General features: G+C 72.3%; 53 protein-coding genes (2 of these 53 cut by a window edge). 16 read left to right on the top strand and 37 right to left on the bottom strand.

Annotation, left to right across the window (positions count from 1 at the left end; genetic code table 11):
* The 6 genes from EV385_RS35735 to pruA all read right to left on the bottom strand — a co-directional run.
* A protein-coding gene (locus EV385_RS35735; RefSeq protein ID WP_278044997.1) for a M23 family metallopeptidase crosses the window boundary here: on the bottom strand, positions 1-692 show its 5' portion. Its footprint begins 574 nt before the window's first position; 692 of the gene's 1,266 nt are visible here — the first part of the coding sequence; the start codon lies at positions 690-692; the stop codon falls past the left edge of the window.
* 53 nt (positions 693-745) lie between these two features.
* On the bottom strand, positions 746-1,621 hold the full coding sequence (gene ftsX, locus EV385_RS20095; RefSeq protein WP_130510857.1) for a permease-like cell division protein FtsX: 876 nt from the start codon (positions 1,619-1,621) through the stop codon (positions 746-748).
* A 63-nt stretch (positions 1,622-1,684) separates the two neighbouring features.
* Positions 1,685-2,365: a cell division ATP-binding protein FtsE gene (gene ftsE / locus EV385_RS20090; RefSeq protein ID WP_130510856.1), complete on the bottom strand. Its 681-nt coding sequence runs from the start codon at positions 2,363-2,365 to the stop codon at positions 1,685-1,687.
* Between the two features lie 99 nt (positions 2,366-2,464).
* A complete protein-coding gene (gene prfB / locus EV385_RS20085) occupies positions 2,465-3,577 on the bottom strand; it encodes a peptide chain release factor 2 (RefSeq protein ID WP_130510855.1) in 1,113 nt (370 codons plus the stop codon).
* A gap of 96 nt (positions 3,578-3,673) precedes the next feature.
* Entirely contained in the window at positions 3,674-4,189 is a 516-nt protein-coding gene (locus EV385_RS20080; protein WP_130510854.1) for a PadR family transcriptional regulator, read from the bottom strand.
* 287 nt (positions 4,190-4,476) lie between these two features.
* Positions 4,477-6,105: an L-glutamate gamma-semialdehyde dehydrogenase gene (pruA, locus tag EV385_RS20075; RefSeq protein ID WP_130510853.1), complete on the bottom strand. Its 1,629-nt coding sequence runs from the start codon at positions 6,103-6,105 to the stop codon at positions 4,477-4,479.
* Positions 6,106-6,229: 124 nt separating this feature from the next.
* Here pruA and EV385_RS20070 point away from each other — a divergent pair, with 124 nt between their 5' ends.
* Positions 6,230-7,168, top strand: coding sequence for a hypothetical protein (locus EV385_RS20070; protein WP_130510852.1), 939 nt, complete (start codon positions 6,230-6,232; stop codon positions 7,166-7,168).
* Here the strand turns inward: EV385_RS20070 and EV385_RS20065 are convergent.
* On the bottom strand, positions 7,165-7,626 hold the full coding sequence (locus tag EV385_RS20065) for a DUF6912 family protein (RefSeq protein ID WP_130513443.1): 462 nt from the start codon (positions 7,624-7,626) through the stop codon (positions 7,165-7,167). The two genes, EV385_RS20070 and EV385_RS20065, sit on opposite strands and share 4 nt — an antisense overlap.
* A 141-nt stretch (positions 7,627-7,767) precedes the next feature.
* Complete coding sequence (locus EV385_RS20060; protein WP_130510851.1) at positions 7,768-8,202, bottom strand: rhodanese-like domain-containing protein; 435 nt, start codon at positions 8,200-8,202, stop codon at positions 7,768-7,770.
* Positions 8,203-8,295: 93 nt separating this feature from the next.
* On the opposite strand from EV385_RS20060, the gene EV385_RS20055 reads away from it, so the two are divergent.
* The 3 genes from EV385_RS20055 to EV385_RS20045 all read left to right on the top strand — a co-directional run bounded on the left by EV385_RS20055 (position 8,296) and on the right by EV385_RS20045 (position 9,792).
* Entirely contained in the window at positions 8,296-8,775 is a 480-nt protein-coding gene (locus EV385_RS20055) for an Lrp/AsnC family transcriptional regulator (protein ID WP_130510850.1), read from the top strand.
* Between the two features lie 30 nt (positions 8,776-8,805).
* The gene (locus EV385_RS20050) at positions 8,806-9,033 is read left to right on the top strand and encodes a helix-turn-helix domain-containing protein (protein ID WP_130510849.1); all 228 of its coding nucleotides are present in this window, start codon (positions 8,806-8,808) and stop codon (positions 9,031-9,033) included.
* 405 nt (positions 9,034-9,438) lie between these two features.
* Positions 9,439-9,792, top strand: coding sequence for an Rv3235 family protein (locus EV385_RS20045; protein WP_341273961.1), 354 nt, complete (start codon positions 9,439-9,441; stop codon positions 9,790-9,792).
* 121 nt (positions 9,793-9,913) lie between these two features.
* Here the strand turns inward: EV385_RS20045 and secA are convergent, their stop codons facing one another.
* Positions 9,914-12,805, bottom strand: a complete 2,892-nt coding sequence (gene secA, locus EV385_RS20040; RefSeq protein ID WP_130510848.1) for a preprotein translocase subunit SecA — start codon at positions 12,803-12,805, stop codon at positions 9,914-9,916.
* A 160-nt stretch (positions 12,806-12,965) separates the two neighbouring features.
* On the opposite strand from secA, the gene EV385_RS20035 reads away from it, so the two are divergent.
* Positions 12,966-14,264 carry a GNAT family N-acetyltransferase gene (locus EV385_RS20035; protein ID WP_165449534.1) on the top strand — a complete coding sequence of 433 codons (1,299 nt, stop codon included), beginning with the start codon at positions 12,966-12,968 and terminating at the stop codon, positions 14,262-14,264.
* Positions 14,261-15,394 carry a GNAT family N-acetyltransferase gene (locus EV385_RS20030; RefSeq protein ID WP_130510846.1) on the top strand — a complete coding sequence of 378 codons (1,134 nt, stop codon included), beginning with the start codon at positions 14,261-14,263 and terminating at the stop codon, positions 15,392-15,394. The genes EV385_RS20035 and EV385_RS20030 overlap by 4 nt, the downstream gene beginning before the upstream one ends.
* A 94-nt stretch (positions 15,395-15,488) precedes the next feature.
* Here EV385_RS20030 and hpf read toward each other — a convergent pair whose 3' ends face one another.
* The 15 genes from hpf to EV385_RS19955 all read right to left on the bottom strand — a co-directional run bounded on the left by hpf (position 15,489) and on the right by EV385_RS19955 (position 31,999).
* A complete protein-coding gene (gene hpf / locus EV385_RS20025) occupies positions 15,489-16,091 on the bottom strand; it encodes a ribosome hibernation-promoting factor, HPF/YfiA family (protein ID WP_130510845.1) in 603 nt (200 codons plus the stop codon).
* Between the two features lie 219 nt (positions 16,092-16,310).
* Positions 16,311-17,102 carry a ComF family protein gene (locus EV385_RS20020; RefSeq protein ID WP_130513441.1) on the bottom strand — a complete coding sequence of 264 codons (792 nt, stop codon included), beginning with the start codon at positions 17,100-17,102 and terminating at the stop codon, positions 16,311-16,313.
* 40 nt (positions 17,103-17,142) lie between these two features.
* Positions 17,143-18,966, bottom strand: coding sequence for an LpqB family beta-propeller domain-containing protein (locus EV385_RS20015; RefSeq protein WP_130510844.1), 1,824 nt, complete (start codon positions 18,964-18,966; stop codon positions 17,143-17,145).
* On the bottom strand, positions 18,963-20,768 hold the full coding sequence (gene mtrB, locus EV385_RS20010) for an MtrAB system histidine kinase MtrB (RefSeq protein ID WP_130513440.1): 1,806 nt from the start codon (positions 20,766-20,768) through the stop codon (positions 18,963-18,965). Before mtrB ends, EV385_RS20015 begins: the two co-directional genes overlap by 4 nt.
* 136 nt (positions 20,769-20,904) lie before the next feature.
* Entirely contained in the window at positions 20,905-21,594 is a 690-nt protein-coding gene (gene mtrA, locus EV385_RS20005; RefSeq protein ID WP_130510843.1) for an MtrAB system response regulator MtrA, read from the bottom strand.
* Positions 21,595-21,661: 67 nt separating this feature from the next.
* Positions 21,662-22,945 carry an iron uptake transporter deferrochelatase/peroxidase subunit gene (efeB, locus tag EV385_RS20000; RefSeq protein ID WP_130510842.1) on the bottom strand — a complete coding sequence of 428 codons (1,284 nt, stop codon included), beginning with the start codon at positions 22,943-22,945 and terminating at the stop codon, positions 21,662-21,664.
* An 8-nt stretch (positions 22,946-22,953) separates the two neighbouring features.
* On the bottom strand, positions 22,954-24,090 hold the full coding sequence (gene efeO / locus EV385_RS19995) for an iron uptake system protein EfeO (RefSeq protein ID WP_130510841.1): 1,137 nt from the start codon (positions 24,088-24,090) through the stop codon (positions 22,954-22,956).
* A 15-nt stretch (positions 24,091-24,105) separates the two neighbouring features.
* Complete coding sequence (gene efeU / locus EV385_RS19990) at positions 24,106-25,047, bottom strand: iron uptake transporter permease EfeU (protein WP_130510840.1); 942 nt, start codon at positions 25,045-25,047, stop codon at positions 24,106-24,108.
* 165 nt (positions 25,048-25,212) lie between these two features.
* A complete protein-coding gene (locus tag EV385_RS19985) occupies positions 25,213-25,434 on the bottom strand; it encodes a DUF397 domain-containing protein (protein WP_207229879.1) in 222 nt (73 codons plus the stop codon).
* A gap of 52 nt (positions 25,435-25,486) precedes the next feature.
* Positions 25,487-26,332, bottom strand: coding sequence for a helix-turn-helix domain-containing protein (locus EV385_RS19980; RefSeq protein WP_130510839.1), 846 nt, complete (start codon positions 26,330-26,332; stop codon positions 25,487-25,489).
* A 582-nt stretch (positions 26,333-26,914) separates the two neighbouring features.
* Positions 26,915-28,105, bottom strand: a complete 1,191-nt coding sequence (gene manA, locus EV385_RS19975) for a mannose-6-phosphate isomerase, class I (protein ID WP_130510838.1) — start codon at positions 28,103-28,105, stop codon at positions 26,915-26,917.
* 5 nt (positions 28,106-28,110) lie between these two features.
* Positions 28,111-29,088 carry a cation diffusion facilitator family transporter gene (locus EV385_RS19970; protein ID WP_130510837.1) on the bottom strand — a complete coding sequence of 326 codons (978 nt, stop codon included), beginning with the start codon at positions 29,086-29,088 and terminating at the stop codon, positions 28,111-28,113.
* 64 nt (positions 29,089-29,152) lie between these two features.
* Positions 29,153-30,379: an SIS domain-containing protein gene (locus EV385_RS19965; RefSeq protein WP_130510836.1), complete on the bottom strand. Its 1,227-nt coding sequence runs from the start codon at positions 30,377-30,379 to the stop codon at positions 29,153-29,155.
* Positions 30,379-30,576: a Trm112 family protein gene (locus EV385_RS19960; protein ID WP_130510835.1), complete on the bottom strand. Its 198-nt coding sequence runs from the start codon at positions 30,574-30,576 to the stop codon at positions 30,379-30,381. The genes EV385_RS19965 and EV385_RS19960 overlap by 1 nt, the downstream gene beginning before the upstream one ends.
* A gap of 43 nt (positions 30,577-30,619) precedes the next feature.
* Positions 30,620-31,999 carry a phosphomannomutase/phosphoglucomutase gene (locus EV385_RS19955; RefSeq protein WP_130510834.1) on the bottom strand — a complete coding sequence of 460 codons (1,380 nt, stop codon included), beginning with the start codon at positions 31,997-31,999 and terminating at the stop codon, positions 30,620-30,622.
* 226 nt (positions 32,000-32,225) lie between these two features.
* Between EV385_RS19955 and EV385_RS19950 the strand changes: the two genes are divergently transcribed.
* From EV385_RS19950 to EV385_RS19935, 4 genes are all read left to right on the top strand, one after another.
* A complete protein-coding gene (locus EV385_RS19950; protein WP_130510833.1) occupies positions 32,226-33,527 on the top strand; it encodes a sigma-54-dependent transcriptional regulator family protein in 1,302 nt (433 codons plus the stop codon).
* A 66-nt stretch (positions 33,528-33,593) separates the two neighbouring features.
* Positions 33,594-35,117 (top strand): acetaldehyde dehydrogenase ExaC, encoded by a 1,524-nt coding sequence (gene exaC, locus EV385_RS19945; RefSeq protein WP_130510832.1) that lies wholly within the window; start codon positions 33,594-33,596, stop codon positions 35,115-35,117.
* Entirely contained in the window at positions 35,117-35,467 is a 351-nt protein-coding gene (locus EV385_RS19940; RefSeq protein WP_130510831.1) for a DUF779 domain-containing protein, read from the top strand. Before exaC ends, EV385_RS19940 begins: the two co-directional genes overlap by 1 nt.
* A 115-nt stretch (positions 35,468-35,582) precedes the next feature.
* Entirely contained in the window at positions 35,583-36,128 is a 546-nt protein-coding gene (locus EV385_RS19935) for a DUF3455 domain-containing protein (RefSeq protein ID WP_130510830.1), read from the top strand.
* A 3-nt stretch (positions 36,129-36,131) separates the two neighbouring features.
* On the opposite strand, the gene EV385_RS19930 is transcribed toward EV385_RS19935, so the two are convergent.
* Genes EV385_RS19930 through EV385_RS19915 form a run of 4 tightly spaced genes read right to left on the bottom strand, consistent with a single transcriptional unit; the run spans position 36,132 to position 40,151 of the window.
* A complete protein-coding gene (locus tag EV385_RS19930) occupies positions 36,132-36,920 on the bottom strand; it encodes an ABC transporter permease (protein ID WP_130510829.1) in 789 nt (262 codons plus the stop codon).
* Positions 36,917-37,810, bottom strand: coding sequence for an ABC transporter permease (locus tag EV385_RS19925; protein WP_242624968.1), 894 nt, complete (start codon positions 37,808-37,810; stop codon positions 36,917-36,919). Before EV385_RS19925 ends, EV385_RS19930 begins: the two co-directional genes overlap by 4 nt.
* Complete coding sequence (locus EV385_RS19920; RefSeq protein ID WP_130510828.1) at positions 37,807-38,940, bottom strand: ABC transporter ATP-binding protein; 1,134 nt, start codon at positions 38,938-38,940, stop codon at positions 37,807-37,809. The genes EV385_RS19925 and EV385_RS19920 overlap by 4 nt, the downstream gene beginning before the upstream one ends.
* Positions 38,937-40,151, bottom strand: coding sequence for a polyamine ABC transporter substrate-binding protein (locus tag EV385_RS19915; protein WP_242624967.1), 1,215 nt, complete (start codon positions 40,149-40,151; stop codon positions 38,937-38,939). The genes EV385_RS19920 and EV385_RS19915 overlap by 4 nt, the downstream gene beginning before the upstream one ends.
* A 254-nt stretch (positions 40,152-40,405) precedes the next feature.
* Between EV385_RS19915 and EV385_RS19910 the strand changes: the two genes are divergently transcribed.
* The gene (locus EV385_RS19910; protein ID WP_242624966.1) at positions 40,406-41,305 is read left to right on the top strand and encodes a polysaccharide deacetylase family protein; all 900 of its coding nucleotides are present in this window, start codon (positions 40,406-40,408) and stop codon (positions 41,303-41,305) included.
* A gap of 59 nt (positions 41,306-41,364) precedes the next feature.
* Here the strand turns inward: EV385_RS19910 and EV385_RS19905 are convergent, their stop codons facing one another.
* Complete coding sequence (locus EV385_RS19905; RefSeq protein ID WP_130510827.1) at positions 41,365-41,730, bottom strand: DUF3499 domain-containing protein; 366 nt, start codon at positions 41,728-41,730, stop codon at positions 41,365-41,367.
* A 267-nt stretch (positions 41,731-41,997) separates the two neighbouring features.
* Between EV385_RS19905 and EV385_RS19900 the strand changes: the two genes are divergently transcribed.
* Entirely contained in the window at positions 41,998-42,453 is a 456-nt protein-coding gene (locus tag EV385_RS19900; RefSeq protein ID WP_130513435.1) for a metallopeptidase family protein, read from the top strand.
* A gap of 33 nt (positions 42,454-42,486) precedes the next feature.
* Here EV385_RS19900 and EV385_RS19895 read toward each other — a convergent pair whose 3' ends face one another.
* The 3 genes from EV385_RS19895 to EV385_RS19885 form a co-directional block, all read right to left on the bottom strand.
* Positions 42,487-42,744, bottom strand: coding sequence for a WhiB family transcriptional regulator (locus tag EV385_RS19895; protein WP_130513434.1), 258 nt, complete (start codon positions 42,742-42,744; stop codon positions 42,487-42,489).
* Between the two features lie 289 nt (positions 42,745-43,033).
* The gene (locus tag EV385_RS19890) at positions 43,034-45,559 is read right to left on the bottom strand and encodes a bifunctional FO biosynthesis protein CofGH (protein WP_242625321.1); all 2,526 of its coding nucleotides are present in this window, start codon (positions 45,557-45,559) and stop codon (positions 43,034-43,036) included.
* Between the two features lie 216 nt (positions 45,560-45,775).
* Complete coding sequence (locus EV385_RS19885; protein WP_130510826.1) at positions 45,776-46,732, bottom strand: hypothetical protein; 957 nt, start codon at positions 46,730-46,732, stop codon at positions 45,776-45,778.
* Between the two features lie 118 nt (positions 46,733-46,850).
* On the opposite strand from EV385_RS19885, the gene cofD reads away from it, so the two are divergent.
* Together cofD and EV385_RS19875 are read left to right on the top strand one after the other, a co-directional pair.
* Entirely contained in the window at positions 46,851-47,807 is a 957-nt protein-coding gene (gene cofD, locus EV385_RS19880; protein ID WP_130510825.1) for a 2-phospho-L-lactate transferase, read from the top strand.
* Complete coding sequence (locus tag EV385_RS19875) at positions 47,807-48,844, top strand: coenzyme F420-0:L-glutamate ligase (protein ID WP_130510824.1); 1,038 nt, start codon at positions 47,807-47,809, stop codon at positions 48,842-48,844. Before cofD ends, EV385_RS19875 begins: the two co-directional genes overlap by 1 nt.
* Here the strand turns inward: EV385_RS19875 and EV385_RS19870 are convergent.
* Together EV385_RS19870 and EV385_RS19865 are read right to left on the bottom strand one after the other, a co-directional pair.
* Entirely contained in the window at positions 48,835-49,950 is a 1,116-nt protein-coding gene (locus EV385_RS19870; RefSeq protein WP_130510823.1) for a mannose-1-phosphate guanylyltransferase, read from the bottom strand. The two genes, EV385_RS19875 and EV385_RS19870, sit on opposite strands and share 10 nt — an antisense overlap.
* 35 nt (positions 49,951-49,985) lie before the next feature.
* The gene (locus tag EV385_RS19865) at positions 49,986-51,134 is read right to left on the bottom strand and encodes a glycosyltransferase family 4 protein (protein ID WP_130510822.1); all 1,149 of its coding nucleotides are present in this window, start codon (positions 51,132-51,134) and stop codon (positions 49,986-49,988) included.
* A 236-nt stretch (positions 51,135-51,370) separates the two neighbouring features.
* On the opposite strand from EV385_RS19865, the gene EV385_RS19860 reads away from it, so the two are divergent.
* Entirely contained in the window at positions 51,371-52,090 is a 720-nt protein-coding gene (locus EV385_RS19860) for a TIGR03089 family protein (protein WP_130510821.1), read from the top strand.
* A gap of 19 nt (positions 52,091-52,109) precedes the next feature.
* Here EV385_RS19860 and EV385_RS19855 read toward each other — a convergent pair whose 3' ends face one another.
* On the bottom strand, positions 52,110-54,068 hold the full coding sequence (locus tag EV385_RS19855; RefSeq protein WP_130510820.1) for an acetoacetate--CoA ligase: 1,959 nt from the start codon (positions 54,066-54,068) through the stop codon (positions 52,110-52,112).
* Between the two features lie 126 nt (positions 54,069-54,194).
* Positions 54,195-54,707 (bottom strand): acyl-CoA thioesterase, encoded by a 513-nt coding sequence (locus EV385_RS19850; RefSeq protein ID WP_130510819.1) that lies wholly within the window; start codon positions 54,705-54,707, stop codon positions 54,195-54,197.
* 84 nt (positions 54,708-54,791) lie between these two features.
* On the opposite strand from EV385_RS19850, the gene EV385_RS19845 reads away from it, so the two are divergent.
* Positions 54,792-56,891, top strand: a complete 2,100-nt coding sequence (locus EV385_RS19845) for a ribonuclease E domain-containing protein (RefSeq protein ID WP_130510818.1) — start codon at positions 54,792-54,794, stop codon at positions 56,889-56,891.
* A 206-nt stretch (positions 56,892-57,097) separates the two neighbouring features.
* Here EV385_RS19845 and EV385_RS19840 read toward each other — a convergent pair whose 3' ends face one another.
* Positions 57,098-57,321, bottom strand: partial view of a Uma2 family endonuclease gene (locus EV385_RS19840; RefSeq protein WP_130510817.1) — the final stretch only. The gene runs 409 nt beyond the window's last position; the window shows 224 of its 633 coding nt (coding positions 410-633); its start codon lies beyond the right edge, outside the window — the gene reads right to left on this strand; it ends in the stop codon at positions 57,098-57,100.

The raw sequence follows: 57,321 nt of genomic DNA, 5'->3' as shown, positions 1-57,321 counted from the left end.
ACCACGGCCACCCGGGCCTGCTCGGCCCTGACCTGCGCCGTACGGGCGCTGGCGAGCTTGTCGGCGGCGGCGCGGGCGGCCTCGTCGGCGACGCGCCGGGCGAGCCCGGCCCGGTCCTGCTCGCTGCGGACGTCGCGCCGGGCCTCGACCAGGGCGTCGACCTCGTCCTGCTGCTTGGCCATGACCTGGCCGACCAGGCTCATCCGGTCCAGGAGGTCCTGCGGCCCGGTGGCGCTGATCAGCACGTTCACGCCGGTGAAGCCCGCGCCCATGTAGGTGGCGGTGGCGATCTCGTCGACCCGTTCGCGGCCCTGCTCGACCCGGCGTTCGGCGGCGGCGAAGCGATCGGCGGCCACCCGGTACGCGGCGCGGGTGGCGTCGGCGCGGCGGCGGGCGGTGTTGGCCACGGTCTGCGTGGCGGCCACCGCGCCCCGGGCCGTGGCGACCCGGCGCTGGGCGGCGGGCAGGGCGGCCGTGGCGACCGTGAGGCGGCGGGCGGCGGACCGGGCGGCCGTGGTGGCGTTCTCCAGTACGGCCTCGGCCCGCTGGACGGCCCGGGTGGCGCGCCGCAGGTCGTCCTTGCTATCGGCCGCCGCGGGGGCCGGTCCGGCCAGGCCGAGCCCGGCCGTGGTGAGCACGGCCAGGCAGGCGCCGAGCAGCGCGGACCGGCTACGTCGCGGGAGACCCCTCACGAGGGGTCACCATATACTGACTAATCGCAACAAAGGTGCGTACGCGGCCCTTGTCAGACCTTCAGGTAGAAGCGGAGCGTCACCCACGCGGTGACCGCGCTGACCCCGGCCCCGACCGCCGCCAGCAGCGGCAACATCAGCATGACGTTGCCGGTGGGTACGGGGGTGAGGATCTTCGTCAGCGCCTGCAGCTGCCCGTCGAGCAGCACCAGCTTTCCGACGAACAGCGCCACGAAGCCGAAGATCGCGCCGATCAGGCCGGCCACCACCGCCTCCAGCACGAACGGCGCCTGGATGAACCAGTTGGACGCGCCGACCAGCTTCATGACGGCCACCTCGCGACGTTTGCTGTACGCGGCCACCTGGATCGTGTTGCCCACCAGCAACAGCGCGGCCAGCGCCATCACGGCGGCCGTCACGAGGGACATCAGCTGGATCGAGTTGAAGATCTTGAACACCTTGTCGAGCAGCTGCCGCTGGTCGACGATGTCCTGGATGCCCTGCTGGCTCTGGATCTGATCCGCGAAGGTCTTGTACTCCTCCGGGTTCTTCAGCTTGACCCGGAACGACTCGGGCAGGCTGTCCGGGGTCACCGACTTGACGAAGTCCGGCGAATCCTGCCAGAGCACCTTGAACTTCTCGAACGCCTGCTGACGGCTCTCGTACTCCTTGCTGAGCACCAGCGGGTTGTTGTCGATCGCCTGGTTGATGGCCGTCCGCTGCGCGTCGGTGACATCCTTCTTCAGGAAGATCGAGACCTGGATCTCCCCGTAGTAGTACTTCTTCATCTGGTCGACCTGCATGTACATCAGCACGCTGGCGCCGAGCATGGTCAGCGACACCGACATGGTGATGATCATGGCGACCGTCATCGTGACGTTTCGCCACAGGCCCACGAGGACCTCGTTGAGGACGTACTTCAGGCGCATCGGGGGGTTCCTTCCGGGACTCCGCGTCTCACATCGATTACGACTCTTCTGCGGGGCCCGGCACTAGCCGTAGACGCCACGGGCCTGGTCGCGAACGATCCGTCCGCTTTCGATCTCGATGACCCGGCGGCGCATCTGGTTGACGATGTTGGAGTCGTGCGTGACCATCACGACGGTCGTACCGGTCCGGTTGATCCGGTCCAGCAGCCGCATGATCTCGATGGAGGTGTCCGGGTCGAGGTTTCCGGTGGGCTCGTCGGCCAGCAGGATCAGCGGCCGGTTCACGAACGCCCGGGCGACCGCGACACGCTGCTGCTCACCACCGGAGAGCTCGTGCGGGTACCGGTGCTCCTTGCCGCCGAGGCCGACCAGCTCCAGCACCTCGGGCACGACCCGGCGGGCGACCGCCTTGGTCTTGCCGATCACCTCGAGGGCGAACGCCACGTTCTCGTACGCCGTACGGTTCGGCAGCAGCCGGAAGTCCTGGAACACGCAGCCGATGGAGCGCCGGAAGTGCGGGATCTTCCAGGACCGCATGGACGTGACGTCCTTGGCGTTGACCATCACACGGCCGTGGGTCGGGGAGACCTCGTGCAGCAGCAGCTTGATGATCGTCGACTTGCCGGAACCGGAGGGGCCGATGAAGAAGACGAACTCACCCTTCTCGATACCGACGCTGACATCGTCCAGCGACGGCCGAGACGCCTTGGGGTACGTCTTCGTCACGTTCTCGAGCTGAATCACGGGAGCAGAGTCTACGCGGTGTAACCGAAACGCCAAGCCGCCCGGGGCCGGTAATTTTGCACCGGCGATCACCGCAGGCCCGCCGAACGGCCGATCGGATCAGCCCGCGAGCTGCTTCTGCTTGCGCCAGCGGATGCCCGCCTCGATGAAGGCGTCGATCTCCCCGTCGAAGACCGCGGACGGGTTGCCGGTCTCCTGCTCGGTCCGCAGATCCTTGACCATCTGGTACGGATGCAGCACGTATGACCGCATCTGATCGCCCCAGGAGCCCGTGGTGTCCTGTTTGAGGCCGGCCAGCTTGGCCTCCTCCTCCTGGCGCTTGCGCTCCAGCAGGCGGGCCTGCAGCACCCGCATCGCGGAGGCCTTGTTCTGCAGTTGGGACTTCTCGTTCTGGCACGTGACGACGATGCCGGTCGGGACGTGGGTAAGTCGCACCGCGGAGTCGGTCGTGTTCACGCTCTGTCCACCAGGCCCCGACGAACGGTAGACGTCGACCCGGATCTCGTTCTCGGGGATCTCGATATGGTCGGTCTGCTCCACCACCGGCATCACCTCGACGCCGGCGAAGCTGGTCTGGCGCCGCCCCTGGTTGTCGAAGGGGCTGATCCGTACCAGCCGGTGGGTGCCCGATTCGACGCTCAACGTCCCGAACGCGTACGGGACCTTCACCGCGAAGGTGGCGGACTTGAGCCCAGCCTCCTCGGCGTACGAGGTGTCGTAGACCTCCGTGGGGTAGCCGCGCCGCTCGGCCCAGCGCAGGTACATCCGCAGCAGCATCTCGGCGAAGTCCGCCGCGTCCACGCCGCCCGCACCAGCCCGGATGGCCACGACCGCCTCCCGGGAGTCGTACTCCCCGGAGAGCAGGGTCCGGACCTCCATCTCGTCGATGGCCTTGGTCAGCGCGACGATCTCGTCGCCGACCTCCGCGATCGACGCCTCGTCCGCCTCCGCCTCGCCCAGCTCCAGCAGCAGGCCCGCGTCGTCGAGGCGGGAACGCAGCTTCTCCAGCCGGGAGATCTCCCCGGAGACGTACGCCAGCCGGGAGTTGACCTCCTGGGCCCGGGCCTGGTCGTCCCACAGGTCCGGCGCGGACGCCTGCTCCTCCAGCTCCGCCTTGTCCCGGCGCAACCTGTCGACGTCGAGGACGTTCTCGATGTTGCGCAGGGTGGCGTCGAGGGCCTTGAGCTGTTCGGGATAGTCGGCTGCACTCACGACAGATAAGACTACGCGCCGCCCGGCGGCATTCCCTGCCGGGCGGCACGGTGCTGCACCATCCGGCAGGTGCGGCGGCGTCCCCTGGCCGATGGGCTATGAGGCCGGTGCGGCCTTGAGCCAGCTGAGGGCCGCCTTGTGATAGGCGACCGCGAACTCCAGCGCGGCGGCTCCGTACTGGTCGCCGGCCTTCTTGGCCTCCTTGGCCTGCTCGCGGGCCATGGCCAGGGCCTCCGAGTGGTACTCGTTGGCGCCGACGTAGAGGCTCTTGAGCTGGGTGCCGGAGCTCTGCTGACCGAACGCCACGCGCAGGGCGACCGGGTTACGGATCGCGTCGCGGCCGGGCGCCTCGGCGAGCCACCGGCTGAAGGCGCGCTTGCCGGAGGCGGTGAGGGCATAGGGCTGGCTGGACCGTGGCCCGGGCTTGCCAAGGCGGACGAACCCCATCTCGGCCAGGACGGGCAGTTCGCGATAGACCTGGCTCCGCGTCATCGACCAGTAGGGCCCGAGGCGGCGTTCGGCAGCCGCCATGAGCTGTCCGCCGGTCATCGGCCCCTCGTGTAGCAGGCCGAGCAGAGCGGCAGCCGTGGGATTGATCTGAGTGTCGGGCATGCCTTCTAAGCTGCCACTTTGTTGCTCCGGCGTCCAGGATTTCGCCCGATCCGTCCATTTTGCGTCTCCACAAACGACTGTCCCGCACAGACAGTCCGACCAGGAGGGTCTGTACCAGGCGTTTTCCTCATGACCAGGCCTGTGACCTGGTAAGATGGCCCAGGAAAACGGTCAGACGGCGCTCGCAGTCGATAACAGCCACAAAATCACCAAAATCTCCGGGCGGACCGCCTTCCGGCAAGTGGGGCCGTCACGGGAAAACACGCAACGGCCCCCATACCGGACAATCAGCCCATATGCGGGTAGCGCCAGTCCGTCGGCGGCTCGAAGGTCTCCTTGATCGTCCGCGGGGAGACCCAGCGCAGCAGGTTCAGGATCGAGCCCGCCTTGTCGTTCGTGCCGCTGCCCCGGGCGCCGCCGAACGGCTGCTGCCCCACGACCGCGCCGGTCGGCTTGTCGTTGATGTAGAAGTTGCCCGCCGTGAAGCGCAGCGCCGCCCCGATCCGGTCGATCGCGGCCCGGTCGGTGGCGAAGACCGACCCGGTCAGTGCGTACGGCGAGGCCGCGTCGGCCTGCGCGATCGTCGCCTCCTCGGCGCCGTCGGAGTACACGTACACGCCGAGGATCGGGCCGAAGTACTCCGTGGTGAACACCTCGTGGGTGGGGTCGGTGCACTCCACCAGCGTGGGAGCGACGAACCAGCCCTCGCTGTCGTCGGCCGTGCCGCCAGCCAGCACGGTGCAGGCCGCGCTGTTCTTGATCCGGTCCAGGGCCGCCGCGTGCTTGGCGAAAGCCCGCCCGTCGATCACGGCGCCGCCGAACGTGGACAGGTCGGTGACGTCACCGTACGTGATGGAGGCCGCCGAAGCCGCGAGCCGGTCCCGCAGCCCGCCCTCCCAGATCGAGCGGGGGATGTAGGCCCGGGACGCCGCGGAGCACTTCTGGCCCTGGTACTCGTACGCGCCGCGCAGCAGCGCGGTGTGCAGGGCGTCGGCGTCCGCGCTGGCGTGCGCGAACACGAAGTCCTTGCCGCCGGTCTCGCCGACCAGCCGCGGGTACGACCGGTACCGGTCGATGTTGCTGCCCACCTCGCGCCACAGGTGACGGAACGTCGCGGTCGAGCCGGTGAAGTGGATGCCCGCCAGGTCAGGGTCGGCCAGCACCACGTCGGAGACCGCCAGGCCGTCGCCGGTCACCAGGTTGATCACGCCCGGGGGCAGCCCGGCCGCCTCGAACAGCCGCATCGTGTAGTGCGCCGACAGCTGCTGCGTGGGCGACGGCTTCCAAATCACCGTGTTGCCCATCAGCGCGGGCGCGGCCGGCAGGTTGCCCGCGATCGCCGTGAAGTTGAACGGGGTGATCGCGTAGACGAAGCCCTCCAGCGGCCGGTGGTCGAACCGGTTCCAGATGCCGGGCGCCGACTTCGGCTGCTCCGCGAGGGCCTGCTGGCCAAACGCGGCGTTGAAGCGCAGGAAGTCGATCAGCTCGCAGGCCGCGTCGATCTCCGCCTGGTACGCGGACTTCGACTGGCCGAGGATCGTCGCCGCGTTCAGCGTGTCGCGCCAGCTCCCCGCCAGCAGCTCCGCGGCGCGCAGGAAGACCGCGGCCCGCTCGGAGTACGGCAGGGCCCGCCAGCCGGGGGCGGCCCGCTTGGCCGCCGCGACGGCCGCCGCCGCGTCGGAGCGGTCCGCGTTGCCGAGCACCCCGAGGACGTGGTGGCGGCGGTGCGGCTGGACCACTTCGATCTCCGGTCCGGACCCCATCGACTGCTTGCCGTCGATCGTCATGGTCAGCTCGACGCGCTCGCCCCGCATGGCGTCCACGCGTGCCTGCAACGAGGCCCGCTCGGCACTGCCGGGGGCGTAGCCGCGTACCGGCTCGTTCCGTGGCTCCGGCACGGAAAGCTGGGCGTCCATCTCGCACTCCTTCTCCGGGGTCTCCGGTCCTGGGGGTCTCCGGCTCAGGGGGTCTCCGGCCGACTCGATCCATCCTTGCACGGCCGGAACCGGCGCTCAGTCGGTCACGCGTACCCTGACCGGCATGACATCGCAGCAGGACACGGCCGTTTCCACCGGATCGGGCGAGCGCGCGCCGTTCGCCGGGATTGCGCTGGCCGCCGTGGGCCTGCTGTGGCTGGCCGCGATGCTGTGGTCGGCCCGGGCCGCCATCACCGGGCGCGCCGACGCCGAGACCGAGGTGGTCGTCACCGCGTACGCGCTGCCCGGGATCGTCTCCGCGGGCCTGGTCGCGGGCGCGGCCGGGGCCCTCGCGGTGCTGGCCCTGGTGGGGCGCCGCGCCCGCGGCGCGGGCGCGCGCTTCGCGGTCACCATCGGCACGGGGCTGGCGCTGGGCGCGCTCGGCGCGGTCCCGATCATCACGATCAACACCGCGGGCTGGGTGTACGCCGTGGCCGGCGGCACCGTGGCGGCCGCCGCGACGTTCGGCGGCGCACTGGCCGGCTTCCGCGAGCCCCGGGTGGTCGCCGCCGCGTGCTGGGCCGCCATCGCGGTCTTCGCGGTCGGCTTCGCGCTCAACGTCGCGCAGGTCCCGCTGCTCGACCTGTTCGGCGCGGGCACCAGCTCCGCCTCCCAGACCTCGGCCGCGGGCTGGTTCTCGCTCACCCAGTCCGTGCTGGGCGGCCTCGCCGCCGGGGGCGTGTCCTTCCTGGTGCTGCGCCGCTCGGCACCGGGACAGCTTCGCTGGCCGATGTACGCCCTCGCGGGCGCCGGCCCCGGCCTGCTGCTGGCGCTCACCGAAATCCTGGCCCGGACCGCGGGTGCCCGGGTGCTCGACCTCGCCGGGCGGGTCAGCGAGCTGGAGCTGACCGTGCAGCGGATGCTCGGCGGTGCCCGGCTCAACAACGCCCTGATCGTCCTGTTCGTGGGGGCGATCAGCGCCATCGTCCTGCTCGGCCGCACGCTTGGGCCGGCGCCGGACGACGAGGACGCGCCCGCGGCGCCGGAGAGCAGCCCGTCCTAGATCAGTTCGTCCAGCTCGGAGACCGCGTACCACTCGAGTTCGTGGTCCTCGGCGCCGTCCACGGTGAACTGCGCGTCCGGGTCGCCCGCGAGCGCCTCGTCCACCACCTCGGCCGCCGCCGCGACCTCGGTGACCGCCTCCTCGCCGTCCACGTGGATCGCGGCCACGTCGGTGAGCGCCACCGGCTGCGGCAGACGTACCTCGCTCGATCCAAGTTCGACGTCCTCGCGGACCAGCGCTGCCGACGGCACGTCGGCCGAGACGACCACCCGGCGCCGCGGCGCCTGCGTGTCCAGTCGCAGCAGGTGCAGGGCGCCCTGGGCGGCGCGGGTGAACGCCACGTACTCCAGCTCCTCCTCGTCACCCTCGGCGTACCACTCGCGCAGCGCCGGGGTGACCGCGTGCGCGACCATCGGGCCGTCGCCGAGCCGGCCCGACGCGCGCAGGGCGGCCAGCATCGGCACGGTCGCCGGGACGTACACCCGGACCAGATCGGTGATCGGCACTCTTCTCCCCCTGTGGTTGGACCGTCCCTGTAGTACACCGTCGAGGGCCACGGCGGAAGTCCAACCCACCACGCGTGTCACGATCGTGGCCGATCAACATGCACAGCTCGACCCCACCGGGGCGACCAGCGAGTCCGCCGGGCGGGTGGCGTCGCCGTCGGCGCCACGCAGCGGGAAGCCCTCCCGGGCCCAGTACTCGACGCCGCCGATCATCTCGCGGGCGGTGTACCCGAGCAGCGACAGGGCGAGGGCAGCCCGGGTGGCGCCGTTGCAGCCCGGCCCCCAGCAGTAGGTGACCACCGGCACGGCCGGGTCCAGCAGGTCGGCGGCGCGGGCGGGGATCTCGGCGTGCGGCAGGTGCCGCGCGCCGGGGATGTGGCCCTGGTTCCAGGCGTCCAGCGCGCGGGCGTCGAGCAGGACGAATCCGGGTTCGCCCGAGGCCAGGGCGGCGTGCACGTCGGACGCGTCGGTCTGGGTGGCGAGGCGCTCGGCGAACAGGGCGGCGGCGCGTTGCGGTTCGAGAATCATGGCCAAAACGGTACGGATGGGAAGGGCCGGCCGGCACTACCGACCAACGGCCCGGTCGGCGATCCGCCGTTGCTTCACCGGTACTATGGCCTGATGGCCGTGGAATCAACACTGGATCGCACCGACTGGCGGATCGTCGAAGCGTTGCAGGCGGATGGGCGGGCCAGCTACGCCGACCTGGCCCGGATCGTGGCGATGTCACCCAGCGCGGTGGCCGAGCGGGTCCGCCGCCTGGAGGAGACCGGGGTGATCACCGGCTACCGGGCGGCCGTCGATCCGGCCCGGGTCGGCTTGACGATCATGGCGCTGGTCCGGCTGCGGTATCCCACGGGCAACTACCGGCCGTTCCACGCGCTGCTGGACAGCACCCCGCAGATCGTCGAGGCGCACCACGTCACCGGGGAGGACTGCTTCGTCCTCAAGGTCCTGGCCCGGTCGATGCGGCACCTGGAGGAGGTCACCGGGCGGATCGCCGGGCTCGGCTCGGTCACCACGAGCGTCGTGTACTCCAGCCCGCTGCCGGACCGCGCGGTCACCGGCCCGACCGCCGCCGCCGCACCGGTGGCAGACTGAGGCCCATCGTCGTCGAGCCGGGAGAGGCGCGTGGAGGCCAGGTTTCTACTGCTGTCCGACGTGGCCACCGAACTCAACGTCACGGACTCGCAGGTCTATCACATGGTCCGCAGCGGCGAACTGCCCGCGATCAAGGTCGGCGGGCGGGGTCAGTGGCGCGTCGAACGCGCGAAGCTGGAGGAGTACATCCAGCGCAAGTACTCCGAGACCGCCGACTGGGTGCAGCAGAACCCCCTGATCGAGCGCGACTCCGACTGACCTCCCCACCACGGATCCCACCGCTCCACATTGGGCATTGACGGGTACGCATGGGGTTCGGCACACTCGGTGACCGGAGGCAAACGAAAGCAAACGCAGAGAAACGCCTCCAACCAACGGGATGGATGGTGCGGTGTGACGACGGTCGAAGTGGCACCACGGGGGCCCAGGCCGCCGATCCGGATCCGCCCCGTGCCGCAATGCGATCCCCCCTTCGACGACGAACTGGATCCGTCCGTGTGGGCACCGGCCCACCAGCCAGCGTTCCGGTGGCCCGGATCCCCGGCGCCCGCCCCGCTCGACGGTGCGGCACCCGCGGCAGCGAGGGGCGCCGGTGCGGCACCCGCCGTGGCGGGCGTCGGGGCGGCGAGAACGACGCCGGGTGGGGTATCCGGGGAGGCGCGGGTGGCGGTGCACCGGTTCGTGAGCGCGTTCGTCGAGGTGCTCAACGGGTACCGTCCGGCCGCGCACCTGCGCCGCCTGACGCTTCCGGCGCAGGCGGCCCGCGTGGTCGCGCAGGCGGTGACCGGGGTACACCGGGTGGCGGAGCTGCGCCGGGCCGGCTCGCGCCGCGCCACCGATCGGCACGGGCGCGGCGCCGCCCCGGCGGCGGTGCTGCGGCTGCGCCTGTGCGAGCCCCGGCCCGGCGCCGTGGAGGCGACGGTCCTACTCGTCACGGGCGGCCGGACGTGGGCACTGGCGCTCCGCCTCGAGCTGCACGACCAGTCCTGGCTGACAACGACCCTGCAGTTGGTCTGAGATCGACGGTTCCGGCGGTCGTGGTGGACCGGTGCCCGCTCGCCGCCACCCGAGCCAGGCAGGCCGCCGACAACGGCGACGGCCCGCGGGATTCCCCGCGGGCCGTCGAAGATGCGAGCGGTCAGACAGCGCCGGGGGCGCCGTGGCAGCGCTTGTACTTCTTGCCCGAGCCGCAGTAGCAGGGCGCGTTGCGCGACGGGCCACTGCTGGCCTGGGCCTGACCCGCGCTACTGCGGGCGCTGCGGGCGGCCGCGGTGTGCGCGGGGCTGGCGGGCACGGGCGAGCCGCCGATGCCGAGGGCCGGCGCGCCCTCCTCCTGCACCACCGGAGTCCCGGCACCGGCCTCCCCGTCGATGGCCGGCGAGGTGTACTGCAGGTGCTGCGGGCGGTTGCCCCCACCGAGGCCCTTGGCCCGTACCTCGACCTGCCCGTCGCCCCCGGCGGCGGCGCTGGCCGGCAGCGGGACGGCCTGGCTCGGGTCCACGGTGACCGTCGGCTGCTCCTCGACCTGAACCTCCAGGTTGAACAGGAAGCCGACCGCCTCCTCCTTGATGCCGTCCATCATCTGCGCGAACATGTCGAAACCCTCGCGCTGGTACTCGACAACCGGGTCGCGCTGGGCGTACGCCCGCAGGCTGATGCCCTCCTGCAGGTAGTCCATCTCGTACAGGTGCTCGCGCCACTTGCGGTCGATCACCGCCAGGAGCACCTGGCGCTCCAGCTCACGCACCGCCTCCGGACCCAGCTCCTCCTCCCGCGCGTCGTACGCGCGCTGCGCGTCCTGCTTGAGCTGCGCGATGAGGAACTCCTGGTCGAGGGTGTGGCGTTCACCGCCGGACTCCTCGACGAGGTTGTCGATCGTGACGCCGACCGGGTAGAGCCGCTTGAGGTTCGTCCACAGCTGGTCGAGGTCCCAGTCCTCGGCGTACCCGTCGGCGGTGGCGGCGGTGACGTAGTCGGAGACCACGTCGTCGATCATGTGCCGGGCCTGGTCGTGCATGTCCTCGCCGTTGAGCACCCGCAGGCGCTCCGCGTAGATGACCTGGCGCTGCTTGTTGAGCACCTCGTCGTACTTGAGGACGTTCTTGCGGATCTCCGCGTTCTGCGCCTCGATCTGGGTCTGCGCGCTGCGGATCTGCCGGGTGACCATCTTCGACTCGATGGGCACGTCCTCGGGGATGTTGAACCGCTCCATCACGGCCTCGACCGCACCGGCCCGGAACCGCTTCATGAGGTCGTCCTGCAAGGACAGGTAGAACCGGGACTCGCCGGGGTCGCCCTGACGGCCGGAGCGGCCGCGCAGCTGGTTGTCGATGCGCCGGGAGTCGTGCCGCTCCGTGCCCAGCACGTACAGGCCGCCTGCGGCCTGCACCTCGGCGGCCTCCGCCTCGCACGCCTCCTTCCAGGCGGGCATGACCTCTTCGAGCGCCTTGGCGTACTCCTCGGGGCTCTCCACCGGGTCCAGGCCGCGCTGGTGCAGCTCGGAGGAGGCCAGGAACTCGGGGTTGCCGCCGAGCAGGATGTCCGTGCCGCGACCGGCCATGTTGGTGGCGACCGTGACCGCGCCCTTGCGGCCCGCCTGGGCGATGATCGTCGCCTCCTGGGCGTGGAACTTCGCGTTCAGCACGCTGTGCGGGATGCCGCGGCGGCGCAGCAACTGCGACAGGATCTCGGAGTTCTCCACCGACACCGTGCCCACGAGCACCGGCTGGCCGGTGCCGTGCCGCTCGGCGATGTCCTCGACGACCGCGGTGAACTTGGCCTTCTCGGTCTTGTAGATGACGTCCGGGTGGTCGATGCGGACCATCGGGCGGTGCGTCGGGATGGTCACGACGCCGACCTTGTAGACCTTGTTGAACTCGCCGGCCTCGGTCTGCGCCGTACCGGTCATGCCGCCCAGCTTGTCGTAGAGGCGGAAGTAGTTCTGCAGCGTGATCGTGGCCAGCGTCTGGTTCTCCTGCTTGACCTCGACGCCCTCCTTGGCCTCGATGGCCTGGTGCATGCCCTCGTTGTAGCGGCGACCGTGCAGGATGCGGCCGGTGAACTCGTCGACGATCAGGACCTCGCCCTCTTGGGTGACGATGTAGTCCTTGTCGCGCTTGTAGAGCTCCTTGGCCTTGATCGCGTTGTTGAGGTAGCCGACCAGCGGGGTGTTCACCGACTCGTACAGGTTGTCGATGCCGAGGCGGTCCTCGACCCGGGCGACGCCGCGCTCCGAGATCGCGACCGTCCGCTTGGCGTGGTCGACCTCGTAGTCGCCCGACCCTTCCGTGCCCTTCTCCAGGCGCTTGACGATCGAGGCGAACTCGCCGTACCACCGGGCGGAGTGCTCGGCCGGGCCGGAGATGATCAGCGGGGTCCGGGCCTCGTCGATGAGGATGGAGTCCACCTCGTCGACGATCGCGAAGTTGTGACCCCGCTGCACCAGTTCGTCCCGCGACCACGCCATGTTGTCGCGCAGGTAGTCGAAGCCGAACTCGTTGTTCGTCCCGTACGTGATGTCGCACTGGTATGCGGCACGGTGCTCGGCGGCGGGCCGGTTCGGCAGGATCACGCCGACCGTCAGCCCGAGGAACACGTGCACCCGGCCCACCCACTCGGCGTCGCGCTGCGCCAGGTAGTCGTTCACCGTGATGATGTGCACGCCCTTGCCGGACAGCGCGTTCAGATACGCCGGGAAGACGCCGGTCAGGGTCTTGCCCTCGCCGGTCTTCATCTCCGGGATGTTGCCGAAGTGCAGGGCGGCCGCACCCATGATCTGGACGTCGTACGCCCGCTGACCGAGCACCCGGCGGGCACCCTCCCGGGCCGTCGCGAACGCCTCGGGCAGCAGCGAGTCCAGCGACTCCCCGTCGGCGTAGCGCTGCTTGAACTGCTCCGTCAGGTCGCGCAGCTCATCATCGGTCAGGTCGACGTAGTCGTCCTCGATCGAGTTGACGGCGTCCGCGATCGCCTTGAGCCGGCGCACCATGCGTCCTTCACCGGCACGGAGGACCTTTTCCAATATCGACACGGGCCAACTCTCCCTAGACCAGTCTGCGCCCCCATCGTAGGCACCTCGGCGAGCGGTCTGTGACCCGAGCCTCCCGTTAACCGTGCAAACATGGCGAAACACGGCCGGTCGTTCGCTGACAGCGCACACCGGCGCCCGGCGAGTCCGGCAGGATGGCCGGGTGGCCCCGTTCGAGCTGCGCGCCGGCGAGCTGGTGGTGCGCGGGTTCCGCCGCGCGGACGCCGGGGAGCTGGTCCGGGCCCGCGACGACGCTGAGATCTCCCGCTGGGCGAACAGCTCGCCGGTGCCGTACACGCTGTCTGACGCGCGGGAGTTCATCGACGCCGCCAGCGCGGGGCTGGCGGACGGTACGACGTACGGCGGCGCGGTCACCGCCGCCGCGACCGGTGAGCTGCTCGGCTCGGTGGCCCTGCACGGCGTCGACGAGCGGGCCGGCAGCGCGGAGATCGGCTACTGGTCGGCACCGTGGGCGCGCGGGCGCCGGATCACCGAGCGGGCCGGTCGGGTGCTGCTGGAGTTCGGTTTTCACCGGCTCGGGCTGGCCCGCGTCGACTGGCGCGCCGCGGTGGGCAACCACGCCTCCCGGCTGACCGGCCTGCGGCTCGGGTTCACCGTGGCGGGTGTCGTCCCGGCACACCGGCGCCCGCGCGACGGCGCCCGGGTCGACGAGTGGTTCGGCTGGCTGCTGCCGGGGCAGCTCACCCCGCCCGGCTGGGAGGTCGCGGACTGGGTGCGGCGCACGGCGTACACGTTCGGCCGCCCGCCGCCCACCCTGCCGGCCGGTCCGGTCACGCTGCGCCGGCCGGCCGAGCGGGACCTGCCCGGGCTGGCCCGGGCGCTGGCCGACCCCGAGTCGGTCCGCTGGTTCGGCGGCCCATACCGGCCGGCGCAACCCACCGACGACCCGCCGGCGCGGGCCTGGCCCGCCGAGCGCCCGCTACCGGGGGCCCGGCCGATCGAAGGCCTGGTGGCGCAGGCGCGGCCCGTGGAGAGCCCGGTAGTGGAGACGCGGCCCGTCGGGAGCCCGTCGGCGGAGGCGCGGCTTGCCGCGTACGTGCGTGCGGAGGTGCCGGCGCTGTGGGCGCGCGGCGAGGAGGCGGTCTTCGTCGTCGCGGACCGCGACGACGCCTGCGTCGGCTCGATCGACGTCCGGGTGCGCCCCACCGACCCGGCCGTCGGGGAGATCGGCTGCGTCATCGCGCCGCAGGTCCGCGGCCGCGGTTACGCCACCGAAGCCCTGCGCGCCATCTCCGCGTGGGGTTTCGCCGCGCTCGGGCTGCGCCGCCTCGAATGGCGCGCCGAGGTGGCAAACCCTGGTTCCCGGCGGGTCGCCGAGAGGGCGGGGTTCACCATCGAGGGAATAGCCAGGGCGGGGCTGGGCCGCGATGATGGCCGCCGCGACTGCTGGGTCGCGGCACTGCTGCCGGAGGAGACGACGCGGAAGGAAGGCGCCGCATGATCGTACCGACGATCGAGGGGGATGGCGTACGGCTGCGGATCTACCGCCCGGACGACCTCGACGCGGTGGTGGCGGGCTACGCGGACCCGCTCACCCAGCGTTTCATGCCCTCGCTGCCGGCGCCCTTCGAACGCCAGCACGGCGAGTTCTTCCTGCGCGAGGCGGTGCCGGAGGCGTTCGCGCTGGGCGGCTGCGCGTACGCGATCACCGACCCGGCCACGGACCGGGTGCTCGGCGGCGTGGGACTGGAACGGGTGGTGGCCGCCCGGCGGCAGGCCGAGCTGGGCTACTGGGTGTCGCCCGGCGCCCGTGGCCGTGGGGTGGCGACCGCGGCGGTGCGGGCGCTGACGGACCACGCCTTCGCCGCCGGCGTGGCGCGGCTGGAGGTGCTCACCCACTGGGAGAACGCGGCCAGCCAGCGGGTGGCGCTGGCGACCGGGTTCCGCCGCGAGGGCGTACGCCGTGGTGCCGTGCCCCGCCGTGACGGCGACCGCGACGACCTGCTGGCGTACGGTCGGCTGGCCGGCGATCCGCCGGGCCCGACGCCGCGGCTGCTGCCGGACCTGCCCGGCGGGGAACTCACCGACGGGGTGGTCACGCTGCGCCCGTTGACCGGCGACGACATCGCCTTCTACACCGAACTGCACACGGTGCCGGACGTGGTGGCCACGATCGTGCCACCGGTGCCCCCGGACGCGGAGGAGATCCGCCGCCGGTGCGCGTGGGCGGCGGCGCACTGGCTCAACGGCGACCGCGCCGACCTGGTGGTGGTCGACACGGCCAGCGGCCTCCCGGCCGGCAACCTGGGACTCTTCTACCAGGAACCCGTCACCGGGCAGGCGATGATCGGCTACAGCATGCTGCCCGCGTTCCGTGGGCGTGGCTACCAGACGCGGGCGGTGCAGCTGCTGGCGTTGTGGGCGTTCGCGGAGACCGGCATCGCGCGCCTGGTCGCGGGCACCCTGCCGGACAACGCCGGTTCCCAGCGGGTGCTGGAGAAGGCCGGCTTCCGCCGGGAGGCGTTCCTGCGCTCCCGGCTGCCCGGGGCGAACGGCCTCCGCAGCGACGACGTGCAGTTCGCGCTGCTGGCGGAGGACCTGGTCCGGGAGGCGGCCGGCTTCGACCGGTGACGTGCCCGCGGGTGGGCGGTGACGTCGAGTCAGGTGGCGGGCGATCGTCGGCCGGCGCACGGGCGTTGGGCTCGCGCACCGGCCGGAGGCCCGCTCAGGGCGTGGATTCCAGGCTGAGGATGCCGTAGTCGTACCCGCGGCGCCGGTAGACGACGCTGGGCCGGCCGCTTTCCTTGTCGTGGAAGAGATAGAAGTCGTGTCCGACGAGTTCCATCTGGAACAGCGCATCGTCGACGGTCATCGGGTCCGCGGGGTGTTCCTTATGGCGCACGATGCGGTATGGGCGGTTGTCGTCGTGCTCGGCCAGCGCGTCCTCACTCGCCTCGACGTCCGGCAGGTCGGTGGGCAGACCCGCCGTGGCGGCGGCCACCGAGACCGGTGCGCGGCGGCCGCGATGCACGCGGCGGCGGTCGGCGGCACGCCGGAGCCGGGCGTCGAGCTTGTTGATCGCTACGTCCAAGGCGGCGTAGAAGTCCTTGGCGGTCGCCTCGGCCCGCACAACCGGGCCGCGGGTCACCACAGTGATCTCCACGCGCTGGCAGTTGTCGGACTGCCGCGGATTGCGCTCGTGGAACAGCTCTACGTCGGTCCGGATCAACTTGTGGTCGTAGCGTTCGACCTTGCTCAGCTTGTCCTTGACGTGCACCCGGTAATGGTCCGGAACCTCTACGTTGCGGCCCTTGACGACAATGTCCACTCGTGACCTCCCCCAACGTTTCGTTCTGCGCGCGCCCGGCGGTACCGGGGGCGCCGTACTGCGACGTGGTATGGCTGCGGCGATGCCGGGTTCACGGGAATCCGGCAGGGGCCGGGCCAATGGCTGGAAGACGACTCCTTTCCGAAGCGGCAGGTCGGTCTCGCGACGCCGGCTTCCGGTGGCGGGTAAATCGTGGCACTTACCCTCGTCATCAAGACGCTAACGTGCGGATGCGCCCCAGTCACCCCTCGTTCGGGGAAGCGCTTCGGGACTTTGGGCCCGGTCCGCGACCGGCCGGCGCGAGCTCCGATCGCTGCCCCGGTGAGCCCGGCGCAGCTGCGTCGCGGCCAGCACCGCAGCGCCCGCAACCTGCATGTTCGCCTCCGTGAGCCGAGTTGCCACCGCGGCGAGCGTGGCGCCCGTGGTGACGATGTCGTCCACCACCACCAGCGTGCCTCTCATCGTCGATCGCCGCTGCGAAATGCCGATCCGGGTCGCCTTGATTCGCAGCGAACTCTCAGCCACGGCCACCCGGGCGAGCGCACCCAGATCCGCCGAGTCGGGCCGGGGCGCGGCGCGCAACGGCCGCGCCAGTTCGGCGCGCCAGCCGGCGGCGCGCAGGCGGCATGCCGCGTGCCCGGCCAGGCGCGCCAGATGATCTCCGTGCCGCCGCCGGGCGGCGGCCGCGGTCGAGGGCACCGGCACGATCAGCAACGGCGCCCCGGTCGCGGCCCCGGCCCGGACCGCCGCGGCCGCGACCGCGCCCGCCAGCAGGGCGCCGAGCGGCCGGGCCAGCCGGTGCCGGCCCCGTTCCTTGTACGCCAGCAGCACGCCCCGCAACGCCCCGGCGTACGGCCCGACCGCGGTACACGGCGGCATACCGCTCGGCGGCGGCACCGGCACGACCGGGTACGGGGTGAGCCCCTCCAGGGCGACGACGCACTCCGCGCAGGTGCCGAGCCGCAACGGCACCCGCTCCGCCCCACACCCGGCGCACGCCGTGGGCAGCACCAGATCCGCCAGCCCCGCCAGCAGCTCCGCTGCGGGCACGTCAGTTGAGGAAGAACGGGGCGGTGGGGGCGACCCCGGCGGGCGGGTTCTGCACCGGCTCGGCGAGGTTCGCCACGGTGATCTTGACCGCCTCGAACAGCGCGTCGTAGGCGACGCCGCCCTGCACGTAGCTGACCGAGTTGGAGGTGACCCGCCCGGTCGCCGGGTTCGCCGGGTACGCCGTGAGGTGGCTGACCGCCTCCGTGCCCAGGTCCTGCAACCGGTCGTACTCCAGGACGCCGTCGACCGACACGTCCATGATCGCCACACGTTTGGTGGCGGCCCGGACCCCGGCCACGGAGAGCCAGCCCTCACCGCTCCAGTCCACCGCGGTGACCTCGCGCAGCGGGGTGCGGATCTGCCGAGGGGCGCTGAGCTGCACGGTGTCGCCGCTGGTCGCCAGCACGGTCACGTAGAGCCGCCCGCCCGCCACGAAGGCGACCCGGTGCGCGTCCGGGGCGATCGCCACCGCCTTGACGGGGCCGGCATCGACGGAGACGTCGATGCGCCGCGCCGGCCCGCCCGCGGCGGTGAAGCCGTACAACGCCCCACCCGCCGGAATGAGGCCGAACGCGGTGCCGGACCGCTGGTCCGGGGTCACCGCCCACGCCGGGTGACCGAGCGACCCGGGCAGCGTGACCCGGCGCAACGGCGCCTGCCCGCCGATCCGGCCGGTGCCTACCTTCAGGCTCTGCTTGCCCCCGGCCTCGCCGACCACCACGGCCGCGTACGCGTCGCTGGACGACGTGCTGATCGCGGCGTCCCGGACGTTGCGGTTGTCCGCCGGCGTCAGCACCGGCACGGGCTCCGTGGCCCCCGCCGAGCCGGACAGTCGCCGGATGCGCCCGTCGAACACCACGAAGCGCTCCGGCCGGTCCGTCAGCCGGTACGCGAAGTTGCTGGCCAGGTAGTCCATGTCGGTGTAGTCGATGGGGTCGCTGTGGCCGATGCGCAGCTCGAGCACCCGGGGCAGGTTCGGCCGCAACGACCACATCAGCTGCCGCCGCAGCCGGTCCAGCACGCGCGAGTCCTCCTGCGACATGCCCTGATCGCTGAGGTTGATCTGGAGCTTGTCGTTGCTGACGGCGGGCACGTTGCCGATCGCGGTGGTGCCGTCGGGCAGCGGGTCGACTGCCTCGGCGAGCCACGGCGCGGGCCCGGCGCTGAGCCACCGGAGGATCTCCGTGGGCTGCTGCTCGCTGGGCACGCTCAGCGGCATGTAGCGCACGTCCGGGACGAGGCCGGTGCGCTCGGTGTTCCAGAAGTAGATCGTCCGCTGGACGTAGAAGTTGGTGAACGCCTCGTCGCTGATCAGCAACTGCGGCGGCGCCTTCCGCATGAACAGCCCGGACTGGCCCGCGACCGTGCCGACCACGAGGTGATGTTCGACGACCGGCTCGTTCGGGGTGGGATCGAGGATGCCGTTGCGGCCCAGCACCCCGACCTGCTGCACCTTCACGGTCACGTTGTCGCTGCCCGGGTTGACCAGGGGCTTCTCGATCTGGCGGACCACGTGGATGTCCGGTGACGGCTTGAAGGCGGCCGCGGTGGGCGGGGGCAGGAACCGCCGTACCCGGTTCGGGGCGTCGTCGAAGACTCCGGCGGCGGCCTGGAGGTAGTACTGGACGAACTGCGCCTTGTCGAGCGTGGCCTCGCGGTCGTTGCGGGTGGGCGGGACGTCGTTGCCCGACGACGTGCCGGTGGTCGGGCCGGGCCCGATCGGCAGCACGGAACTGTTGTCCGGGATGCCGCAGCCGCCGAGCCCCAGCGCGGCCAGCACCGCGCCGGCCAGCAGCAGGCGCAGCGGACGCCGTGGCCGTCTCATCCGATCACCTCGGCCGGATCGGCCGCCACGGTGCCCGAGGCGCCAGGGGCGGGCGTCCCGGCGGCTTCCGCCACGGGCACGGCCGTCTCCCGAGCGGCGAGTGCGGGCGCCGGCGCTGCCGCGCGGTCCTCCGGCGCGGGCGCGGGCGCCTCCGCACCGGCCTCCGGCGCGGCGGTGGGACCGGCCAACAGCGGGTCGCGGTCGCGCGGGATCAGCGGCAGGGGCGCGGCCACCAGCCGGTCCCCGGAGCGTACGGGCAGGGTGAGGCGGAACTGGGCGCCGGCGCCGGGGCTGCCCCACGCCTCCAGCCAGCCGCCGTGCAGCCGCGCGTCCTCCACGCTGATGGACAGGCCCAGGCCGGTGCCGCCGGTCTGCCGGGCCCGGGACGGGTCGGCGCGCCAGAACCGGTTGAACACCAGCCGCTCCTCCCCCGACTTGAGGCCCACCCCGTGGTCGCGGACGGTGACCGCCACGGCAGCGTCGTCGCAGGCGAGGGTCACTTCGACCGGCTTGCCCTCGCCGTGCTCGGCGGCGTTGCCGACGAGGTTGCGCAGGATCCGCTCGACCCGGCGCGGGTCCACCTCGGCGATCACCGGGGTGTCCGGCAGGCGCAGCTCGATCGTCACGCCGACCCGCTCGGCGAGCCCGGTGAGCCGCTCGGTGACCCGCTGCACGATCGGCACGAGGTCGGTGTGCTCGGCGTCCAGCGCCGCGAAGCCGGCGTCGAACCGGCTGATCTCCAGCAGGTCGGTGAGCAGGCTCTCGAAGCGGTCCAGCTCGGCCTGGAGCAGCTCGGCGCTGCGCGCCACCGCCGGGTCGAACTCGTCGCGCTCGGTGAAGATCAGGTCGGCGGCCATCCGTACGGTGGTCAGCGGGGTGCGCAGCTCGTGCGACACGTCGGAGGTGAACCGGCGCTGCAGCCGCGACATCTCCTCCAGCCGGACGATCTGCCGCTGCAGGTTTGCCGCCATCTGGTTGAACGACGCGGCCAGCAGGGCGAGCTCGTCCTCGCCGGAGACCTTCATGCGCTGATCCAGCAGGCCGGCGGAGAGGCGCTGGGCGGTCCGCGCGGCGTCCCGGACCGGGGTCACCACCAGCCGGGTCACCAGAAGCGCGACGATGCCCAGCAGCAGCACCAGGGTCAGGCCGGTGACCAGCACCGTGGTGCGGATCTGGTTGGCCGCCCGGTCCTCCGTGGTGAGCGGGACCAGGTAGTACAGCTCGACGTGGCCGAAGCTGGTCGGCACCGGGGACCCGGACACCAGGAACTTCGTCTGCACCCCGGCGATCTCGGCCGTACGGATCTGCTGATACTCGCCGCCGCGCCCGGCCACGGCCTTGACCAGCTCGGGGGTGATCAACTGCGAGGTGTCGAAGTTGGTGGAGCTGACCGGCTTGAGATCGGGATACTCGGCGGCGCGCAGCGTGACGATGGCGCCGCCGTTCTCGGCCGGGTTGCCGTCGGCCAGGTGGTCGACCGTGGCGCGCATCGTCGAGGGCAGTTTCGGGTCGAAGACCTGCCGGTGCACGGTGAGCTGGTGGTACGCGTAGTCCACCTTCGTGCGCATCTGCGCCTCGACCTCGTCCTGCGCGCGGTTGAGCAGGATCTTGGCGCTGCGGTCCGCGACGAACCAGCCGAAGCCGCCGACGAGCAGGCTGGACGCGACTAGGGTGATGGTGATGACGCGGGCCTGCAGGGACCGCCGCCACGCGCGGCGGGCGGGCGCCGCGGTGCGGCGGGCCCCCCGAACGAGGACACGCCAATAGCGCCGCACCAGCCGCAGCAGGCGGCGGACGGGCATGGGGAGCCAGGACGGAGCGCGCATCTCCCGGCTAGGTTAGCCGGTCGCCGACCCGCCCCGCGTCGGCCTGTGGACGGCCTGTCCCGCTGTGCGACCTGCCGTCCTGCCTGGGTCTTACCTGCCAATCTTGGGCGCTCTAGCCCGTGCCCGCCTTGTAGCCGACCCCGCGCACGGTCAGGATGATCTCCGGGCGCTCCGGGTCGGGCTCGATCTTGGCGCGCAGCCGCTGCACATGCACGTTGACCAGCCGGGTGTCGGCGGCGTGCCGGTAGCCCCACACCTGCTCCAGCAGCACCTCACGGGTGAACACCTGGCGCGGTTTGCGGGCGAGCGCGACCAGCAGGTCGAACTCGAGCGGGGTCAGCTTCACCTCGTCGCCGTCGCGGGCGACCGTGTGCGCGGGCACGTCGATCGTGATCTGGTTGCCGGGCGGCCCGATGGTGAGCAGCTCCGGTGCGGCGTCCTCGCCCCGGCGCAGCCGGGCCCGCATCCGGGCCACCAGCTCCTTGGGCTTGAACGGCTTGACCACGTAGTCGTCCGCGCCGGACTCCAGGCCCAGCACGACGTCGACCGTGTCGCTCTTAGCGGTCAGCATGACGATCGGGATGCCCGACTCCCCACGGATGGCCCGCGCCACGTCGATGCCGCTCATCCCGGGCAGCATGAGGTCGAGCAGGACGATGTCCGGCCGGTTCTCCCTGAAGGCGGACAGCGCGCGCTCGCCGTCGGCCACGAACGAGGGCAGGAATCCTTCGCTGCGCAGCACGATGCCGAGCATCTCGGCCAGCGCGGGGTCGTCGTCGACCACCAGTACCCGGGCTCTCATGTGGTCCAATATTGCACTGCCTCTCCGGTTCCGGTGGAAGCGCCCCAGGCGATCTTGCCACCCGGGGTCACGCGAAGAGGGTGCTCCCCCAGTAGTCGCTGGCGCCGGTGACGCCGGGTGGACAGGCGAAGATACCGCTCGAGACGTGCCGGACGTACTCGTTCATGGCGTCGTGTCGCGCGAGATTCAGCTGGACCGGGACGAACGCGGTGCGCGGGTCGCGCTGGTAGCCGATGAAGAACAGGCCCGCGTTGAGCCGGCCGAGCCCGTCGGAGCCGTCGACGAAGTTGTAGCCGCGGCGCAGCATGCGGGCGTTCGAGTTCTGGGTCGGGTGGGCCAGCCGTACGTGCGAGTCGATCGCGATGACCGGCTCGCCGTCGGGCCGCTTCGCCTCGAGGTCGGGCTCGTCGAACTCGTCGGCCCGGCCCAGCGGCGCACCGCTGCCCTTGGTCCGGCCGATGATGTCCTCCTGCTCGCCCAGGGAGGTCCGGTCCCAGGTCTCGATGAGCATCCGGACCTTGCGGGTGACCACGTACGCGCCGCCGGTCATCCAGGCGGGCCCGTCGCCGGGCTGCACCCACAGGTGATCGCGCAGCAGGTCGGTCTCCTCGGCCTTCAGGTTGGCCGTACCGTCCTTGAAGCCGAACATGTTGCGCGGGGTGGCCTGGTCCCTGGTGGTTGACGAGGTACGGCCGAAGCCCAGCTGCGACCACCGGACCGTGACCACGCCCATGCCGATCCGGGCCAGGTTGCGGATGGCGTGCACGGCCACCTGCGGGTCGTTGGCGCACGCCTGGACGCAGATGTCGCCGCCGGAGATGGGCGCCTCGATCAGGTCGCCCGGGAAGTGCGGCAGGTCCACCAGCGCGGCGGGCCGCTGCGCCGCGATACCGAAGCGGTCCTTGCCCGCGGCGTCGCGGAACAGGGTGGGCCCGAAGCCGACCGTCAGGGTCAGCCCGGACGCCGGCAGTCCGATCGCCTCGCCGGTGTCGTCCGGCGGCGCCTCCAGGATGCCGCCGACCGCGCCGATCTCCCCGGCGTCGCGCCCGGCGGTCAGCCGGGCCGCGGCCGCGGTCCAGTCCTTGAGCATCCGCACCAGGCGGGCCCGGTCCTTCGTGACGACGTCGAACGCCACGAAGTGCAGCCGGTCCTGGGCCGGGGTGACGATGCCGGCCTGGTGCGCCCCGGTGAAGGCGATGGCGTCCGCGGCGGCGGCACCGGCCTGCGCGGGGTGGGACTGCTCCGCGGTACGCACGACGGCGCCGCCGACCGCGGCCGCCCCGGCGATGCCGGCCACCCCGGCGCCCGCCAGCGCGATGGCGCGGCGGCGGCTGACCGTGCTCTCAGTCATCGCGATCCCTACTTCCCGGAGATGACGCCGGCGACCTTGCTGATCGGCTCGGCCAGGGCGTTGATCGCGTCGGACAGGCCCTTGAGCTGCGCCTCGGACAGCTGGTTGTGCAGCTTCCAGCCGTCGCCGACGCGGTACTTGGCCAGCTCGGCGTCCACCTTGGCGAAGCCCTCGTCGATGGACTTCACGAGCGCCGGGTCGCGCTTGACCAGCGCCGGGCGCAGCGCCGCGACGGCCGCCTTGGAGCCCTCCACGTTGGCCGCGAAGTCCCACAGGTCGGTGTGCGAGTACCGGTCCTCCTCGCCCGTGATCTTGCCGTTGGCGACCTCGTCGAGCAGTTCCTTGGCGCCGTTGGCGAGTTGCAGCGGGGACAGCTTCTCGGCCTGGGCCTTCGCCGCGATCGCGCGGACGTCGGCGTCGAGCTGGTCGGCGATGGCGCCGTCCTTGCTCACGTCGCCGCCGACCCACAGGTCCTTCTCCAGCCGGTGGAAGCCCGTGAACGGCAGTTCCTTGGTGGCGCCGTCCTCCCGGCCGTCGATCTTCGGGTCGAGGTCGCCGAAGATCTCGGCCACCGGTTCGATCCGCTCGAAGTACGTGCGGGCCACCGGGTACAGCGCCTTGGCCTTGGCCACGTCGCCCGCCTTGACGGCGGCGACGAACTCGGCCGTCTTGTCGACCAGCGCGGTGGACTGCGACCGCACGTACCGGGAGTAGTCGGCGCTGGCCTGGGCCAGCGCGGCGTCCTCGGCCAGCGGCGCGGCCGAACCGGAGACCGTCAGCGCGGTGCGGATGCCCTGGCCGACCATGCCCGGCTTGCACGACGCCTGGTATGCGCCGGCGGGCAGCTCGACGCGCAGTTCCCGGGACAGGCCCGGGGTGATGTTCTCCACCTCGCCCATCACCCGGTCACCGTCGGCGTAGACGTAGAACTCGGTGACCTTGGCACCGGAGTTCGTGACCTTGAAGACCGCCGTGCCCGCGTCGAGCGTGGTGCGGGCCAGCTCGCAGGCGGAGTCGGTGGCCGTGACCGCGATCGGGCCGCCGGCCGCCGCGGCGCCGTCGGTCTTGTCGCTGGTGCACGCGGCCAGGGCGCCGCCGGTGAGGGTGCCGACGGCGGCGAGGGCGAGGAAACGGGTGCTGCGCATGGTGCGGGGGTTCTCCTACTGTTGCGGCGCGGGCGCCGGGGCGGACTGCGGTTGCGGCTCGGAGTGCGCGGCCAGCGCGGGGCCGGTCGTCGCGGCCTCGGGGGCCGCTGTCGCGCCCGCCTCGGTCGCCGGGGCGGCGGCGGGGGCCGCGGCGCGACGGGGCCGCCAGAGGAAGAGCACGAGTACGGGCACGGCGTACGCGACCCAGGCGGCGACTTCCAGCACGGTCGGTTCGGCGGTGATGTTGAACATCCCGGAAAGCAGGGCGGCGTACCAGGTCGACGGGTCGAGGACGCCCGCCGCGTGGTAGGCGATGGTGCCGATGCCGGGCAGCACGCCGGACTCCTGCAGGTCGTGCACGCCGTACTTGAAGATGCCGGCGGCCACGAGGATGAGCAGGGCGCCGGTCCAGGTGAAGAACACCGTGAGGTTGATCCGGACGGCGGTGGCGAACAGCAGGTAGCCGATACCGATGGCGGTCGCGATGCCGCCGAGCAGGGCGTACAGCGGGCCGCCGTTGACGTCGGCACCCTGCACGGCCGCGTAGAAGATCATGGAGGTTTCGAGGCCCTCGCGGACGACCGCGAGGAAAGCCATGATCAGTACGGCGAACGAGCCGACCGCGAGCGCGTCGTGCAGCCTGCTCCGCAGGTCCCCGGCGATGCCCCGGGCGGCCCGGCGCATCCAGAAGATCATCCAGGTGACGAAGACGACCGCGGCGATCGAGGTGACCGCCTCGAACAGCTCCCGGTCGTCGTAGTCGCGCAGCAATGTGGTCTGGGTGTAGCTGAGCAGCCAGCCAAAGAGGACGGACAGCGCGACCGCCGCGCCGACGCCGAGCCAGACCTGCGGCAGCCGGTCCTTGCGCTGTGACTTCACCAGGAAGGCGACGAGGATGCTGACCACCAGAGTGGCCTCCAACCCCTCGCGCAGGCCGATGAGGTAGGTGGCGAGCATGGCACTCCGACTTCCGGGGCGTCGCCGGTCGAGGGGTCGGCCGCGAGCACGTTGCTAAGGCATTCCTAACTAAGGTTCGGATTACCTTACTCGGGGCGGCGGCCCTCCCGTCAAGCCGACCGACTATTCACCAGGTCACAGGCCTGATGGCCCGGCACCGCCGGGTCAGTCGGCCGGTCGGCGGTCGAATTCGCCCGCGCGCACCCCGGCCAGGAAGGTGGCCCAGCCGGTGGCGTCGAAGGCCAGCACCGGCCCCTCGGGGTCCTGGGAATCGCGGACCAGGACGACTTCCATCGCCCGGGCGATCTCGACACAGTGGCCATTGGCCGCACTGCGCGCACTCTTGCGCCAGGCGGGGGCCGCCCCGAGGTTCTGCTGCAACGCCATGCCCCTTCCGGAGACTTTCATTGAATAGCCATCCGACCCAACGCATGAGCAGTCAGTCCAGGCCCTCCCCCGTACGGGCGACCAGGTCACGGCTGGCGACCGGGTCGAGCGCCCGCTGCCACACATCGGTGAAGAACCTGCGGTACATCTGCACCTCGGCGGGGCGGTCCCGGAACACGCCGCCCGTGGCGTCCTCGACGTGCGCCACGTCGGACCGGCCGGGGACGCCGAACTCGAAGACCATGAAGGACCCGGCCAGCGCCGCGTGCGCCCCCGCGGCGAAGGGCAGCACGCGCACCTCGATCCCGGGCCGTCCACACGCGTCGTGCAGCCGGTGCAGCTGGCGCCGCATGACGGCCGAGCCACCGACCCGCCGGTGCAGCACCGCCTCATCGAGCACCACACACAGCCGGGGCGGAGCCTCGCGGGTCAGCACGGCCTGGCGCGCCATCCGCAGTGCCACCCGCCGCTGCACGGTCTCCGGATCGGTCCGGTCCGCGCCGACCTCGATCACCGCGCGGGCGTACTCGTCGGTCTGCAGCAGGCCCGGTATCACCTGGGCCTCCCACTCGCGCAGCACGGCCGCCTCCGCCTCCAGCGCCACGTACTCGTCGTACGGGTCGGGCACCGCGGAGCGGTACGCGTTCCACCAGACCCGGGCGCGGCCGCGCCGGGCCAGGTCCTGCAGGCGGACCCGGTCATCGCCGGTAACCCCGTACGCGGCCAGGAGGCGATCGAGGTCGGCGTCGCGGATGCCGGTACGGGCGGTCTCGATGCGGCTCAGCTTGGACTCGGACCAGCCGAGCGCGGCCGCCACGGTGGCGCCCCGGCGCTCGCCCCGGAGCCGGCGCAACTCGCCGCCGAGCTCACGGCGAGCGGTGGTCGTCGGCCTCGGCACGGCATCACCGTACCGGGTTTCCGGTAACGTTCCGCAACTTGCAGATCGCCTTCTGCACTTGCAGACTCCGACCGCGCGTGGGCTAATGGACATATTGACGGGCCCAATGGCGGTCGGGCCCCGGCTCTTCGGCCGGGGTGGCGGCGTCGGTGGCGGCAACCGCCGGCCCGCCCGAGAAGATCGAGCCCCGTCCACAGCGGACGGGGCTCGATGCCGTCATATCCACTCGAACGGGTGACCGCCGCATCGTGTAGCGACAGCGCGGCGGGCCGGAGCGCGCTCGACCCCCCGGCCCGATCCCGGACAGCGAACGAGGCGGCAGGTCCGTGACCCACCGCCCCGTTCATCCCCCCGGTTTGGTACCGCGCGCGTCCGTGGGACCCCCCGATCACCAATGACGCTGCGTGGTTATAGATTCACACTCCGCATACGCCCATGTCAAGCAAATCCAGAAATTTCCGATTTGATGGTCGGACCAACATCTCGGAAGCAACGCGGGCCGCAAGCGGCCGAGGGCGCCCATGACGCTGCGACAGGACTGGAGCCGACTCCCCGTAGCGACCCGGGGGCGGGAAGTGACCGCTACTCGGCGGCGGTGGCCACGAACGCCTCGCCCACGCCGGAGAGCGTGACCGGGCCCACCGCGGCCGGGGCGTACGCCGCCGTGCCCGGCGTCAGCACCACCGGAGCGACCGCCCCGACCGGCTGCGCGACGGTCACCGCGCCGCGCACCCCGAGCACGATGCGCGGGCCGCCGACCGGCACGGGGACCGGAGCGCCGTCGAGGGTCACCCGGTAGAGCTGGAACTCGCGTACCGGGACCCGCCAGGTCATCAGGCCCGGCGCCACCTCGTACGCGGGTAGCAGCGGGTCGGCCAGCACCTCGAAACGCAGGACGCGCAGCAGCTCGTCCACGTCCACCCGTTTGGGGGTCAGGCCGCCGCGCAGCACGTTGTCGCTGGCCGCCATGATCTCCACGCCGGTGCCCGCGAGGTAGGCGTGCAGGTTCCCGGCCGGCATCCAGATCGCCTCGCCCGGCGCCAGCCGTACGTGGTTGAGCAGCAGCGAGACCAGCACCCCGGGGTCACCCGGGTAGTGCTCGGCCAGCCCGGCGGCCAGGGCGAACTCGCGGGCGTACGGATGATCGTCGGCGGCCGCCAGGGTGGCGCTGACCACCGACTCGATCAGCGCCGGACGCTCGTCGGTGGGCCAGGTCAACAGCGTCTGCACCGCGTCGCGCAGACCCGCAGTCCCGGCCCGCAGCGCGGCCACCACCGGCGCGAGCTGCGGCAGCGCCAGTCCCTCCAGCACCGCCGCCGACACGTCCGGCGCGCGGAACCCGCACAGCGCGTCGAACGTGGTCAGCGCCACCAGCGCTTCCGGCTTGTGGTGCGGGTCCGTGTAGATCCGCGGCGCGTCCGGGTCGGCCTGCTGCCGCGCGTACGCCTCCCGCGCGTACGCCGCGTCCGGGTGGGCCTGCAGCGACAGCGGCGCGGCGGCGGCCAGCACCTTCATCAGGTACGGCAGCCGCCCGTCGAACTCGTCCGCCACCTGCGCGCCGAGCTGACCGGCGGGATCCGCGGCGATCAGGCTGGCCAGGTTCGCCGGCCCGTCGGGACCCGTGACGGTCGACGGGTCACCGGGGTGCGCACCCAGCCACAGCTCGGCCTCGGGAGCGTCGGTCGGCGCCGGCCGGCCCTGCAGCCCCGCGATGGCCGTGTGGGACCCCCAGGCGTACGGGCGGATGGCGCCGGTCAGCGGAAAGACGCGCATGCCGGTCATGCCAGCGCGGGCGGCACCGGGCCCGGTCCCGCCGCCGCGGTGTCACCGGCGGCCCCCTTGCCGGGCTGGTAGATGTCCGGTTCGAGGTAGATGACGCGGGCGAGCGGCACCGCGGCGCGGATCCGCGCCTCGGTCTCGTCGATGCGCCGGGCGAGCTCCTCTGCCTGGTCCGTGCCCGGCACCGCGATCTTCGCGGCGACCAGCAGCTCGTCCGGGCCCAGGTGCAGCGTCTTCATGTGGATGATCCGGTCGATGCCGGAGCCGGCCAGGATCGCCTGCTCGATCTTGGTCACGTCCTCCGGGTTGGCCCCCTCGCCCAGCAGCAGGCTCTTGGTCTCGATGGCCAGGATGACCGCGATCGCGACGAGCAGCACGCCGATCATCGCGGTGCCGATGCCGTCCCACACCCCGTCCCCAGTGATCAGCGTGAGCACCACGCCGAACAGGGCAAAGATCAGGCCGAGCAGCGCACCCGCGTCCTCGAGCAGCACGACCGGCAGCTCCGGGGCCTTGGCACGGCGCACGAAGTCGACCCACGACGTGTTGCCCCGGACGCGGTTGGACTCCTCGATGGCCGTCTTGAACGAGAAGGTCTCCAGACCGATCGCGATGACCAGCACCACCACCGGCACCCACTGCCAACTGGTGATGCCCACCGGGTGCTGGAGCTTGTGGTACGCCTCGTACAGCGCGAACAGGCCGCCGACGGAGAACAGCACGATCGAGACGATGAACGCGTAGATGTAGCGCTCGCGCCCGTACCCGAAGGGGTGTTCCGGGGTGGCCTTGCGGGTCGCCCGCTTGCCGCCGACCAGCAGCAGCGCCTGGTTTCCCGAGTCGGCGACCGAGTGGATCGCCTCGGCCAGCATCGACGACGAACCGCTGAGCCCCCAGGCGATGAACTTGGTCACCGCGATGCCGAGGTTCGCCCCCAGCGCCGCGACAATCGCCTTGGTACCGCCGCTTGCACTCACCGCTGTCCTCCGCCGTACTGTCCCTGATTGCCCTGCTGTCGGTGGATCCGCGCCGGGGATCCGCTCACGACAGCGCCTCCGGCAGCGGGTTGCTGAGTTCCTTCATCTCACTGATCGCGGGCACCGCCATCGGGTCGAGCCCGTGTGCGAGCGCCAGGTACAGCGAGGCGAAGTCCGGCACGGCCACGATCGACGCCAGCCGCTCCAGCGTCGAGCCACCCTCAGCGGTGATCACATCACAGCGCACACCGCGCCGCTCGGCGAGGGTCTGCACCGCGTCGGCACGACGTTCCTCGACCGCGACCGGCTCGTCCGCCTCGTCCTCCGGGTTGAGGCCACCGTCGCGCATCAACACCAGCCGCAGCCGGGTCTGGCCGGGCGCGTCGTCGTCCTCGTCGTCGGCGAAGATGTCGCGCGACGACTCGGCCAGGCCGCCGAAGACGCCGTCGAGCAGGCCGACCCGCCCGCGCCCGGCCTCGCCGAGCGCCCCGGCCATCACCGGATAGCGGGCGTTGGCCGCCAGGGTGTCGGCGAACCGGCGGGCCGCGACCGTGGCCAGCGGCGACGAGCCCCAGACGATCGGGATGGACCCGGCCAGGCCCAGAGCCAGCGCCTTCGCCGGGTTGACGAACGACTCGGCGCCGGGGCGGCAGCGTTCCGCATCGGCGTCGAGGCGGATCGCGGTCTCGGCGATGTCCGCCTCGGCGAGCTTGACCAGCCCGAGCGCGCGCCCGGCGAACAGCACCGGGACGGTCAGGCCCCACAGGCTGGCCCGGGCCGGGGCGCGGCGCGGCACCTGGATGAACGGTGCGCGGGCGCGTTCGGCCATGGCCTGCAGCTCGGAGTCCGGGTTACCGATCGCGACGAGCCGGGCGCCGCGCCGGGCGGCGGCGTCCGCCGCCGCCAGCGCCTCGGGGCTGCGACCGCTGGCCGAGACCGCGATCACCACGTCGGCCGCGCCGACCCAGCCGGGTACGCCCGCGCTGCGGTGCCCGATGATCGGTACGGGACACCGTGGCCCCGCGACCGTGGCCAGGATGCTGCCGGTCAGTCCGGCCGTACCGATGCCGGCGACCACGACCGCGCGGGGGCGGCCCTCGTCCTCGAGCATGGTGAGGTCGGTCTCGGCCGCCAGCGCGGCCGACTCGCGGACCTGGGCGCCCGCGGAGGCGGTGGCGCGCAGCATGCCGCCCGGGTCGTTGCCGAGCATCGCCTGCTCGTCGTCGAGCAGCGACTCGTCGGCCGTGCGGTGGCCGTGCACTCCCGCGGTGCCGTCCCTGGACGCGGCCATCACGCCTCGCCCTCCCCGGCCGGGCCGCCGGGCAGCCTCGCCTCGTCGAGCAGCAGGACGGGGATGTCGTCGCGGATCTCGAAGATCCGGCCACACTCGGTACACGTCAACGTCTGCGCGTCCGCGTCATGGGTCAGCGGCGCGTGGTGCGTGTCCGGGCAGGCCAGAATCTCCAGCAACTGCGGATCGAGAGCCACCGAACGGCTCCTTCGGCTCGGGTGCGATACGGGCCCCAGGATCCTATCCGCGCACGATCGCGAGCACTTCGTCGCGGAGGGCCGCCATCCGATCAGGTTTCGGCGCCTCGACGTTGAGCCGCAGCAGGGGCTCGGTGTTCGAGGCGCGCAGGTTGAACCACGCGCCCTCGCCGACGTGCACCGTGAGACCGTCCAGGTCGTCGGTCGCGGCGCCGGGGAAGGCGGCCCGGACCTGGGCCATCTTCGCCGCGGCGTCCGGCACGGTCGAGTTGATCTCGCCGGAGGCGCTGTAGCGCTCGTACGCGGCGGCGAACTCCGACAGCGGGTGATCCTGGCCACCGAACGCGGCCAGCACGTGCATGGCGGCCAGCATGCCGGTGTCGGCGTACCAGAAGTCGCGGAAGTAGTAGTGCGCCGAGTGCTCGCCGCCGAAGACCGCGTTCGTCCGGGCCATCTCGGCCTTGATGAACGAGTGGCCGACCCGGCTGCGCACCGGCTTGCCGCCGTGCTCGGCGATGATCTCCGGCACCGCGGCCGAGGTGATCAGGTTGTGGATGACCGTGCTGCCCGGGAACTTCGCCAGCTCGCGGGTCGCCACCAGGGCGGTGATCGCGGATGGCGAGACCGGTTCGCCGCGCTCGTCGACCACGAAGCAGCGGTCGGCGTCGCCGTCGAACGCCAGCCCCAGGTCGGCGCCCTGCTCGCGGACCGCGGCCTGCAGGTCGACGAGGTTGGCCGGGTCGAGCGGGTTGGCCTCGTGGTTCGGGAACGAGCCGTCCAGCTCGAAGTAGAGCGGCACGATCTCCAGCGGCAGGCCGGGCAGCACCCGGTCGCCCAGCACGGCGGGCACCGTGTGCCCGCCCATGCCGTTGCCCGCGTCCACTACGACCTTCAGCGGCCGGATGCCGGACAGGTCGACCAGCGAGCGCAGGTGCGCGGCGTAGTCGCGGAGCACGTCGCGCTGCTCGATGCGTTCCACGCCGTCGGCCACCTGGGCCAGCGAGGCCAGCAGGTCGTCGGCGTACTGCCGGACGTAGACCAGGCCACTGTCCTGGCCGACCGGGCGGGCGCCCGGGCGGCACAGCTTGATCCCGTTGTACTGGGCGGGGTTGTGGCTGGCGGTGAACATCGCGCCGGGCAGGTTCAGCGCGCCCGAGGCGTAGTACAGCTGGTCGGTGGAGGCGAGGCCGATGTGCAGCACGGCCGTCCCGGCGGCGTTGACGCCCTTGGCGAACGCGGCGGCCAGCGCGGGGCCGGAATCGCGCATGTCGTGCCCGATGACGATCGTCTCCGGGTCGTCGCCGGACTCGCGCAGCATCTCCACGAACGCGGTGCCGAGCGCGCGGGCCACGGGTTCATTGAGCTGATCCGGGACGATTCCGCGCACATCGTACGCCTTGACGATCTGCGACAGATCAGACAAGTTGCTCACTCCTCAGCCATGATTACCTCTGGCCGAGACTATCGGAGCGGCGGTAGTGGGCAGGCCGCAACCGCCCTGCTCCACCGTCTCGGCGAATCACTCGACCCGTCCGGGCATCCGGAGCGCCCCGGCGGCTTCCCTCGTCGGAGGAGATCGATCGATCCCCGGCCCTTTCTTGTGGGGCGCGCCCGCGCGGGCCACGATGGGTGCGATCGGAGGTCCGCAGATGTCGAACCCGTGGCTCGCCCTGCACGCGGGCGCCGACCCCGCCGCCCGCATCACCGAGGTCGGCCGCGCGTACGAGCGGTTCGTGGCCGGGGACGCCAACCCCCCACTGCCGGTACGCCCGGTCGTCGTGGAGTCGTGGCGGCGCTCCGCGGGCGCCCGGTTCGACCCCGAGGGCACCGCGCCGATCGAGCTCGGCGACGACGAGCTGGAGGCGTACCGGGCGGCCCACCCGCTGGCCTGCGTGCTGCCGATCTTCCGGGACCTGCTGGGCGGGCTCGCCGACGACGGCGACCACATCGTCGCCGTGTGCGACGCGCACGGACGGCTGCTGTGGGTCGAGGGCACCCCGGCCGTGCTGGACGGCGCCGCCCGGATGAACTTCGTGCCCGGCGCCCGGTGGGACGAGGCCAGCGCGGGCACCAACGCGCCGGGCACCGCGCTCGCGGTCGACCACCCCCTGCAGATCTTCGCCACCGAGCACTTCTGCCGCCCCGTCCAGGACTGGACGTGCGCCGCCGCCCCGATCCACGACCCGGCCACCGGGCGGCCGCTCGGCGCGATCGACGTGACCGGCGGGGACCGCCTGGCCAACCCGCACAGTCTCGCCCTGGTCCGGGCCACGGCGCTGGCCGCCGAGGCGTACCTGCGTACCCAGCGCCCGGCCGCGCCGGGTGCGGCGGCGGTGACCGCGCTGGGCCGCGACGAGGCGGTGCTGACCGTCGCGGGACGCCGGATCCGGCTCGGGCGCCGCCACTCCGAACTGCTCGTCCTGCTGCTCACCCACCCGCAGGGCCGCACCGGCGAGCAGCTCGGCATCGACCTGTACCCGGACGACCCCAACCCGGTGACGATCCGGGCCGAACTGTCCCGGCTACGGCGCATTCTGGGGCCCGAGTTGCTGGGCTCGCGGCCGTACCGGCTGCGCTCCGACGTGGACGCCGACTTCCGCACCGTGCCACGCCTGCTGGAACAGGGGCTGGTGGCCGACGCCCTCGCCGCGTACGCCGGTCCCCTGCTGCCCGGCTCGGAGGCGCCCGGGGTGGTCCGGGTGCGCCGCCTCGTCGAGGAGCAACTGCGCGCGGCCGTGCTGGCCCGCGCCGACCGGAGCCTCCTGCAGACCTGGGTCCGCTCGCCGTGGGGCGCCGACGACCTGCAGATGTGGGAGGCGTACGCGGCCACGCTGCCGGTGGGCGCACCCGCCCGCCCGTGGGCGGTCAGCCGGATCGCCCACCTCACCGCCGAGTACGGCCTGCGCGCCCCGGGCAGCGCCGCAACGTCGATGCAACGTCACCGGCTCTAGCGTCAGCGCACCCCCAGCCGCCCGGGGCAATGGGGCCCCGGGCGGTCCCCTGGTTCGGAGGTGCGCATGACCGTCTACTCCCCACCCGGCACCGACGGCGCGATCATGAGTTACGCGTCCCGGTACGACCACTGGATCGGCGGCGAGTACGTGCCACCGGCCCAGGGCCGGTACTTCACCAACCCGTCGCCGGTCACTGGCCAGGACTTCTGCGAGGTGGCCCGCGGCACCGCCGAGGACGTGGAGAAGGCCCTGGACGCGGCGCACGCCGCCGCACCCGCGTGGGGCCGCACCCCGCCCGCGGAACGCGCCGCGATCCTCAACCGGATCGCCGACCGGATCGAGGCGAACCTCGAGAAGCTGGCCGTCGCCGAGAGTTGGGAGAACGGCAAACCGGTACGCGAGACGCTGCTGGCCGACCTGCCGCTGACGGTCGACCACTTCCGCTACTTCGCCGGTGCCATCCGCGCGCAGGAGGGCAGCCTCAGCGAGGTGGACCCCGACACGGTCGCGTACCACTTCCAGGAGCCGCTGGGCGTGGTCGCCCAGATCATCCCGTGGAACTTCCCGATCCTGATGGCCGCGTGGAAGCTGGCCCCGGCGCTGGCCGCGGGCAACGCGGTGGTGCTCAAGCCCGCCGAGCAGACCCCGGTGTCGATCCACTACCTGATGTCGCTGATCGCGGACCTGCTCCCGCCCGGCGTGGTGAACATCGTCAACGGCTTCGGCGTGGAGGCGGGCAAGCCGCTCGCCTCGTCGAGCCGGGTCGCCAAGGTCGCGTTCACCGGCGAGACCACCACCGGCCGCCTGATCATGCAGTACGCCAGCGAGAACATCATCCCGGTGACGCTGGAACTGGGCGGCAAGAGCCCGAACATCTTCTTCGACGACGTCAGCGCGGCCGACGACGACTTCTTCGACAAGGCGCAGGAGGGCTTCGCGATGTTCGCCCTCAACCAGGGCGAAGTCTGCACCTGCCCGTCGCGGGCGCTGATCCAGCAGGGCCACTACGCGGACTTCCTCGCCGCCGGGGTCAAGCGGGTGGAGAACATGCGCCAGGGCAACCCGCTGGACACCGACACCATGGTCGGCGCGCAGGCCTCCAACGACCAGCTGGAGAAGATCCTGTCCTACCTGGACATCGGTCGCCAGGAGGGGGCGAAGGTCCGCACCGGCGGCGCCCGCGCCGAGCTGGGCGGCGACCTGGCGGGCGGATACTACGTGCAGCCCACGATCCTGGAAGGCAGCAACACGATGCGGGTCTTCCAGGAGGAGATCTTCGGCCCCGTGGTGGCGGTGACCTCCTTCACCGACTACGCCGACGCGATCACCACCGCCAACGACACCCTGTACGGCCTCGGCGCGGGCGTCTGGACCCGGGACGGCACGACCGCGTACCGGGCCGGGCGGGCGATCCAGGCGGGCCGGGTGTGGACGAACTGCTACCACGTGTACCCGGCGCACGCCGCGTTCGGCGGGTACAAGCAGTCCGGCATCGGCCGGGAGAACCACAAGATGATGCTGGATCACTACCAGCAGACCAAGAACCTGCTGGTCAGCTACTCGCCCAAGGCCCTGGGCTTCTTCTGATGGACGACCGTGTCGCGGTGACCCCTGCGGCGGCGGAACTGATCCGCGCGCTGCGGGGGCAGCACGGGCCGCTGATGTTCCACCAGAGCGGCGGCTGCTGCGACGGCAGCGCACCGATGTGCTACCCGCGGGGCGAGTTCCGTACCGGCGACTCCGACGTGCTGCTGCAGGAGTTGCGCATCGAGGGCGTGGCCGAGCCGGTGCCGTTCTGGATGAGCGCGGCGCAGTACGCGGCGTGGAAACACACGAACCTCACCGTGGACGTGGTGCCGGGCCGCGGCAGCGGCTTCTCGCTGGAGGCACCGGAGGGGGTGCGGTTCCTGATCCGCAGCCGGATCCGTACGGCGTAGTCACTCCACAGTGTATTTCTGTGCCAGATTCTCCCCCGCACCCATCTGTCGTCCGTTCCGTTCCGTACGGCAGATGGGGCGGCAGGGGGTCGCCCCGTGACGGAGGAGAATCCTGATGCTCAGCACCCGCAGGTCCCGCGTACGGGCGGCAGCCGCCGTCGGCATGGCGGCGGTCGTGGGCGCCATCGGCGCCGTGACGTTCAACGCCTCCGCGCAGGAGGTACGCGGCCACTCGGAGACCAACCCCGACCTCGCCCCGCCGCCGGGATCAACGAAGATCGCGGAGGTCCACGTGCAGAAGGGCACCCAGACCTACACCTGCACCGGTGGCGTGTTCACGGGCACCCCCTCCGTGCCGGAGGCGCGGCTGGTGGGCCAGGGCGGCCCGTTCCACCACTTCGCGGGCCCGAGCTGGCAGTCGGAGCGCGACGACTCCCTGGTCACGGCCACGCGGATCGCCGCCGGGCCGCAGGTGCCGGGCGCCATCCCGGAGCTGCTGCTGGGGGTCAACAGCCACACGGGCAACGGCATCCTCAGCCCGGTGACGCACATCCAGCGGCTGAACACCTCGGGCGGCGTCGCCCCGACCGGCGCCTGCACGGACGGCGAGAAGGCGTCCGTGCCCTACAAGGCCACGTACGTGTTCTGGGCCGCACCCTGACGGTCAGCGGTGCTGGCGGCGCACCGTCGCCGCCAGCACCGCCAGCAGCGAGACCCCGAACAGCACCGTCGCGATCACGTTGACCTGCGGCGGGATGCCCCGCTGCGCCGCGCCCCAGATGTACATGGGGAACGTCGTCGTGGTGCCCGCCGTGAAGTTCGTGACGATGAAGTCGTCGAAGGACAGCGAGAACGCCAGCAGGGCCGCCGCCACGATGCCGGGCAGCGCCAGCGGGAGGATCACCCGCCGGAACGCCGCCCACGGGCCCGCATACAGGTCGGCGGCGGCCTCGGGCAGGCGCGGGTCCAGGGTGGCCAGCCGGGCCCGGACGGTCACCACCACGAAGCTCACGCAGAACATCACGTGCGCGATCACCACGGTCCAGAAGCCGAGCGGCACCCGCGCCGCGGCGAACAACGCCAGCAGCGAGGAACCCATCACCACCTCGGGGGTGGCCATCGGCAGGAACACCAGCGCGCCGGTCGCGGACCGGCCCCGGAAGCGGTAGCGGGTCAGCGCGAACGCCATCAGCGTACCGAGCACCGTGGCCAGTACGGTCGCCGCGAAGCCGATCTGCACGCTGCGCACCAGCGACGCGCACATGCCCGGGGCACCGCACGGGTTCTTCCAGTAGTCCAGGGTGAACGTCCCGAAGTCGTACGACAGCCGCGACGTGGGCCGGTAGAACGACAGCGCGACGATCACCGCGATCGGCAGCAGCAGGTACGCCAGCACCAGCAGCCCGAGCCCCAGCACGAGGTGATCGGCGATCCACCTCCCGAGGCGGGTCACAGCGCCTCCACGGCGGTCGCGCCGACCCGGCGCAGGTACGCCAGCACGAGCACCAGGATCATCGCCATCAGCACGAACGACAGCGCCGCCGCCTGCGGGTAGTCGAGCCGGACCAGGAACGCCGAGTCGATCACGTTGCCCGCCATCGCGGTCCCCGGCGTCCCGAGCAACTGGGCGTTGATGTAGTCACCCGCCGCCGGGATGAAGGTGAGCAGCGTGCCCGCCACGATGCCGGGCGCGGCCAGCGGCAGCGTCACCGCCCGGAACGTCGCGACCGGGCCCGCGTACAGGTCGGCGGCGGCCTCCAGCAGGCGGCGGTCGAGGCGTTCCAGACTGGCGTACAGGGGCAGCACCATGAACGGCAGGACGTTGTAGGTCAGCCCGGCCACCACCGCGAACGGGGTGGCCAGCAGGCGCCCGTCGGGGGCCAGCACGTGCAGGTCGCGCAGCAGATCCACCAGGGCGCCGTTGTCGGAGAGGATCGCCTTCCAGGCCAGCGTGCGGATCAGGAAGCTGGTGAAGAACGGCGCCACGACCGCGACCAGCAGCACGTTGCGGAAGCGCCCGGCGCGCAGCGCGATCGCGTACGCCAGCGGGAAGCCGAGCAGCAGCGACGCGGCGGTCGCCACGCCCGCGTACGCCAGCGAGCGCAGCAACTGCGGCCAGTACTCGGCCAGCGCGGCCGGGTAGTTGCCGAACGCCCAGGTCATCGCGTACCCGTCGACCAGGGAACCGGCCGGGTCGTACAGGCTGGTGGCGAACAGCTCCACGGCGGGCACCGCGAAGAACAGCACCAGCCACAACCCGGCGGGCAGGATCAACAGGTACGGCACCAGCCGCCCCCACCGGTCGGCGCGGCGGGCACGCATCCGGGCTGGTGCCTCGGTCACGCGGACACGCCCAGGCTCACGTCGGCCGCGCCCGTCCGGTCGCCCTCCCCCGGCGGGCGGTCCAGCAGGAACGCGTGCCGGGGATCCCAGTGCGCCACCACCTGCGCGCCCAGCGGCACCTGCCGGTGCTCGCCGGTGCTGGCGGCGAAGGCGCTCAACTCGGTACCCCACCCGGTACGCACCAGGTACTGGCTGCTCACCCCGACGTAGGAGCTGTCCGTGACCACGCCGGTGAGCCGCTGGTGCGCCTCGGGCACGGCGTCGGCGGACAGCGCCAGGTGCAGCTTCTCCGGGCGTACCCCGAGAAAGACCGAGGTCCCGGCGGCCCGCGAGCGCAGCGCGGGCACGGTGAAGCGCTGACCGTAGGCCGTGACCGCGACGTCGTCGCCCACCGTGCCGGCCTGCTCGCCCGCCAGCAGGTTGGACTGTCCCAGGAAGGTCGCCACGAACGGGGTGGCGGGCAGGTCGTACAGCTGCGCGGGCGGGCCGAGCTGCTCGATGCGGCCCGCGTTCATCACCGCGACCGTGTCGGCCATCGTCATGGCCTCCTCCTGGTCGTGGGTGACGTGCACGAACGTCATGCCCACCTCGGTGTGGATGCGCTTGAGCTCGATCTGCATGCGGCGGCGCAGGGTCAGGTCCAGTGCGCCGAGCGGCTCGTCGAGCAGTAGCACCCGCGGATTGTTGACCAGCGCCCGGGCCAGCGCCACCCGCTGCTGCTGCCCGCCGGAGAGCTCACCGGGGCGGCGCCGGCCGTACCCCTCCAGTTGCACCAGGGCCAGCATCCGCTCGACCTGGGCGCGCACGTCGCGCTGGCGCCGTCGGCGCAGCCCGAACGCGATGTTCTCGTGCACGTCCAGATGCGGGAACAGCGCGTAGCTCTGGAACACCGTGTTGACCGGCCGCCGGTACGCCCGCAGCCCGGTGATGTCGTCGTCGCCGAGCAGGATCCGCCCGGCGCTGGGCTCCTCCAGCCCCGCGACCATGCGCAGGGTGGTGGTCTTCCCGCAGCCGGACGCCCCGAGCAGCGCGAAGAACGAGCCCGCGGGCACGGTCAGATCGAGCGCGTCGACGGCGGTCACCGCGCCGAAGCGCTTGGTCACCCCGGCGAGCCGCAGATCGGTGCTCAAGCCCCGATCACCGCCTGGAACTTGTCGTTGTACAACCGCGACTCCGGCTGGGTGAGCGGCATGAACTCCCTGGCCCTGGCGAGCAGTGCCCGGGTGGGGAAGATCAGCGGGTTCGCGGCCAGCTCCGGATCGATCTTCTCCATCGCGGCCTGCGCTCCCTCGACCGGGCAGATGTAATTCACGTACGCGGCGACGGTCGCCGCCACGGTCGGATCGTAGTAATAGTCCATGAGCCGCTGCGCGTTGGCTCGGTGCGCCGCCTGGTTCGGCACGACCATGTCGTCGGAGTACAGCATGGCGCCGGAGTCCGGGGCCACGAACCGGATCTGCGGATCGTCACTGGCGAGCTGGATGATGTCGCCCGACCAGCCGATGCAGGCGGCGACGTCGCCGCGCTTGAGGTCGGGCGCGTAGTCGTTGCCGGTGAACCGCCGGATCTGACCGGACTCGACGGAACGGCGCAGCACCTCCAGCGCGTCGTCGAACTGCGCCTCGGTGAAGTCGCCCGGATCGTGGCCGCGCGCCTGCAGCAGTAGCCCCATCGTGTCGCGCAGCTCGCTGAGCAGCGTCACCCGCCCCTTGAGGTCGGGCCGGGTGAGCAGCTCGTCGACCGTACGGATCTCCGCGGTGACCCGGCCGTTGTAGGCCAGCGCCGCCAGACCGCCCTGCCACGGCACCGCGTGGGTGCCGCTGGGGTCGACGGCCCGGCCGCGCAGGGAGGTCAGCAGGTTGCGTTGCACGTTCGGCATCGCGGCGAGGTCGAGCCGTTGCACCCAGCCCAGGTCGACCAGGCGGCCGACCAGCCAGTCCGTGACCACCATGAGGTCGCGCCCGGTGGGACGGCACTCCGCCAGCTGATTCTGGATCTTCCCGAAGTACTGATCGTTGTCGTTGATCTCCTCCAGGTACGAGACCCGGATTCCGGACCTGCGCTGGAACGCCTCCAGGGTGGGGCGGCTCTCGTCGCTGTCGTCCACGTCGATGTACTGCGGCCAGTTCGCGAAGACGAGGCGGTGTTCGGTGGCGGACAGGTCCGTACTCGGGCAGCTCTGTTCGCTCTGCCGGGTGCCCTCGATGCCGCAACCGGCCAGCGCGGCGCCCGCCGCGACGGCCCCGCCGAGCAACGCCCGCCGGGACAGGCCCGTCCGCCGGGAGGACCGGTGCACCGCGAGGACGGCGGCGGCCTCGGGCATCAGCTGAGGACGGCGCATCGCGGCTCCCGCATCGGGTCCTGCCTGCCAGGACGCGTTGCCCCGGATCATGTCACGTCCCCCGTGGGGATCGCAGGCAGGCGCGGGACTTGCCGGGCCGCTGGGCATGCCCTCGCGGCCCTCGCTGCGCTCGGCGCACTCGGTCATGCCGATCATCCCGGATCAGTGCCATCCCGAGGGGTGGGCATACCTCAATATCGACCAGTCCGGTCATAGTGGGTCGTGTCGAGTTCGGACACGGGACGGAGAAGTCGATGGGTTTCCCAAACAGGCGCGCCTTCCGCACGGTCGCCGCGACGCTGGTCATCGCGGCCTTCGCCGGGTGCGGCACGGCCATGGCCGCCGACGGGACACCGCTGTGGACCTCGCCCCGGGCCGCACAGTCGGAAACCCCGGCATCCCACGCTCCGTCCACGGTGGACAGCGCGCCGCCCGCACCGGCTACGCACGGCCCGACCCGGCCGCCCGCGCCCGGACCGGGCCTGCCGGGCGCGGACGCGTCCGGCAGGCAGCCGCCGCCGGGGCCGCTCACGGGCAAGATGCGCCTCGGCGGCCCCGCGGGCAGCGCCACGAGCACCGGCACCGCATCGGTGGCGCTCACCTTCGACGACGGACCCGATCCGGCGCAGACGCCGAGGCTGCTGGACCTGCTGGCGAAATACGACGTCAAGGCCACCTTCTGCCTGGTCGGCAAGAACGTGGCGGCGCATCCCGGGCTGGTGCGGCGGATCGCCGCCGAGGGGCACACCCTGTGCAACCACACCTGGCGGCACAGCTTCACGCTGGGCAAGCAGAGCCCGGCGGCGATCCGCGCCGACCTGCAACGTACGAACGACGCGATCCGCCGGGCCGCCCCGGGCGCACCGATCCGCTTCATGCGGGCCCCCGGCGGCAACTTCACTCCGGCGTTCGTCTCCGTGGCCGCCGAGCTCGGCATGGCGTCGATCTACTGGTCGGCCGACCCGCGCGACTGGGACCATCCGGCGGGCGAGAGCGGCGCGGCGCACCGGGCCCGGGTGACGCGGGCGGTGCAGCGGCACACCGGGCGCGGTGCGATCGTGCTGTCCCACGACTACGCGGAGCCGGACACGATCGCGGTGTACCGAACCCTGCTCCCCTGGCTGAAGTCCCGCTTCCACCTGGCCGCGCTCTAGCCAGATCTTGGTCGGTTTCCGCCCTCCTGGGGGCGGTTTCGGTCCAAGATTTGCCGGCGTCAGTGCGTCGGGGGGATGACTCGCAGGTGGCCGCGGCGGCCGGTCTGGTGGCCGGGGAGGTTGTCGTGTTCCTCGGGGCGCGGGGGCGGCGCGGGGCGGGCGGCCTCGCGGACCGCGTCGGCGAGGGCGACCAGGTCGTCGGTGGTGGGCGGGGGCGGTCCGAAGTCGCCGTCGTGGCGTACCAGTTCCCAGCCGCGGGGCGCGGTGAGGCTGCGCGCGTGCGGCTCGCAGAGGTCGTACGTGTGCGGCTCGGCGAAGGCTGCCAGAGGCCCGACGACGGCGGTGGAATCGCTGTAGACGTAGGTCAGGGTGGCGACCGCCTGCCGGGGACAGCCGTTACGGGAGCAGCGCCGTGGGGACCTCACGGCGGCACGTTATCGCCCCGGCGCCTCGCGCGGGGCGGATGGGGTCGCGACACGCCGACCCGCCATGCATCACGATTCCGTCAGGGCGCTGAAGACACGCCGCCCCGTTGGGGCGAATTCGCGCGGCGCAACGCGCGGGGCCCCAGCGCCCCCGCCCCGCGCCACGGGCGGGCTAGGCTTGGGTGCGTGACGACCAGCCCCGACCGCCGACGCGCCACCGAGCTCGGCCGTTCCGGCGAGCTGGGCCGTGCCGGCGAGCAGGCACGCATCGCCGAGCCGGGCCGGGCCGCGCGTTCCGCCGGGCCGGGGCGCCCCGCCCGACGTGACCGGCACGGGCGTGGCCTGCGCGGGCGGCTCGTCCCGGCGACCGTCCCGCTGGCCCGCACCAAGGCGGAGATCTTCGACGATCTGGTGCTGGACACGGTCGAGAGCCTGGAGCGGCGGTACGCGAAGGAGCTGGCCGGCGTCGAGTTCGCCGTCGAGGACGTGCCGCCGGAGCTGAACGTCTACGACTCGGACGTGCTGGAGGACGGCGAGGTGCCGCTCGCCCGGCTGCTGCCCGGCCGGCCGGGGCGGCAGGAGCTGCCGCCGCGCATCGTGCTCTACCGGCGGCCGCTGGAGTTCCGGGCGATGGATCGCGAGGACCTCGCCGATCTGGTGCATGACGTCATCATCGAGCAGGTCGCCAACCTGCTCGGTGTGGATCCCGACGAACTGACCTGAGGGCCGCCCCCGGCGCCGCAGGCCGAGTCGCGATCAGGCCACCCGGCGCTTGAGCTTGCGACGTTCACGCTCCGACAGTCCACCCCAGATGCCGAAACGCTCGTCGTGGCCGAGCGCGTACTCCAGACATTCCGCCTTCACGTCGCACCGGCCGCAGATCCGCTTGGCCTCCCGCGTCGAGCCGCCCTTCTCGGGGAAGAACGCCTCCGGGTCGGTCTGCGAACACAGGGCCCGCTCCTGCCACTCGGGGGCGTCCCCGAGCAGGTCGATGCCTTCAACCTGCGCTTCCATCATCATCGGCGTGCCTCCTTTTCCGCGCCGGCGGCGATGCCGGCACTGACCCCCCACGCACGCGGCGTGTTTCTTGCGGAACCGGTGCATTTCCCCAGCACCCGTCCCACAACCCCACCGAAATTACACGCGTGTAAGACGTGCGTCGTCAAGCCGAACCTGATAAATAGGCCCGTTTCCCCGAGGTGCCCGCGGATACCTCGGAGTCCCGTTCCTGCCCTATCTCCCAAAGACACCCGAAAGTAACGGCGCGTCGGCGCGTCGCGTCCAAAATAGCCCGATTTGTTATCTAGCGTCGGCCGTATCCGGTTGTCCGCTCCACGGCCGGGCGACCCGCGGCCGCCGCAAGCTCCTTGAGCTGGGCCACCGTACGGGCCGAGCCGTGCTCGGAGCCCGCCATCCGGGAGATCGTCTCCTCCATCAGGGTGCCACCGAGATCGTTGCAGCCGCCGTCGAGCATCACCCGGGTGCCCTCGTCGCCGAGCTTGACCCAGGAGCACTGGATGTTGGGGATCCGGCCGTGCAGCAGCACCCGGGCCATCGCGTGCACGACCCGGTTCTCCCGCCAGGTCGGGCCCGGCCGGGCGATCCCGGCCAGGTAGATCGGCGCGTTCGTGTGCACGAACGGCAACGCCACGAACTCGGTGAAGCCACCGGTCCGGTCCTGGATCCCGGCCAGCACCCGGAAGTGCCCCAGCCAGTGCCGCGGATGGTCGACGTGGCCGTACATCATCGTGCTGCTGGAGCGGATGCCCAGCTCGTGCGCGGTGGACACCACCTCCACCCAGGTCGCGGCCGGCAGCTTGCCCTTGGTCAGCACCCAGCGCACGTCGTCGTCGAGGATTTCCGCGGCCGTACCCGGGATGGTGCCCAGCCCCGCCTCGCGCAGCCCGGTCAGCCACTCGCGCACGCTGACCCCGGCCTTCGCGGCCGCCGTGACGATCTCCATCGGGGAGAACGCGTGCACGTGCATCCCCGGCACCCGCCGCTTGATCGCCCGCACCAGCTCCGCGTACGCGGTGACCGGCAGCTTCGGGTCGATCCCGCCCTGCATGCACACCTCGCTGGCGCCGTCGCGCCACGCCTGCTCGGCCCGGTCGGCCACCTGCTCCACCGACAGCCGGTACGCGTCCGCGTCCCGCTCCCGCTGGGCGAACGCGCAGAACCGGCACCCCACGTAGCACACGTTGGAGAAGTTGATGTTGCGGTTCACCACGTACGTGACGTCGTCGCCGACCGCGTCGCGCCGCAGGTCGTCCGCGAGGCGGGCCAGCTCGTCCAGCGCCGTGCCGTCCGCGTGGAACAGGGCCAGCGCCTTGTCCTCGTGGCGCGGATCCAGCAGTGCCGCCGGATCCCGCACGGCCAGCCGGAGACCAGCCAGCACGTCCGAGTCCACGCGATCCGTGCCTGTCTCTCGCACGCGCTCGCGGCCCTCGCTGCGCTCGGTGCACTCGCTCGTGCCGGGAGCGCTGGAGACGTGGGCGGCCACTTCGGACCAGTCGCCGTATACGCTGTCGAAGTCGCCGCGCCGGTCCGCGGTGCGCCCGGTGGTGTCGATCGTGCTGAACAGGTCGGTCCGGCCGCCCGCCGCGTACGCGTCGTCCGGCTCCTGCCAGGGCAGGCCCTTCGGCAGCACCTCGGGGCGGGCCAGACCAGTCTCCGGGTCGGCCAGCGCGGCCACGTGCGCGGCCAGCCGCGGATCCAGCCAGCCCTCGGCGCGCCGCACGTACTCCGGGTAGATCGTCAGCCGTTCCCGCAGCTCGAAACCGGCGGCGGAGCTACGCCGCGCCAGCTCCTCGATCTGCGGCCAGGGCCGCTCCGGGTTGACGTGGTCGGGGGTCACCGGCGACACGCCGCCCCAGTCGTCGATGCCCGCGCGCAGCAGCAGGTCGTACTCGGACTCGATGAGATTCGGCGGGGCCTGCAGCCGGGCCCGGGGGCCGAGGATCAGCCGGGCCACCGCCACGGTCGCGGCCAGGTCGCGCAGCTCCGCGTCCGGCATGCCGCGCATCGCGGTGTCCGGCTTGGCGCGGAAGTTCTGCACGATCACTTCCTGGATGTGGCCGAACTCGCGGGCGCTGCGGCGCATCGCGAAGATGGCGTCGGCCCGTTCCGCGCGGGTCTCGCCGATGCCGATGAGGATGCCCGTGGTGAACGGCACCCCCACCCGGCCCGCGTCGTCGAGCACCCGCAGCCGCACCGCCGGTTCCTTGTCGGGCGAGCCGAAGTGCGGGCCGCCCGGCTCCGACCACAGCCGGGTCGCGGTCGTCTCCAGCATCATCCCCATGCTGGGCGCGACCGGCTTGAGCCGCTGCAGCTCCGCCCAGCTCATCACGCCGGGGTTGAGGTGCGGCAGCAGGCCGGTCTCCTCCAGCACCGCGATCGCGCAGGAACGCACGTAGTCCAGGGTGGAGTCGTAGCCGCGCTCGTCCAGCCACTGCCGCGCGGCGGGCCAGCGCTCCTCCGGCCGGTCGCCGAGCGTGAACAGCGCCTCCTTGCAGCCCTGCTCCGCGCCCTCGCGGGCGATCGCCAGCACCTCGTCGCGCTCCAGGAACGCCGCGGGCAGCCGGTGCGGCACGGTCGCGAAGGTGCAGTAGTGGCAGCGGTCCCGGCACAGCCGGGTCAACGGAATGAAGACCTTCTTCGAGTACGTCACGACGCCGGGCCGGCCGGCCTCCCGCAACCCCGCGTCACGCACGCCGCCCGCCAGGCTGAACAACTCGTCGAGCGAGCCACCGTCGGCGGCCAGCAGGGTCGCGGCCTCGTCCGCGTCGAGCGCCTTGCCGTCAGCGGCCCGGCGCAGCGCCCGCCGCATGCTCGCCTCGGTGGGAACCGGATCCACGTCTGCCACCCGTGCAGCCTAGGCCGAACGCCGGGCCGGTCGCCCGGCAGTCGGAGCCGAATATCCAGTGTCCTGAACCACGTTGCCGGCGAAGCGCCGAACCACTACGCCGCGAGCCGCAGCGTCGCCTGGCCACAATGGTCCGGCGACGCTGCCGCTGAGCAGCGGAACAACTCCAGCCTCGGGCGGTCAGCGGCGGGGCAGGTCGTCCCCGGCCGGGCCGAAGCCGGGACGCTCGTCGCCGACGACCCGCGTGCGGTCGTCGTCCTGGCGGTGCTGCGACACGAACTGGGTGGGCTCGGCGAACGCGCCCGGCTGCGGACTGCCGTAGACGGTGGGCCGGCCGTACGTTCCGGGCTCCGGGGGTGCCGGGGGCTGGCCCCACGTCGGCGGGGTGGAACCGCCCTGCGGCTGGCCCCACACCGCGGTGCTCGGCGCCGCCGGGCTGGACGGCGCAGACCCCCACGGCTGCGCCCCGGCGCCACCGGGCGTGTTCCACGACGCCCCGGGGCCCGGCTGGGCCGGACCCGGCTCGGCCGCACCCGGCTGGGGGCCGGTCGGCTGGGGGCTGATCGGCTGGACGGGACCGGGCTGACCGTAGCCCGGCTGACCCGGGTAAGTGCCGGGAACGCCGTACGACGGCTGGCCGTACAGGCCGGGCGCGGCCTTGGGGGCGGTGAACAGGTGGCGCCACAGCTCCCACACCGCGTACGCCGCGATGACGAGCACGGCCAGCCATCCCACCCGCAGCAGCAGCTCCTCGAAGGCGATCCGCACGCTGAACCCGGCGATCTTCACCAGGCCGACCAGGACCCCGAACACGACGCCGAAGAAGGCCGCGGCCGCGTACTCGGCCAGGGCCACCAGGGTGATCAGCCGGGCCTTGGGGTGCCGCGGCCCGACCAGCGACAGCAGCACCGCCCCGACCGGGAACAGCACCACCGGCAGGTTCACGAAGTTGTAGAAGCTTTCCTGGGTGCGGCTGGCGAACTGCTCACCCACCCCGGACGGGACCAGCCGCAACACCGCCACGAACAGCATGATGGCCGGCAGGCCGACCAGCACGTACGCGGCGAGGTCACGCACCGGGCGCAGGCGCGCGAAATCCGGGCGGGCCTCGCCCGGGGGCTCGGGTTGGCTGGTCACGGCGACTCCTGACAACGGGGACTACGGGCGGGGACGGCGCCCACTCTAAACGGGATACGCACGTCACACCGTCCCCCCGGGGCCCGCGAATCGGACGGACGTGCGCAAGGATGGTCGGATGCGGATCGTGGTCCTTACCGGCGGCATCGGCGGCGCGCGCTTCCTCGTCGGGGTGCGCGCGCATGCCCGCCAGCTCGGCGCCGAGGTGACCGCCGTGGTCAACGTCGGCGACGACGTACGCATGCACGGCCTGCAGATCTGCCCCGACCTGGACAGCGTGATGTACACCCTGGGCGGGGCGGCCGACCCCGAGCGGGGCTGGGGCCGCACCGGCGAGACCTGGGTGGTCAAGGAGGAACTGGCCAAGTACGGCGCGGAGCCGGGCTGGTTCGGGCTGGGCGACAAGGACACCGCCACCCATCTGGTACGCACCACCCTGCTCTCGGCGGGTTACCCGCTGTCCCAGGTCACGGCGGCGTTGTGTGACCGCTGGCAGCCCGGCCTCACGCTGCTGCCCGCCACCGACGACCGGCTGGAGACCCACGTGGTCGTCGACGTCGACGGCGAACGCCGGGCGATCCACTTCCAGGAGTGGTGGGTACGCCATCGCGGTGACCTGCCCACCCACCGGTTCGTCTTCGTGGGCGCCGACACGGCCAAACCCGCCCCGGGCGTCCTGGAGGCGATCGGCGCGGCCGACGTGGTGCTCCTCGCCCCGAGCAACCCGGTGGTCAGCGTCGCGCCGATTCTGGCCGTACCCGGAATCCGCGAGGCCGTGGCGGACGGCCCGGCACCGGTCGTCGGGGTCTCCCCGGTGATCGCGGGCGCCCCGGTGCGCGGCATGGCGGACCGCTGCCTGGCCACGGTCGGGGTGCCGGTCACCGCCACGGGCGTCGGCACACTGTACGGGGCGCGGGCCGACGGCGGTCTGCTCGACGGCTGGCTGGTCGACACCAGCGACGCGGACACCGACGTGCCCGGGGTACGCACCCGGGCCGTGCCGCTGTGGATGCGTGACGAGCAGGCGACGGCCGCGATGGTCGCGGCGGCCCTGGAACTCGCGGGGGTGAGCTGATGGCGGTGACCGGGGGTCTGGAGGTCCTGCCGGTGCACGGCATCGGCGACGTGATGCCGGGCGACGACCTGGCCGGGCTGATCGTGGGCGCGGCGCCGTGGCTGCGCGACGGCGACATCCTCGTCGTCACCAGCAAGATCGTGTCGAAGGCGGAAGGGCGCCTGGTCGAGGTGCCCGCGGACGGCCCGGAGCGGGAGGCGGCGCGGGCGGAGGTCCTGGCCGCCGAGACCGCCCGGGTGGTGGCCCGGCGCGGGCCCACCGCGATCGTGCAGACGCATCACGGGTTCGTCATGGCGGCCGCCGGGATCGACGCGTCGAACATCGACAAGACCCACCTCGTGCTGCTGCCCGCCGACCCGGACGGCTCGGCCCGCGCGCTGCGCGCCGCGCTCGCCGCGCGTGGCCTCGCGGTGGGTGTCATCGTCTCGGACACGATGGGCCGGGCCTGGCGCAACGGCCTCACGGACGTGGCGCTGGGCGCGGCGGGCATCGGTCCGCTGCGCGACCACCGCGGCGAGATCGATCCGTACGGCAACGAGCTGCAGCTTACCGAGATGGCGGTCATCGACGAGCTGGCCGCCGCCGGTGAGCTGGTCAAGGGCAAGTGCGAGCGGGTCCCGGTCGCGGTGGTGCGCGGCTATCCGGGTACGGGCCCGGCGGACGGCCCCGGCGCCGCCGCCCTGATCCGCGACCCGGACAGCGACATGTTCTCCCTGGGTACGGCGGAGGCACGGGCCGCCGGGCTGCGGGATGCCGCTCGCCTGCCGGACGCCCCCGGCGGCGGTGGCCCGGCCGATCCGGACGCGGTGGCCCGGGCGCTGGCCGTGGTGGGTGACCTGCTGGCCCCGGGCACCCGGGTCAGCGAGGCACCGGGGACGCTGCGCTGCGCGGCACCGGACGACTCCCCCGCCGCGTTGCTGCGGCTGGGCGCGGACGTGCACCGGATCCGGGCCGCGCTGGCCGCCGAGGGGCTGGGCTCGGCGACCGCGACGGACGGCGCGACGCTGGTGCTGACGCTGACCGAACGTCAGATGTAGCCCAGCTCGCCCTTTTCCTTGAGCTCGTCGACCAGGGACTTGACCTCCTGGGCGCGTTCGCGCGGGCAGACCAGCACCGCGTCGGGAGTGTCCACGATGATCAGGTCGCGGACGCCGAGCGCGGCGACCAGCCGTCCGGAGTTGGGCACCACGACCAGATTCTCTGCCTCGCGCAGCAGGGTCCCGGGCTTGGCGCCGCTGTCGTTGCCCACGACGACGTTGCCCGCCGAGTCGGCGGTCAGCACCTCGCCGAGGGTGTGGAAGTCACCGACGTCGTTCCAGCCGAAGTCCCCGGGTACGGTGCCGACCCGCCCGGCCGTGGCCGCGCCTTCCATCACCGCGTAGTCCACCGAGATCCGGGGCAGCGTCGGCCACACCTCGCCGAGAACCTCCTCGCGGTCCGGGGTGTCCCAGGCCTGGGCGATCCGGGAGACCCCGGCGGCCAGTTGCGGCTGCTGCCGGGACAGCTCGGCGAGGAACGCGTCCACCCGCCACACGAACATGCCCGCGTTCCACAGGTAGCGGCCGGACTTCACGTACGCCTCGGCCACCTCGTACGACGGCTTCTCCTTGAACTCCTCGACCGCCAGCACGGGGCCGTCGCCGGCCGGGGCGCCGCACTGCAGGTAGCCGTACCCGGTCTCGGGGCGGGTGGGGGTGATGCCGAGGGTCATCAGCAGACCCTGCCGGGCGCCGGCCATGGCGTGCCGGATCACCTCGACGAAGTGGTCGGAGTGCGCGATGAGGTGGTCGGCGGCGAACGCACCCATGATCGCCTCGGGGTCGCGCCGGGCGATGACCGCGGCGGCGAGCGCGATGGCGGCGCAGGAGTCGCGCGGGGACGGCTCGACGAGGATGTTGCCCTCCGGCACGTCGGCGAGTTGCCGCGAGACGGCGGCCGCATGCCCGACGCCGGTGACCACGTACACGTGCTCGGAATCGCTCAGCGGGGCGAGCCGGTCCACGGTCGCCTGCAGCAGCGACGCGTCCGTCCCCGTCAGCGGGTGCAGGAACTTCGGGTGACCTGCGCGGGACAGCGGCCATAGACGTGTACCACTGCCACCTGCGGGAATAACGGCGTACAGGCCGCCCTGCTCGTCAGTCATGTGCACGCAGTGTAACGATGTGAGGCACGCCACCCTCACCCGGCCGCGACTCTGAGCCACGCATTGACGTGCACCTCGGCGCTGGAGGCCCAGGTGAACTCCTTGGCCCGGTCGAATCCGGCCTTGGCCAGCGTGAGCCGGCGCGGCTCGTCGTGGAGCAGGTTCGCCAGGTCCTCGGCGATCCGGTCCGGATCCTCGGTGGTGTACGCGACCGCGTCCCCGCCCACCTCCGGCAGCGACAGCCGGGGGGTGGTCAGCACGGGCGTGGCGCACGCCATCGCCTCCAGGATCGGCAGCCCGAAGCCCTCGCCGAACGACGGGTAGCAGGCCACGGCGGCGCCGCCCAGGAAGCCCGGCAGGTCGGTGTAGCGCAGGTAGCCCGGCCGCAGCAGCCGCAGGTGGGAGGGCACCTCGGCGACCGCCCGGTCGATGTCGTCGTCGTGCCCCTGGCCGCCCGCGATGACCAGGGCGGGCGGGCGCGGCCAGTCGGCCACCGCGCGGGCCCAACCCCGGATCAGGTTGGGTACGTTCTTGCGCGGCTCCTTGGCGCCCAGGAAGGCCACGTACGCCGAGTCGCCGAGCCCCAGCCGCGCCCGGACCCGGGCCTTCTCCTCGTCGGTCGGCGCGTGGAACGCGGCCGAATCGACACCGTGGTACGCCACGTCGATCTTGGTGGGGTCGGCGTCGAGCAGCCGGATCAGTTCGTCGCGGGTGGCCTTGCTCGGCACGATCACCCGGGCGGCGCGGCGCAACGACGTCTTGATCGCGCTGCGAAAGAACGTCCGCCGGGTGTTGTCGTAGTGCTCCGGCTCGGTGAAGAACGTCGCGTCGTGCACGGTCACGGTCACCGGGCAGCCGGCCCGCAGCGGGCAGGTGTAGAACGGCGCGTGCAGGACCTGCGCGCCGACCTGCTGGGCCAGCAGCGGCAGCCCGGTCTGCTCCCAGGCCAGCCGGGCCGGGCGGTGCGCCACGGCGGACGGACCGGCGATGACTTCGGCGTCGCCGAGCATGCGGGTGTAACGCTCCGCATCCGTACGCTGCGCAACGACGGCCAGGTCGACGCGATCCGTACCCATGGCGCCGAGGGCACCGAGCAGCCCGTCGACGTACCTGCCCACACCTCCGCGGTCGGCGGGGACGCTCGTGGCGTCGACGAGGACTCGGGGCGGGCGACCGGCGGTCACGAGGCGACTCCTTGGGGGGTGTGGGCCTGGCCACTGGCAAGCCTACGCCGCGCCCGCACCGCCCGGGTGCCCACGACACCGCTGTGTTACCCGGTTTGCCGCAATACCACGCTCATCCCGCCGCGCCGGGACGGGGCCGCCCGCCGGTCCCGCCGGGCCGGACGGGGCACCTCCTGCGGATCCGTCACGACGAGACCAGACCGCTACGCACAGTCACGCCAGTATTGTCGGGGTCGATGGAAACCACGATCCCCGCGGCGTTCGCCGCCGCGGTCCGGCGCGATCCGACGGTGCCCCTGCTGACGTTCTACGACGACGCCACCGGTGACCGGGCCGAGCTGTCCGGCGCCACCCTGGAGAACTGGGTCGCCAAGACCGCCAACCTGCTCCGCGACGGCCTAGGGTCCGCTCCCGGCGACACCGCCGCCGTGCTGCTGCCGCCGCACTGGCAGGCCGCGGCCGTCCTGCTCGGCTGCTGGTCGGCGGGGGTGGCCGTGGTCGCGCCGGAGGCGCCACGCCCGGTGGAGGTCCTCTTCACGACGCCCGGACGGGCCGCCGAGGCCGCCGCCTGGCCCGCCGACGAGCGGTACGCGACCGGGCTGCTTCCCCTGGCCATGCCGCTGCGCGAGCTGCCCGGCGGATTCGCCGACTACGTCACCGAGGTACGCCAGCACGGCGACCAGTTCGCGCCCGTCCAGCCCGTGCGCCCCGCCGATGCCGCGCTGGGCGAGCGTGACCACGCCGGGGCCTGCGCGGCCGCCGCGCGGCGCGCCGCCGAGCTGGGCGTCGGCCCGGGCGACCGGGTGCTGATCGACGCGGCCGCCCACCCCGACCCGGTCGACTGGCTGCTGGCCCCGCTGCTGGCGGGCGCGTCCGTGGTCCTGTGTGCCCACCTCGACCCGGCGCGGCTGGCGGGCCGAGCCGACAGCGAGAAGGTCACCCGCACACTCGGCTGAATCCCGGCCCGGCGTGGGATCAGTCGGCGGTGACGCCCCGGTCCTTGGCCAGCTGGGCGAAGGCCTCCAGGGACTCCGGGTTGACCAGGGCGCCCTTGGCTGCGGCCGACTCCACCGGCGTGCCGGTCAGGATGCGTTTGACCGGGACCTCCAGCTTCTTGGCCGACAGGGTGCGCGGCACCGCGCGTACCTGGTGAATCTCGTCCGGGACGTGCCGGGGGGACAGGGACTTGCGCAGCTCGCCGCGGATGCGGCCACGCATCGCCTCGTCCAGCTCGACGCCGTCGGCCAGCACCACGAACAGCAGCAGCTCGCCGTTCGGGTCGCCCGCCCGCTCCAGGTGCACGACGACCGAGTCGACCACCTCCGGCAGTCCCTCGACGACGGAGTAGAACTCGCTGGTGCCGAGCCGGACCCCGCCACGGTTCAGCGTCGCGTCGGAGCGGCCCGTGATCACGCAGGTGCCGTCCTCGGCGATCGTGATCCAGTCGCCGTGCCGCCAGACCCCGGGGAACACGTCGAAGTACGCCTCCCGGTACCGCGTGCCGTCCGGGTCGTTCCAGAACCCGACCGGCATGCTCGGCATCGGCGCGCTCACGACCAGCTCGCCCAGCTCGCCGACCACCGGGTTGCCCGCCGGGTCGTACGCCTCCACCTTCGCCCCCAGGCACCGGCACGAGATGACGCCCTCGACCACCGGCAGCAGCGGGGCGCCGCCCACGAACCCGGTGCACACGTCCGTGCCGCCGGAAATCGAGTGCAGCTGCAGATCCGCGCCGACCGCCTCGTACACCCAGGCGTAGCCCTCGGGGGGCAGCGGGGCGCCGGTCGAGCCGAGCCCACGCAGCCGCAGGTTCGCCACCTCACGCGGCACCAGCCCCGCCTTGCGGCAGGCCAGCAGGTACGGCGCGGAGGTGCCGAAGTAGGTGACCCCGGCCTCCTCGGCCAGGCGCCACAGGCCGTCGAGCCCCGGCCAGCCCGGGTTGCCGTCGAACATCACGATCGCCGCGCCCACCGCCGGGCCGGAGACCAGGAAGTTCCACATCATCCAGCCGGTCGTGGTGAACCAGAAGAACCGGTCCGCCGGGCCGAGGTCGTGGTGCAGGGCGAGCATCTTCAGGTGTTCCAGCAGGATGCCGCCGTGGCCGTGCACGATCGGCTTCGGCAGCCCGGTGGTGCCCGAGGAGTAGAGCACGTACAGCGGGTGCGCGAACGGCACCGCCGCGAACGTGAGCGGCTCGTCCGTCTCGGCGGCCAGCTGCGCCCAGTCGCCGCCGCCGTGCAGGTAGCCGATGCTCACCAGGTGCTCGACGCTGGGCAGGGCCGCCCGGATCCCGGCCACCTCCTCGCGCCGGTCGATCGCCTTGTCGCCGTACTGGTAGCCGTCGACCGCGACGAGCACCTTCGGCTCGATCTGGGTCCAGCGGTCGGTGACGCTGCGGGTGCCGAACTCGGGCGCGCAGGACGAGAAGATGGCCCCCAGGCTGGCCGTGGCCAGCAGCAGCACGTACGTCTCCGGGATGTTCGGCGCGTACGCCGCGACCCGGTCGCCCGGCCCGACGCCGAGCCGGCGCAGCCCCGCCGCCACCCGCCGGACCTGCTCGCGCAGCTGCGCGGCGGTCAGCGTGATCGGGTCGCGGGACTGCGAATACGCCAGCACGACCGGGTCGTCGTCACCCAGGCCGGGCTGGCGCAGCACGTGCTCCGCCCAGTTGAGGGTGGCGCCCGGGAACCAGGGCGCGCCCGGCATCGTCTGGTCGGGCAGCGTGGCGGTGGGCTCGGTGTGCGCGATGACCTCGAAGTAGTCCCAGATCGAGCGCCAGAAGGCGGGCAGATCCGTGACCGACCACTGCCACAACGCGGCGTAGTCGTCCGCCTGCACTCCGCGCTCCGCGCGCAGCCACGTCAGATACCGGCCCATCCGGGAGGTCTCCCGCACATCCGCCGGCGGCGTCCACAGCACCCTGCCAGTCACCACAGCTCTCCGCCCGTCACAGCCCCGCCCGTCACAGCCCCGCCCGTCACAGCTCCCCACGGGACTACCGAACCCGCAGGCCCTCCGACTTAATCATGATTCAGGTCGGCGCCGGAACCCCTGTGGAAATCACCCATGATCGGCCCGTGCGCGTTGGATGGCGGCCCGGCGGGCCAACCGGTGCTCGCGCCGGATCAGCGCCTCCCGGAACCGGCGCTCGTTCTCGGGGTCGTCCGGCCGCACCGCGGGAACCGGCCGCGGATTGCCCGCCACGTCGATCCCCACGAACACCAGGTACGCCGTCGCCACGGTCAGCGGATCGCCGCCGGCGGTGTCCCAGCGCTCCGCGGTCAGCCGTACGCCGACCTCCATGGAGGTGGCGCCGGTCCAGTTCACCTGTGCGGAGGCGTGCACCAGGTCACCGACCCGTACCGGCTCCAGGAAGATGATCTCGTCCATCGAGGCGGTCACCGCCGTGCCGCCGCTGTGCCGTGCCGCCGCCGCGCCCGCCACGTCGTCGGCGAACTTCACCAGCACGCCGCCGTGCACCGTGCCGTACAGGTTGACGTCGAGCGCGGTCATGATCCGGCTGAGGGTGACGCGCGAGTGCGCGGTCGGCCGGGGGTCCAGCTTGTCGGTCATGAACCACACGTTACGGCGGCGTATCGGCACTCCTGGCGGGGCCCGGGTAGCCTGCCGGGCAGCGAAAACAGCGGGAGAGAAAACTTGCGACACCTCAGGTCGATTCTGTACGCCCTCGTGCTGGCCCCCGCCGTGTGGATCCTCTGCGGCGTGGGGTTCACGGGCGCGCTCACCAGCCGGGCGCGCGACGGCGGCAGCAGCGTGGAGTCCGTCACAGGACTGCTCGTGCTGCTGCTGGCCGGCACGGCGTACGCAATCCTGCTGTTCGCTCCCATCTCCCCGTCCGGCCCCGCAGCGTCCGGCCTGGTCTACACGGCCGTCAGCAGCTGGGCGCTCGTGGCGCCCGCCGCGTACGCCGGAGCATGGCCGCCCGAGCTGGCGAGGAAGGGCTTCGACCTGAGCCTGCCGGGCTACGGCCTGGCCGCGCTGCTCGGTGTGCCGCTGCTGTGCACCGCGCTGAGCGCCCGCCGCTGGGCCCGGTACGAGCCGCTGCAGCTACCGATCATCGGCACGCTGGGCCGGGCCCGAGGGTCCGCCACACCTACCGGAACGCCCCTCGCGGCGGTGCACACCACGATCCTGCCGACCTCGGCGGCCGGGCTGCCCCCGGACACGACGACCGTGCTGCGCGTGGGCGGCTCCGTGGCGACCACGGCGCCGCTGCCGTCCAGCCAGCCGCCGGGCCCGATCCCCGCCCCGCCTGCCGACACGACCACGATCCTGCCGTCCGCCCCGCCAGCGGACACCACCACGATCCTGCCGTCCGGCCCGCCAGCGGACACCACCACGATCCTGGCGACGAGCCCGCCCCCGGACACGACGACTGTGCTCGTGGTGGCGCCCGGGGACGAGCCGACAACGGTGCTGACCGTCGGAACCGGTTCGGCCCCGGCCGCGCTGCCGTCTGCCGACCTGACGGACGGGGACGAACCGACCACCGTGCTGGCTGTCGGGAGCGGCGAACTCGCGGCGGCGTCGGCCGCCCTGGCGAACGGTGACGAGCCGACGACGGTCATCGCAGCCGACGAACCGACCACCGTCGTCGCTTCGGACGAACCGACCACCGTCGTCGCTTCGGACGAACCGACCACGGTCGTGGCTTCGGACGAACCGACCACCGTCGTGGCTTCGGAGGAACCCACCGCTGCTCTTACCTCCGAACCGCCGACCGCGTCGTCGACCTCGGCGACGACGGCCACGCATGTCGCGGCCACCGACGAGCCAACCGCGGATGTCATCGTTGACCAGCCAACGGCGGAGGCAGGCACCGACGAGCCGACGGCCGAGGCAGCCGACACCCAGTCGGCTCCCCTGGCCTCCGGCACCGGCACCGGCACCGGCACGGCCGACGAGCCCACAACGACCCTCATCGCCGCAGCGGGCAACGAGCCCACAACGACCCTCATCGCAACGACCGGCGACGAGCCAACCACCACCGTCATCGCCGCCGAGACCGGCAAACCGGTGGCCGACAAACCTGAAAAGGCGGAGTCCACGACGGCCGAGTCGGTCTCCGATGCGGACGGTGAGGAGAAGACGCACGTCCTGCGGCTGCCCGGTGCCACCGACGCCACGGCCAGGAAACCGGCTGCCGACGAGGCAACGGACGACCTGACCGCCCACGCGGAGTCGATGCGCAGCCGGGAGGTCGGCGAGAAGACCCAGGTCATCGCTCGCGACCCCGGTGAGCGAACCCAGGTGATCCAGACCCGGGCCGCGCTCGTATACCCGCTGACCGGCGAGAAAACGCAGGTCATTTCGGTCCAGGGCGCCAAGAAGGCGGTCGCCCGCGACACCGGGACCAAAGCCGCCCAGCCCGCCCAGCCCGCCCCGGCCCCGGCCCCGGCCCCGGCCCCGGCCCCGGCTGGCAACGACGCTGGTGACAAGCCAGTCACCCCTTCGACAGCGGCCGAGGGGAAGCAGTCCAGCGCCACCGCCGAACCGGAGCCGGACACCGACGCCCAGCGCCGTTCGACGACGGTGGACGAGAAGCGTCGAGCAGACGACAAGCGTCCAGCGGACGAGAAGGGCCCGGCGGACGACGGTGCTGCCACGTCTGGCGCCGACGACGAAACTGCTTCCCCGCCCGCTACCACCGCCGAGGAAGCACCACAGGCCGCAGATCAGCCGGGCGGGTCTGCCACCGCAGACGACACGCCTCCGGGAGCACCTGACCACGGATGAACCACGCGCTCCTGAAGATCTTGGAGGCTCCTGGCCCTTCAAGGGGCCACTAGGCGCCAAGATCGGCGGCTCGGTGGCAGTCCTCGCCGGTGCGTGACACATGCATGGCCGCCGGTCGCGAGAAGTTGGTGACTTCAGGTCACACCGGGACCACATGTCCCCAAGATCTGATAGCGCGGGGTCAGGCGGCGTGGCGGTCTTCGTGATCAGTGGCCCGTGGACGGTTCGGAACGCGGGCTGTGATGCGGCGCGCTGCGACCGCCCGGGGGACGGCCGTGATGTGTACCCAGCTGGTGGTCGGCAGGCGCGGTCTGCAGCAACCAGGCCAGCGGGACCTTGGCCGCCACGTCGTACGTTCCGTCTTTGCCGAGGGAGTGCATGGTGACGGTCTGCGCCGGGTCCCGCTCGACCACCCAGTAGCGCGCGATAC

Origin of the sequence: Krasilnikovia cinnamomea, from assembly GCF_004217545.1 — a bacterium.
In the GTDB taxonomy this organism is placed as follows: domain Bacteria; phylum Actinomycetota; class Actinomycetes; order Mycobacteriales; family Micromonosporaceae; genus Actinoplanes; species Actinoplanes cinnamomeus.
The sequence above is the reverse complement of the archived record's forward strand: the minus strand, read 5'-3'. Positions and strand labels throughout refer to the sequence as shown.

Excerpts from the sequence above, each read along its gene's own strand:
- EV385_RS20060 (WP_130510851.1), bottom strand. The coding sequence starts at position 8,202 with ATGATTCTCGAACCGCAACGCGCCGCCGCCCTGTTCGCCGAGCGCCTC.
- EV385_RS19910 (WP_242624966.1), top strand. The coding sequence starts at position 40,406 with ATGGGTTTCCCAAACAGGCGCGCCTTCCGCACGGTCGCCGCGACGCTG.
- efeU (WP_130510840.1), bottom strand. The coding sequence starts at position 25,047 with ATGCTCGCCACCTACCTCATCGGCCTGCGCGAGGGGTTGGAGGCCACT.
- EV385_RS20065 (WP_130513443.1), bottom strand. The coding sequence starts at position 7,626 with ATGCTGGCCGCCCTGCGCGCGTCGGGCCGGCTCGGCGACGGCCCGATG.
- EV385_RS19915 (WP_242624967.1), bottom strand. The coding sequence starts at position 40,151 with ATGCGCCGTCCTCAGCTGATGCCCGAGGCCGCCGCCGTCCTCGCGGTG.
- efeB (WP_130510842.1), bottom strand. The coding sequence starts at position 22,945 with ATGACTGAGAGCACGGTCAGCCGCCGCCGCGCCATCGCGCTGGCGGGC.
- ftsX (WP_130510857.1), bottom strand. The coding sequence starts at position 1,621 with ATGCGCCTGAAGTACGTCCTCAACGAGGTCCTCGTGGGCCTGTGGCGA.
- exaC (WP_130510832.1), top strand. The coding sequence starts at position 33,594 with ATGACCGTCTACTCCCCACCCGGCACCGACGGCGCGATCATGAGTTAC.
- EV385_RS19875 (WP_130510824.1), top strand. The coding sequence starts at position 47,807 with ATGGCGGTGACCGGGGGTCTGGAGGTCCTGCCGGTGCACGGCATCGGC.
- EV385_RS19935 (WP_130510830.1), top strand. The coding sequence starts at position 35,583 with ATGCTCAGCACCCGCAGGTCCCGCGTACGGGCGGCAGCCGCCGTCGGC.
- manA (WP_130510838.1), bottom strand. The coding sequence starts at position 28,105 with ATGCGCGTCTTTCCGCTGACCGGCGCCATCCGCCCGTACGCCTGGGGG.
- efeO (WP_130510841.1), bottom strand. The coding sequence starts at position 24,090 with ATGCGCAGCACCCGTTTCCTCGCCCTCGCCGCCGTCGGCACCCTCACC.
- EV385_RS20080 (WP_130510854.1), bottom strand. The coding sequence starts at position 4,189 with ATGCCCGACACTCAGATCAATCCCACGGCTGCCGCTCTGCTCGGCCTG.
- mtrA (WP_130510843.1), bottom strand. The coding sequence starts at position 21,594 with ATGAGAGCCCGGGTACTGGTGGTCGACGACGACCCCGCGCTGGCCGAG.
- EV385_RS19965 (WP_130510836.1), bottom strand. The coding sequence starts at position 30,379 with ATGGCCGCGTCCAGGGACGGCACCGCGGGAGTGCACGGCCACCGCACG.
- EV385_RS19985 (WP_207229879.1), bottom strand. The coding sequence starts at position 25,434 with ATGGCGTTGCAGCAGAACCTCGGGGCGGCCCCCGCCTGGCGCAAGAGT.
- EV385_RS19950 (WP_130510833.1), top strand. The coding sequence starts at position 32,226 with ATGTCGAACCCGTGGCTCGCCCTGCACGCGGGCGCCGACCCCGCCGCC.
- EV385_RS19940 (WP_130510831.1), top strand. The coding sequence starts at position 35,117 with ATGGACGACCGTGTCGCGGTGACCCCTGCGGCGGCGGAACTGATCCGC.
- mtrB (WP_130513440.1), bottom strand. The coding sequence starts at position 20,768 with ATGCCCGTCCGCCGCCTGCTGCGGCTGGTGCGGCGCTATTGGCGTGTC.
- EV385_RS20070 (WP_130510852.1), top strand. The coding sequence starts at position 6,230 with ATGACATCGCAGCAGGACACGGCCGTTTCCACCGGATCGGGCGAGCGC.
- EV385_RS20055 (WP_130510850.1), top strand. The coding sequence starts at position 8,296 with ATGGCCGTGGAATCAACACTGGATCGCACCGACTGGCGGATCGTCGAA.
- EV385_RS20015 (WP_130510844.1), bottom strand. The coding sequence starts at position 18,966 with ATGAGACGGCCACGGCGTCCGCTGCGCCTGCTGCTGGCCGGCGCGGTG.
- EV385_RS19895 (WP_130513434.1), bottom strand. The coding sequence starts at position 42,744 with ATGGAAGCGCAGGTTGAAGGCATCGACCTGCTCGGGGACGCCCCCGAG.
- EV385_RS19860 (WP_130510821.1), top strand. The coding sequence starts at position 51,371 with ATGGAAACCACGATCCCCGCGGCGTTCGCCGCCGCGGTCCGGCGCGAT.
- EV385_RS20030 (WP_130510846.1), top strand. The coding sequence starts at position 14,261 with ATGATCGTACCGACGATCGAGGGGGATGGCGTACGGCTGCGGATCTAC.
- pruA (WP_130510853.1), bottom strand. The coding sequence starts at position 6,105 with ATGGACGCCCAGCTTTCCGTGCCGGAGCCACGGAACGAGCCGGTACGC.
- cofD (WP_130510825.1), top strand. The coding sequence starts at position 46,851 with ATGCGGATCGTGGTCCTTACCGGCGGCATCGGCGGCGCGCGCTTCCTC.
- EV385_RS19870 (WP_130510823.1), bottom strand. The coding sequence starts at position 49,950 with ATGACTGACGAGCAGGGCGGCCTGTACGCCGTTATTCCCGCAGGTGGC.
- EV385_RS19850 (WP_130510819.1), bottom strand. The coding sequence starts at position 54,707 with ATGACCGACAAGCTGGACCCCCGGCCGACCGCGCACTCGCGCGTCACC.
- EV385_RS19890 (WP_242625321.1), bottom strand. The coding sequence starts at position 45,559 with ATGCGGCGGGCGCTGCGCCGGGCCGCTGACGGCAAGGCGCTCGACGCG.